This window comes from Streptomyces sp. NPDC090083 (assembly GCF_044747445.1).
Taxonomy (GTDB): Bacteria; Actinomycetota; Actinomycetes; order Streptomycetales; family Streptomycetaceae; genus Streptomyces.
In genome coordinates this window covers 229,291-286,961 of the sequence record NZ_JBIVED010000004.1, presented here as the reverse complement: position 1 = coordinate 286,961, position 57,671 = coordinate 229,291, and the positions used below count along the sequence as shown (strand labels likewise).

47 protein-coding genes (2 of these 47 only partly in view) are annotated in these 57,671 nt (G+C 71.8%); 20 read left to right on the top strand and 27 right to left on the bottom strand.

Annotated elements, in window-relative coordinates:
- The 5 genes from ACIPTO_RS16600 to ACIPTO_RS16580 form a co-directional block, all read right to left on the bottom strand.
- Positions 1-1,740, bottom strand: the 5' portion of a protein-coding gene (locus tag ACIPTO_RS16600) for a RiPP maturation radical SAM C-methyltransferase (RefSeq protein ID WP_401192512.1). 216 nt of this gene lie to the left of the window's left edge; the window shows 1,740 of its 1,956 coding nt (coding positions 1-1,740); its start codon is at positions 1,738-1,740; the stop codon falls past the left edge of the window.
- A gap of 17 nt (positions 1,741-1,757) precedes the next feature.
- Complete coding sequence (locus tag ACIPTO_RS16595) at positions 1,758-2,528, bottom strand: hypothetical protein (protein WP_401192510.1); 771 nt, start codon at positions 2,526-2,528, stop codon at positions 1,758-1,760.
- Complete coding sequence (locus ACIPTO_RS16590; protein WP_366318165.1) at positions 2,525-3,541, bottom strand: DUF692 family multinuclear iron-containing protein; 1,017 nt, start codon at positions 3,539-3,541, stop codon at positions 2,525-2,527. The genes ACIPTO_RS16595 and ACIPTO_RS16590 overlap by 4 nt, the downstream gene beginning before the upstream one ends.
- On the bottom strand, positions 3,538-5,544 hold the full coding sequence (locus ACIPTO_RS16585) for a B12-binding domain-containing radical SAM protein (RefSeq protein ID WP_401192507.1): 2,007 nt from the start codon (positions 5,542-5,544) through the stop codon (positions 3,538-3,540). Before ACIPTO_RS16585 ends, ACIPTO_RS16590 begins: the two co-directional genes overlap by 4 nt.
- Before the next feature lie 61 nt (positions 5,545-5,605).
- Complete coding sequence (locus tag ACIPTO_RS16580) at positions 5,606-5,758, bottom strand: hypothetical protein (RefSeq protein WP_366318169.1); 153 nt, start codon at positions 5,756-5,758, stop codon at positions 5,606-5,608.
- Positions 5,759-5,982: 224 nt separating this feature from the next.
- On the opposite strand from ACIPTO_RS16580, the gene ACIPTO_RS16575 reads away from it, so the two are divergent.
- Complete coding sequence (locus ACIPTO_RS16575; protein ID WP_401192504.1) at positions 5,983-9,048, top strand: lantibiotic dehydratase; 3,066 nt, start codon at positions 5,983-5,985, stop codon at positions 9,046-9,048.
- A gap of 157 nt (positions 9,049-9,205) precedes the next feature.
- Here the strand turns inward: ACIPTO_RS16575 and ACIPTO_RS16570 are convergent, their stop codons facing one another.
- Positions 9,206-11,407, bottom strand: coding sequence for a LuxR C-terminal-related transcriptional regulator (locus tag ACIPTO_RS16570; RefSeq protein ID WP_401192502.1), 2,202 nt, complete (start codon positions 11,405-11,407; stop codon positions 9,206-9,208).
- A 189-nt stretch (positions 11,408-11,596) separates the two neighbouring features.
- On the opposite strand from ACIPTO_RS16570, the gene ACIPTO_RS16565 reads away from it, so the two are divergent.
- Complete coding sequence (locus tag ACIPTO_RS16565) at positions 11,597-11,737, top strand: hypothetical protein (protein WP_366318175.1); 141 nt, start codon at positions 11,597-11,599, stop codon at positions 11,735-11,737.
- 62 nt (positions 11,738-11,799) lie between these two features.
- Positions 11,800-13,380, top strand: a complete 1,581-nt coding sequence (locus ACIPTO_RS16560; protein WP_401192499.1) for an MFS transporter — start codon at positions 11,800-11,802, stop codon at positions 13,378-13,380.
- 73 nt (positions 13,381-13,453) lie between these two features.
- On the opposite strand, the gene ACIPTO_RS16555 is transcribed toward ACIPTO_RS16560, so the two are convergent.
- Positions 13,454-14,386, bottom strand: coding sequence for a LysR family transcriptional regulator (locus ACIPTO_RS16555; RefSeq protein ID WP_401192497.1), 933 nt, complete (start codon positions 14,384-14,386; stop codon positions 13,454-13,456).
- Between the two features lie 87 nt (positions 14,387-14,473).
- Between ACIPTO_RS16555 and ACIPTO_RS16550 the strand changes: the two genes are divergently transcribed.
- On the top strand, positions 14,474-15,115 hold the full coding sequence (locus ACIPTO_RS16550) for a LysE family translocator (RefSeq protein ID WP_401192494.1): 642 nt from the start codon (positions 14,474-14,476) through the stop codon (positions 15,113-15,115).
- A gap of 45 nt (positions 15,116-15,160) precedes the next feature.
- On the opposite strand, the gene ACIPTO_RS16545 is transcribed toward ACIPTO_RS16550, so the two are convergent.
- Genes ACIPTO_RS16545 through ACIPTO_RS16535 form a run of 3 tightly spaced genes read right to left on the bottom strand, consistent with a single transcriptional unit; the run spans position 15,161 to position 18,517 of the window.
- Complete coding sequence (locus ACIPTO_RS16545; RefSeq protein WP_366318183.1) at positions 15,161-16,519, bottom strand: MFS transporter; 1,359 nt, start codon at positions 16,517-16,519, stop codon at positions 15,161-15,163.
- 46 nt (positions 16,520-16,565) lie between these two features.
- Positions 16,566-17,486: an amidohydrolase family protein gene (locus ACIPTO_RS16540; RefSeq protein ID WP_401193627.1), complete on the bottom strand. Its 921-nt coding sequence runs from the start codon at positions 17,484-17,486 to the stop codon at positions 16,566-16,568.
- A 5-nt stretch (positions 17,487-17,491) separates the two neighbouring features.
- Positions 17,492-18,517: an amidohydrolase family protein gene (locus ACIPTO_RS16535; protein ID WP_401192491.1), complete on the bottom strand. Its 1,026-nt coding sequence runs from the start codon at positions 18,515-18,517 to the stop codon at positions 17,492-17,494.
- Positions 18,518-18,693: 176 nt separating this feature from the next.
- Here ACIPTO_RS16535 and ACIPTO_RS16530 point away from each other — a divergent pair, with 176 nt between their 5' ends.
- From ACIPTO_RS16530 to ACIPTO_RS16515, 4 genes are all read left to right on the top strand, one after another.
- A complete protein-coding gene (locus ACIPTO_RS16530; protein ID WP_366318335.1) occupies positions 18,694-19,362 on the top strand; it encodes a response regulator transcription factor in 669 nt (222 codons plus the stop codon).
- Positions 19,363-19,373: 11 nt separating this feature from the next.
- Positions 19,374-20,795 (top strand): ATP-binding protein, encoded by a 1,422-nt coding sequence (locus ACIPTO_RS16525; RefSeq protein WP_401192489.1) that lies wholly within the window; start codon positions 19,374-19,376, stop codon positions 20,793-20,795.
- Complete coding sequence (locus ACIPTO_RS16520; protein ID WP_401192486.1) at positions 20,792-21,784, top strand: TAXI family TRAP transporter solute-binding subunit; 993 nt, start codon at positions 20,792-20,794, stop codon at positions 21,782-21,784. The genes ACIPTO_RS16525 and ACIPTO_RS16520 overlap by 4 nt, the downstream gene beginning before the upstream one ends.
- A 148-nt stretch (positions 21,785-21,932) precedes the next feature.
- The gene (locus ACIPTO_RS16515) at positions 21,933-22,430 is read left to right on the top strand and encodes a hypothetical protein (protein WP_401192483.1); all 498 of its coding nucleotides are present in this window, start codon (positions 21,933-21,935) and stop codon (positions 22,428-22,430) included.
- Between the two features lie 320 nt (positions 22,431-22,750).
- On the opposite strand, the gene ACIPTO_RS16510 is transcribed toward ACIPTO_RS16515, so the two are convergent.
- Positions 22,751-22,981, bottom strand: a complete 231-nt coding sequence (locus ACIPTO_RS16510) for a DUF5133 domain-containing protein (RefSeq protein WP_401192481.1) — start codon at positions 22,979-22,981, stop codon at positions 22,751-22,753.
- Between the two features lie 301 nt (positions 22,982-23,282).
- The gene (locus tag ACIPTO_RS16505; RefSeq protein WP_401192479.1) at positions 23,283-25,022 is read right to left on the bottom strand and encodes an AIPR family protein; all 1,740 of its coding nucleotides are present in this window, start codon (positions 25,020-25,022) and stop codon (positions 23,283-23,285) included.
- Positions 25,023-25,283: 261 nt separating this feature from the next.
- Between ACIPTO_RS16505 and ACIPTO_RS16500 the strand changes: the two genes are divergently transcribed.
- The 5 genes from ACIPTO_RS16500 (at position 25,284) to ACIPTO_RS16480 (ending at position 32,117) form a co-directional block, all read left to right on the top strand.
- Positions 25,284-25,850, top strand: coding sequence for a carboxymuconolactone decarboxylase family protein (locus tag ACIPTO_RS16500; RefSeq protein ID WP_401192477.1), 567 nt, complete (start codon positions 25,284-25,286; stop codon positions 25,848-25,850).
- The gene (locus ACIPTO_RS16495; RefSeq protein WP_401192475.1) at positions 25,847-26,713 is read left to right on the top strand and encodes an RNA polymerase sigma-70 factor; all 867 of its coding nucleotides are present in this window, start codon (positions 25,847-25,849) and stop codon (positions 26,711-26,713) included. Before ACIPTO_RS16500 ends, ACIPTO_RS16495 begins: the two co-directional genes overlap by 4 nt.
- A gap of 190 nt (positions 26,714-26,903) precedes the next feature.
- Positions 26,904-27,752, top strand: coding sequence for a hypothetical protein (locus tag ACIPTO_RS16490; RefSeq protein ID WP_401192472.1), 849 nt, complete (start codon positions 26,904-26,906; stop codon positions 27,750-27,752).
- Entirely contained in the window at positions 27,752-29,896 is a 2,145-nt protein-coding gene (locus ACIPTO_RS16485) for a bifunctional serine/threonine-protein kinase/ABC transporter substrate-binding protein (protein WP_401193624.1), read from the top strand. The genes ACIPTO_RS16490 and ACIPTO_RS16485 overlap by 1 nt, the downstream gene beginning before the upstream one ends.
- A 43-nt stretch (positions 29,897-29,939) precedes the next feature.
- Entirely contained in the window at positions 29,940-32,117 is a 2,178-nt protein-coding gene (locus tag ACIPTO_RS16480) for a bifunctional serine/threonine-protein kinase/ABC transporter substrate-binding protein (RefSeq protein ID WP_401192470.1), read from the top strand.
- A 75-nt stretch (positions 32,118-32,192) separates the two neighbouring features.
- Here the strand turns inward: ACIPTO_RS16480 and ACIPTO_RS16475 are convergent, their stop codons facing one another.
- The 7 genes from ACIPTO_RS16475 to ACIPTO_RS16445 all read right to left on the bottom strand — a co-directional run bounded on the left by ACIPTO_RS16475 (position 32,193) and on the right by ACIPTO_RS16445 (position 40,220).
- Complete coding sequence (locus ACIPTO_RS16475; RefSeq protein WP_401192468.1) at positions 32,193-33,503, bottom strand: alpha-glucosidase/alpha-galactosidase; 1,311 nt, start codon at positions 33,501-33,503, stop codon at positions 32,193-32,195.
- Positions 33,500-34,477, bottom strand: a complete 978-nt coding sequence (locus ACIPTO_RS16470) for a carbohydrate kinase family protein (protein WP_401192466.1) — start codon at positions 34,475-34,477, stop codon at positions 33,500-33,502. Before ACIPTO_RS16470 ends, ACIPTO_RS16475 begins: the two co-directional genes overlap by 4 nt.
- Positions 34,478-34,522: 45 nt before the next feature.
- A complete protein-coding gene (locus ACIPTO_RS16465) occupies positions 34,523-35,416 on the bottom strand; it encodes a carbohydrate ABC transporter permease (RefSeq protein WP_401192464.1) in 894 nt (297 codons plus the stop codon).
- On the bottom strand, positions 35,413-36,351 hold the full coding sequence (locus ACIPTO_RS16460; RefSeq protein WP_366318205.1) for a sugar ABC transporter permease: 939 nt from the start codon (positions 36,349-36,351) through the stop codon (positions 35,413-35,415). The genes ACIPTO_RS16465 and ACIPTO_RS16460 overlap by 4 nt, the downstream gene beginning before the upstream one ends.
- A gap of 11 nt (positions 36,352-36,362) precedes the next feature.
- Positions 36,363-37,691 carry an ABC transporter substrate-binding protein gene (locus tag ACIPTO_RS16455; protein WP_401192461.1) on the bottom strand — a complete coding sequence of 443 codons (1,329 nt, stop codon included), beginning with the start codon at positions 37,689-37,691 and terminating at the stop codon, positions 36,363-36,365.
- Positions 37,692-38,265: 574 nt separating this feature from the next.
- Positions 38,266-39,084 carry an endo alpha-1,4 polygalactosaminidase gene (locus ACIPTO_RS16450; RefSeq protein WP_401192459.1) on the bottom strand — a complete coding sequence of 273 codons (819 nt, stop codon included), beginning with the start codon at positions 39,082-39,084 and terminating at the stop codon, positions 38,266-38,268.
- 212 nt (positions 39,085-39,296) lie between these two features.
- On the bottom strand, positions 39,297-40,220 hold the full coding sequence (locus tag ACIPTO_RS16445) for a 1-phosphofructokinase family hexose kinase (protein ID WP_401192456.1): 924 nt from the start codon (positions 40,218-40,220) through the stop codon (positions 39,297-39,299).
- Positions 40,221-40,452: 232 nt separating this feature from the next.
- On the opposite strand from ACIPTO_RS16445, the gene ACIPTO_RS16440 reads away from it, so the two are divergent.
- From ACIPTO_RS16440 to ACIPTO_RS16430, 3 genes are all read left to right on the top strand, one after another.
- On the top strand, positions 40,453-41,682 hold the full coding sequence (locus ACIPTO_RS16440) for a Gfo/Idh/MocA family protein (RefSeq protein WP_401192454.1): 1,230 nt from the start codon (positions 40,453-40,455) through the stop codon (positions 41,680-41,682).
- Positions 41,683-41,750: 68 nt separating this feature from the next.
- Positions 41,751-42,641: an SIS domain-containing protein gene (locus tag ACIPTO_RS16435; protein ID WP_401192451.1), complete on the top strand. Its 891-nt coding sequence runs from the start codon at positions 41,751-41,753 to the stop codon at positions 42,639-42,641.
- Between the two features lie 90 nt (positions 42,642-42,731).
- Complete coding sequence (locus ACIPTO_RS16430) at positions 42,732-43,577, top strand: ketose-bisphosphate aldolase (RefSeq protein WP_401192448.1); 846 nt, start codon at positions 42,732-42,734, stop codon at positions 43,575-43,577.
- Between the two features lie 18 nt (positions 43,578-43,595).
- On the opposite strand, the gene ACIPTO_RS16425 is transcribed toward ACIPTO_RS16430, so the two are convergent.
- Positions 43,596-45,089 (bottom strand): MFS transporter, encoded by a 1,494-nt coding sequence (locus ACIPTO_RS16425; protein WP_401192446.1) that lies wholly within the window; start codon positions 45,087-45,089, stop codon positions 43,596-43,598.
- A 154-nt stretch (positions 45,090-45,243) separates the two neighbouring features.
- On the opposite strand from ACIPTO_RS16425, the gene ACIPTO_RS16420 reads away from it, so the two are divergent.
- Positions 45,244-45,951 (top strand): TetR/AcrR family transcriptional regulator, encoded by a 708-nt coding sequence (locus ACIPTO_RS16420; RefSeq protein ID WP_401192443.1) that lies wholly within the window; start codon positions 45,244-45,246, stop codon positions 45,949-45,951.
- A 74-nt stretch (positions 45,952-46,025) separates the two neighbouring features.
- On the opposite strand, the gene ACIPTO_RS16415 is transcribed toward ACIPTO_RS16420, so the two are convergent.
- The 4 genes from ACIPTO_RS16415 to ACIPTO_RS16400 form a co-directional block, all read right to left on the bottom strand.
- Entirely contained in the window at positions 46,026-48,227 is a 2,202-nt protein-coding gene (locus ACIPTO_RS16415; protein WP_401192441.1) for an MMPL family transporter, read from the bottom strand.
- 380 nt (positions 48,228-48,607) lie between these two features.
- Positions 48,608-49,279, bottom strand: coding sequence for a response regulator (locus ACIPTO_RS16410; RefSeq protein ID WP_401192438.1), 672 nt, complete (start codon positions 49,277-49,279; stop codon positions 48,608-48,610).
- The gene (locus tag ACIPTO_RS16405) at positions 49,272-50,513 is read right to left on the bottom strand and encodes a sensor histidine kinase (protein ID WP_401192436.1); all 1,242 of its coding nucleotides are present in this window, start codon (positions 50,511-50,513) and stop codon (positions 49,272-49,274) included. Before ACIPTO_RS16405 ends, ACIPTO_RS16410 begins: the two co-directional genes overlap by 8 nt.
- A gap of 230 nt (positions 50,514-50,743) precedes the next feature.
- Positions 50,744-51,841, bottom strand: coding sequence for an FAD-dependent monooxygenase (locus tag ACIPTO_RS16400; RefSeq protein WP_401192434.1), 1,098 nt, complete (start codon positions 51,839-51,841; stop codon positions 50,744-50,746).
- 104 nt (positions 51,842-51,945) lie between these two features.
- On the opposite strand from ACIPTO_RS16400, the gene ACIPTO_RS16395 reads away from it, so the two are divergent.
- Positions 51,946-52,845: a LysR family transcriptional regulator gene (locus ACIPTO_RS16395; protein ID WP_366318231.1), complete on the top strand. Its 900-nt coding sequence runs from the start codon at positions 51,946-51,948 to the stop codon at positions 52,843-52,845.
- 174 nt (positions 52,846-53,019) lie between these two features.
- Here ACIPTO_RS16395 and ACIPTO_RS16390 read toward each other — a convergent pair whose 3' ends face one another.
- From ACIPTO_RS16390 to ACIPTO_RS16380, 3 genes are all read right to left on the bottom strand, one after another.
- Entirely contained in the window at positions 53,020-53,982 is a 963-nt protein-coding gene (locus ACIPTO_RS16390; RefSeq protein WP_401192432.1) for an alpha/beta fold hydrolase, read from the bottom strand.
- A gap of 413 nt (positions 53,983-54,395) precedes the next feature.
- Positions 54,396-54,725, bottom strand: a complete 330-nt coding sequence (locus ACIPTO_RS16385; RefSeq protein ID WP_401192430.1) for a branched-chain amino acid transporter permease — start codon at positions 54,723-54,725, stop codon at positions 54,396-54,398.
- Entirely contained in the window at positions 54,718-55,470 is a 753-nt protein-coding gene (locus tag ACIPTO_RS16380; protein WP_401192427.1) for an AzlC family ABC transporter permease, read from the bottom strand. The genes ACIPTO_RS16385 and ACIPTO_RS16380 overlap by 8 nt, the downstream gene beginning before the upstream one ends.
- Positions 55,471-55,533: 63 nt before the next feature.
- Here ACIPTO_RS16380 and ACIPTO_RS16375 point away from each other — a divergent pair, with 63 nt between their 5' ends.
- The gene (locus ACIPTO_RS16375; protein WP_366318237.1) at positions 55,534-55,995 is read left to right on the top strand and encodes an Lrp/AsnC family transcriptional regulator; all 462 of its coding nucleotides are present in this window, start codon (positions 55,534-55,536) and stop codon (positions 55,993-55,995) included.
- 395 nt (positions 55,996-56,390) lie between these two features.
- Positions 56,391-57,671, top strand: the 5' portion of a protein-coding gene (locus ACIPTO_RS16370) for a glycosyl hydrolase family 95 catalytic domain-containing protein (RefSeq protein ID WP_401193622.1). It continues 1,059 nt past the right edge of the window; 1,281 of the gene's 2,340 nt are visible here — the first part of the coding sequence; it begins with the start codon at positions 56,391-56,393; the stop codon falls past the right edge of the window.

The window sequence follows — 57,671 nt, the reverse complement described above, 5'->3', positions numbered from 1 at the left end:
ACCCTCCGCCTCCGCGCACCGGGCAGCGGTCTTGCGCAGCAGGGCCGGCAGGCTGTGCGGTGTGTCGAGCAGCCGGAACACCGTCACCTCGAACGGGTCGGTGAGGTCGAGAAGCCGCCAGGAGAAGTCCGGCCGGGTGTCGACCAGCACGATGTGCGTGCCGAGGTCGCAGTGGGTCAGGCGGCTGCGCGGGTACGCCCGTGTCCAGTCGGCGACGGCCGTGCGCAGCCGGTCGAGACAGGTGCCGGCGATGCCCTGGTTCGGCGAGTCGAAGATGTAGACCAGGTCGGCGAGTTCGTCCTGCGGCAGGCAGTAGATGTGCTGGTAGTGCGAGGCGGGACGCAGGTCGCCGAAGCCGAGTTCCGGCCGGTCGAAGTAGGGGCTGAACCGTTCGACCTTCAGACGGGTGGAGTTGGCCGGCGGCCCGAGATGGTGCAGTGCGGGCAGTTGGTCGACGATCCCGTCGTAGTCCTGCTCGGTCTCCCCGGGGAAGCCGTAGAGGTAGTTCCAGCTGAGGTTGACGCCGACGGACTCCGCGTCCCGCAGCAGCCGTACGTTCTGGCAGCCGGTCACTCCTTTGTCCATCAGCTTCAGCACCCGGGTGCTGAGGCTCTCCACGCCGGGCTGCACATAGCTGACACCGGCCGCGAACAGCGTCGCCAACTGCTCCCGCCGCAGGTTCGACTTGATCTCGTAGCACAGCCGCAGGTCGTACCCGGACTCCTGGAGGAGCGGGGCCATCGAGGTCAGGTAGGCCATGTCGAGGATGTTGTCGGTGACCCACACGTCGAGCACGCGGTGGCGCTCGACCAGGCCGAGGATCTCCTCCACGAACCGGCGCGGGTCCTTGCTGCGGAACTCCATGAACGAGCCGTTGAGTCCGCAGAAGGTGCAGTGGTGCTTCTCGCCCCACCAGCAGCCGCGCGAGGCCTCCACCACCAGCCGTGGCTCCACCCAGCCGCCCGCGGTCGACCGCGCGTGCCGCTCGAAGTAGTCGCCGTAGTCGGGCGTGACCAGTGCACCCGGGGGCAGCGGCGCGGCGTTCATGGGATGGGCCACGGACCGGCCTCGCGCGTCGCGGCGGCACAGGCCGGGGATGGCGGCCAGGTCGTCGGCGTCACCGTCGCGGAGCGCGGCGAGGAGCCGGGGGAACGCGACCTCGCCCTCGCCGCGTACGACGAAGTCGACGTACGGGAAGTTGCGGTGCAGCGCGGCGCCCTGCGGGCCGTCGCAGTTCGCGCCGCCGAAGACGGTGGTGGTGGCGGGCGCCAGTTCCTTGACCACGCGGGCCGCGGCCAGGGCCGCCGCGTTCTGCGCGAACGTGGTGGTGAAGCCGACCACGTCCGGCGCGGTCGCGGCGATCTTGGCGGCGGTCTCCCGCACGAACAGCGGCGCGAGTTCGTGCAGTTCCCGCGCCTTGGCCAGCATGTGCTCCGGCATCTTCTCGCCGAAGTGCTCCGTGAACTCGGCCACCCGCCAGCGGGGTTGGTCGTTGAGCGCGCTGGAGAAGATCCACTCGCTGTGTCCGGAGAAGTACGAGGTGGAGCAGAACTCGTACTCCTCGACGCCGTATTCCGTACGGGCGGACACCCAGTCGGCGAAGTCGAGGTTGGCGTGCACCACTTCGACGTCCGCGGCGCCGTCGGGGAAGACGTCGAGGATGCGGCGTCTGAGGATGCCGAGGGCGAGGGACGGCGCGTCTAGCGACGACCACGGCATGTCCACCAACACGATGTGCACGGCGCATCCTCTCCCCGTCACCACAGTCCGCGGCGGTCCAGCGCCCGCCGCGCGGTCTCGCGCCGGTCCGACGGTTCGGCCGCGAATGCCTCCGCCACCCGCCCGGACACCACGCCGTGAGCCAGTCCGGCGGGCGTGGTGAAGTACGCGTAGTGCGCCTCGTCCGCGGCCTGGGCGTCCGCGGAGGGGGTCCCGCCGGTGGCGGCTCCCCACAGGGCCACGGACGACGCCGCATACGTACGCACGGCCGCGTGGCCGCGCTCGGTGGGGATGATCCCCTCCGACTCGATCACGAACGACAGGGGTTGCTCGCACGTCAGCGCGGTGAACAGGGCGATCATCAGCTCGTGGGTCACGGTGTCGCGCGGCGCGCGTGCCCCGGCGCCCTCCAGCAGGTAGGACGCGAACGCCTCCTCCACCGACAACCCCGGGGCGGTGTAGGGGATCAGCCGGAACCGGGCGAAGTGCGGGGAGCCGAGGAAGCCGGTGAGCAGGTCGGACTCCGTGGCGCCGGTGTCCTGGAGCAGCCGCAGGCTGCGCGGGAACGTGGTCGCGAGGCTGCCGCCACTGCCGGGCCGCCAGACCTGGGAGCGCAACCGCCGCGCGGTGGTGTCCAGTTCGGCCAGGTCGACGGAGGCCAGGCACTCCAGTTCGCCGGGGTCCGCCGCCACGGCCTCGGCGCCCTCGTCGGCGAGCCGGGCCCGCAGGTCGGCGTCCAGCAGCAACCGCATGAGCAGGTCCGTCAGCCGCTCGCCGTCCAGCGACGCGCCCGGCTCCACCGCGGTCACCCGGCCTCCCCGCGCTGCCACACGGCGACCAACTCCCGCAGCCGCGCGTAGTTGTGCCGGGACTTCTCGACCAACTGCCCGTCCTCGCGGTACATCGGGTCCTCGTAGGACACCCCGAGGAGGTTCGGGCAGCGCGGCAGCAGATATTCGGTGAGCTCCAACTGCTCGTCCAGCAGGACGCCGTGGTGCAGGTCGCGGAACTTGCCGCCCACGATCTGGCAGCCGGACAGGTGCAGTTCGCGGCACCGCGTCAGGGGCAGGGCCTCGATCCCGTCGTACATGCTCTTTCCGGTACGTCCTCTCAGCCACTGGTAGCTGAGCAGATGGCCGACGTCGAGCGTCACCCGTACGTCGGCGTCGTCCGCCAGCCGGGCGAAGTACTCGAAGGCGTCCATGTGTCCCAGGACGAAGGAGCCGCCCTCCGTGAAGCCGGGGAACTCGACGTGCAGCGGCGGTTCGAGCAGCCGGGCCGCCTCCGCCGCGTTCCGGGTGGCGATCTCCAGGCCCGGCTCGGTCAGCGGCGGCGGGAGCGGATAGGGCATCGGTATGCCGCGCAGGCTCCAGATGCCCAGGTCCTCGACCACCCAGGAGAAGCCGTAGCGGGCGGCCAGTTCGTTGGTGAACTCGGCGGCCGGACGGCGGTCGTAGCGCTCGGGCGTGCCCATGTTCAGCTCGGTCTGGTGGAAGGCGCGGGCCGATCCGGCGGGCACCGCCTCGAAGAAGCGGTCGTAGGCGCGCACGTAGTCGGACGGCCGTACGCGGGCGCGTGAGCGCGGCTGGAACGCGAGGGCCGAGTACGCGAAGTCGCCGCCGTGGCGGTGCAGGAAGGCGCGGACCCGGTCGGTGAGGTCTCCGCCGCCGTCGTCGCTCTCCACGAATCCGATGCCGCGCCTGCCGAGGCGTCCGCCACCCCACGGCATGTCCATCAGGACCCCCAGGCCCATCCGGTGCGGGGCCTCGGTGGCGGTGGCCGTGCGGGCGCCGCCGGGTGTGGTGCGCGGCGGTTGCGTCATGACGAGCTCCTGGCTGAGGGGGCCGGGCGTGCTGGACGTTCCGGGTCGGCGGTGCCCGCCCCCGCGTCGGCCAGGCGGGCCAGCAGCCGGCGGCCGCGTGCGGTGCGGGCCGTGAGCAGGCCGTCGCGCTGTTCGACGTCGGCGCGGGGGAGTGCGTAGAACCGTTCCCGGACGAGGTCGGCGAGGGTGACGCGGTCGGCGGCGCGGTCGTCGGCGGACGTGGGCATCACGCGTACCCACGCGCGCGGGCGCAGGGCCGCGACGCCGGGTCCGCGAGGGCTGTCCGGGGCGGGGTGCGACGACGTCGAGGCGCGTGTACGGCCGGGTCTGACGCTGTGGAAGATCCGCTTCAGCCGGTCCAGTGCCTCGGTGCGGGTGGGGCCGCCGCGGACGGACAGGGGGTGGCCGACCCGTCCGGCCAGGTAGCTGAGTTCGGGGTTGCCCGCGAGGAGGTCCGCGGTGTCGAGGGCGAGTCCGTACTCCTCCGGGCTGTCCACGAGTCTGCTGCCGGGTTCCGCGACCATCAGCTCCAGCGCGTCGATGCCGATGTGCCGTTCGTTGTCGACGAGGAACCGCAGGGACGCCTCGAACTCGTCCGGAGTCTCGTCCAGGACCTGGCCCATCACGGTGAACCGGACGGTGATGCCCGCCGCGTCGAGGTTGTCGAGGATCCGCTGGTAGTCGGCCGCGCGCACGCCCCGGTCCATGCGGTCCAGCAGGCGCTGCGAGGTGCCTTCGTAGCCGACCGAGATCATCGCGCAGCCGGCCGCGGCGAGTTCGAGGCAGAACTCCCGGTCGGCCAGGGCGGATTCGAGCCGGCTGCGCACACCGAACCGGATCCGGACGCCGCGTTCGCGTACCGTGCGCATCGCTCTGTGGATCAGCCGCAGGTTGGTGTTCTCGTCCGCGACCGACAGGTACCGGGTGCCCGTCGCGCGGACCACCGTCTCCACCGCGTCGGCGATCTGGTTCGCGGTGCCCTGCTGGTAACTCCCTTGCGGGAGAGCCCTGTTGCCGTACGAGCAGAACGCGCAGCGTCCCCAGTAGCAGCCGACGCACGAGACGATCGCCAGCTCCAGGGCGTCGTTGAGGTAGGAGCGGTACGGCAGGCCGGTGAAGTCGGGTGGTCCGAGGTCGCGGAAGCGCAGGGTCACCGGGGGCCCCGTGCGCGAGCCGGCCCCGGAGCGTGCCAGCCAGGTCATGCCGGGCACGGTGGTGAGCGGTACCGTCCCGTCGAGCGCGTCCAGCCAGCGTTCGAGCGGTTCCTCACCGGCGGTCGGGCACAGCGCGTCGACCGATTCCAGGACGCCGGGCAGCCGGGCGAGGGTGTCGTGGCGGAGCATCACCTGCTGACCGCCCAGACAGATCCTGGTGTCGGGCGCCAGCCGCCGCACCCAGGCGGCGATCAGCAGTGCGGGCGCGAGCTGGCTGAAGAACGCCACCGACAGGCCGACCACCCGGGGGCGATGGCCGCGGAGCAGAGCGGTCAGCAGGCGGTGCAGCGATGCCAGCGGTACGTCGGACGCGGCGGGCGGCCGGGCTGCCACCCGGCGTGCGGCGTCGTCGAGCTGGCCGAGGTTCTCCCACGTCCGTACCAAGAAGGTGTCGCGGACCAGGAGTTCGAGAGCCAGGCCGGCGAGCCGGACCGCACGGTCGGCGCCCAGCTCGCCGACCGGCTCCTTGCGCAGGACGTGGGCCCGCAGGTCCCCGATGTGCGCGGCGAACACGTCGGCCACCGCCCGGCGGTACCAGTCGCTCACGGCCGTACCGTCGTCGCCCGTGTCCTGGGCACGGACCGCGTCGTCCAACAGGGCGGGACGGCGCAGCAGTTCATGGAGCACGGCGATGTTCAGGTCGGCCTGGTGCACCCGCCGACCCCGGCGGCGCAGATGGCCGGTCAGGTACGGCAGGCTCAGATACGGGAAGAACCTGGCCTCGGTCTGCGGCGGGAAGAGCAACAGGACGTCGGTGCGGGTGCGGTCCGCCGACTTGCTGGACGGCACGACCCACCTCCTCGTCCCACCGGGCCCGTCCGTCGGAGAGTTGCCTTGGCTCCCGCGCGTCCTACTCGGGGATGTCCTCGGTGCTCTCCGCCGCGATGTAGGTGTACGTGTGGTACGCCGCGCCGAGCTTCAGCTCGCTGGAGTCGATCACCTGGAGTTCTTCGAGATCCCCGAACTCCTCGTCGACCAGCTTCTCAGGAGATGCAGCAGTCATGGGTTTCTCCCCTTCGTGAAGGTGATGGGAACGTGCTGCTTGCCGTGTGGGCGCTCACGTTAGTCACGCGGGGCGCTCATCAACAGCCCATACGTCGTCGTTCGCGCAGGACGACATCCAGCCAGGTCAGCGCCTCATGAACACGCTCCGGCGACCGGGTGGCGCAGCAGCCGCCCTCATGACCATGGCGCGTAATCGCCCTCTCCACCGGGCGGTTCGGAAAGATGACGGACAACACCGCCGTGCTGCTGGAGGGTTGTTTGTACCGCCATGTCGACGCGGCCGTGGTCCGGGCGGCTGTCCGGCATCCCGACCACCGGACGGTCAGGCCGGACCTGACCGGCCCGTCCGCGCACCCGGAACCCTGGCGGACCTGGCTTCAACAGGTCTGGCGGACGGCCGAGTTCGCCACCGCCGTCGCGTTCTCCAGCCCGGACCTGGCGAGCCGGGTCCAGCAGATATGCGCCGGGGAGCCGGTGCCGGAACCCGCCGTGCGGCGCGCGGTGCTCTCGGTACTGCGCTATCTGCTGCGTGCCCGCTCACGTGCCACTCCGTTCGGCCTGTTCGCCGGTGTCCAGGCCGCCCGCATCGGGCCAACTCTCCTGCTGCGAACGAGAGTCGCGCACCGGACGGTCACCAGACCGGACGCGCTGTGGACCACGGCCCTGGTCGACCGGCTGGAGGAACACCGCGCGCTCCGGCCCCATTTGACGCTGCTCGCCTCCGGCCTCGCGTTCGAGCGCGACGGACGCCTGATGATCGAGTACCGCTCCAGCGGCACGGCCGACGGTGTCCCCGCACACGTGGGGATCCGCGCGACCGGGCCGGTCCGCCGTGCCATGGACGGCGCGCGGACACCGGTTCCGTGGGCGGTTCTCGCCGAGCGACTCTCCGCCGACTTCCCCGCCGCCTCGGCCAGCGGAATCGAGAGCCTGCTCGCGAACCTCGTACGACAGCGATTCCTGGTCACCGCTCTGCGTCCCGCGGTCATGGCCTCCGACCCGATCGCCACCCTGCTCGCCCAGGTACGGCACCTGCCCGCGGCCGACGCCAACGGACTGCGCGAGGTCGCGACGGCCCTGAGACGGCACGACGACGCCATCTCCACCCCGGAGGGAGCACGCGCCGAACGCGCGCAGGCCTTGGCCGCGATGGCACGACTGTGTCCCGCCGCGAAACCCGCGCTCGCCCTCGACCTGCGCCTGGACTGGGACCTCGTGATCCCGGACGCGGTGGCCGAGGAGGCCGCGTCGGCCGCCGCCGTGCTCACCCGCCTGGCACCACGGACCGCGCTGAGCCCCGCGTGGGTCGCCTGGCACGGCCGCTTCCTCGACCGCTACGGCCCGGGAGCGGTGGTACCCGTCCTCGACGCCGTCGAGTACCTCGGCTACCCCTCCGGCTACCTCGGAGCGGCGGCCGAGCCGGCGGAGCCGACACTGACCACCCGCGACAGCCGGCTGCTGAAGCTCGCGTACACCGCGGCGACCAGCCACCGCCACCAGGTCCTCCTGGACGACACCGCGATCGACGAACTGGAGTCGGTGAATCCGGGCAGGCCCGTTCAACCCAGCACCGAGGTGACCGTACGGATCAACGCCGAAAGCCAAGCCGCCCTGCGGAAAGGGGAGTTCACCCTGCATGTCATGGGAGTGGCCCGTGCCGCCGGAACGTCCACCGGGCGCTTCCTCCACCTCTTCGACGCCGTCGACCGCCGCAGGATGACCGACGTCTACGCCGGCCTGCCCGGCGTACAGCAGGACGCGCTGCTCGCGCAGATCGGCACCACTCCGTTGTCCGTCCGCTCGGCGAACGTCGCGCACACCCCTCGGATCGCGCGGTGGACGATCCCGCTGGGCGACCACCACGGCCCGGACGCCGGCCAGTTGCCCGTGACGGACCTGGCGGTGACGGCCGACGCCGAGCACCTGCACCTGGTCTCGGTCTCCCGCCGCCGCCCGGTGCACACCATGCTGCCGAACGCGGTGGACCTGACCCGGCACACCCATCCGCTCGCGCGGTTCCTGGTCGAGGCACCCGTGGCACTGGCCGTCCCCTGCACCGGGTTCTCGTGGGGACCGGCGGTGTCCGGCCTGCCGTTCCTCCCCGCACTCCGCCACGGGCGCACCGTCCTGTCCCCGGCCCGCTGGACACTCGGCCTCTACGATCTCCCCGGCGCGCGGACGCCATGGCCGCGGTGGGACGACGCCCTGGCCGCATGGCGGCACGCGGCCCACCTGCCCGAGCACGTGTACCTGGGTGACGGGGACCGGCGCCTGGACCTGGACCTGGCGCAACCCTCGCACCGGGTCCTGCTCCGTACCCACCTGGAGCGCCACGGCAAGGCGCTGTTCCGTGCCGCACCGAGTCCCGGGGACCTGGGCTGGACCGGCGGTCGCGCCCACGAGATCGTCATCCCTCTGGTCGCCGTGGACCGGACCCGCCCGCCGGTCCGTGGCACGGGCCACGTCGTCGGCCGGGAGCACGGCCGTCTCCCCGGCTGCGGCACCCCGCTCTCCGTCCGGTTGCACGGACACCGTGACCGGCAGGACGCGGTACTGACCGGTCATCTTCCGTCCCTGTTAGGGGAGTTGGGAGAGCCCCGCTGGTGGTTCGGCCGCCACCACGACCCCGAGGACCACCTCCGTCTCCGGCTGAACTGCCCGCCCGGTTCGCTCGGCACGGCCGTCGGGCAGGTCGGCGAGTGGACCCGGAGACTCCGGCACGCGGGCCTGATCAGCCACGCGAGCCTGGAGACCTACCATCCGCAGACCGCACGCCACGGCGGCCCGGCGGTGACGGAAGCGGCCGAGGAGTACTTCGCCGCGGACTCGGCCGCCGCCCTCGCCCAGCTGACCGCACAGACCGGCCAAGGCGCCCCCGACGCCCGCGCGGTGACCGCCGCGAGCATGGTGGACATCGCCGTCGGCCTGCTGGGGGACGAAGCGGAGGCGATGCGCTGGCTGATCGGGCACACCCGCACCGACAGAAGGCCTCCACCCCGAAGCGTCTACGACCAGACCATCGCCCTGACGACCTCCCTCACGCCCCGGGACCCCCATACTCCGGTGCCGGACGCACGCGTCGCGGCGAGCTGGACCGCGCGGCGCGCCGCGCTCGCCGTCTACCGCAGGGCACTTGAGGGCGCGGAGACGCGGCCCCCGCAGGACCTGCTGCCGGACCTGCTGCATCTCCACCACGTCCGCATGTGCGGGCCCGGGCTTCCCGAGGAGCGCGTACACCTGCACCTGGCCAGGGCGGCGGCACTGAGCTGGACGTCACGGACGAAGTGACGCGTCCGGTACGCCCGGGCAGCCACCCCTCAGGCCATGGTCTCCTCGAAGGCCGGCACGTCGTGGCCGGTGTCCCGGAGCAGGGTCCATGCGTCCAGAGAACGCGCCACCCGGGCGGCAGCGCACCACCCGCCCTGGACGAGCACCCGGGGTGGGGTCAGATCAGGCCGAGTTCACGTGCGATGGTGACGGCATCATGCCGGGAGGCGACACCCAGCTTGCGGTAGAGGCTCTTGTTGTACGCCTTGATCGTGTTGATGGACAGGAACAGCGCCGCCCCGATCTCCCGCTGGGTCGACGGTCCTTGCAACGCCCGCAGGATCGACAGCTCACGGTCGGTCAGTTCCTCCGTGAGGACACCGGAGCGTACGGCGGTGCGCGTACCGGCCCGGCCCAACCGCGTCTCGCTCTGTTCGAGCCGCTGCCTCGCGTAGGTGCTCACCGGCTCCTCGTCCACCACCTCGCGGGCTCGCGCGAGCGCGGCGCGGGCGGCGGGCCGGTCCCCGCGCGCGAGTTCGGCGTCGGCGAGGTACACCAGACCGAGGAACAGCACCGTCGGTCGCGGGTGCAGTTCCGCGAGGGGGACGACGCGCCGCAGCAGGACGGCAGCCTCTTCCATGTGCCCGTTCTGGTAGCGGTGCCTGGCCTGGGCGATGCGCAGCGAGGCCACCCCCGGCATGCTCGCCTCCCGTCCGATGCGCTCGACGGCATCGGCGAGCGGGCCGGCCTCGCGCACGACCCGATCGCACTCGTCGCCGCGGCCGGACTCGACCAGGCTGATCATCAGCGTGCCGGCGGCCTGGAGAACGAGCGACGGCGGCCACGCCCTGCGGTCGCTCGGTGACGACCACAGCTCGAGGAGCAGGTCCGCGGCTTCGTCGAAGCGGCCGTCACGGCCCAGCACGGCCCCGAGCGCCGCCCGCACGGTCGGATCGCCGGCGCCACCCTCCTCGGTTTCCTCGCGCAGCGCCTGCCGCACCATGACGACGGATCGGGCGGCCTCGGAGTCCGGCATGCCGTAGCCCGCGCGTACGCACAGCACGGCACTGCGGAAGGTGTGCCAGCCGGGAACCACGGCGGAGGAGGTGCCACGCGCCTCGCAGACGTCCAGCCAGCGGTTCACACCCGCCCGGTCGCCGCAGAGCGCCGCCGCGTAGGCCAGCGCGAACGCCAGCTCAGGGCCCACCGCCCGGTCGGTCAGCTCCTGCCCGAACTCCAGGAACGTCGCGGCCTCCCCACGGGGAAAGAACCACGTCTCCGCGTTGCGCCGCATCAGCTCGGCGGCGTCGTCGTCGCGGCGGGCCCGCAGCAGATGACGTACCGCGTCATCGATCCGGCCTTCCGCCGCGAACCAGTCCGCGGCATGGCTGAGCACATCCCGCGGGTCCGCGGTGGCCTCGCGGGCAAGGACGTCGCGGAGCAGGTGATGGCACCGGTACCACTGCTGCCGGTCGTCCAGCGCGGCCACGAAGAGGTCCTCTTTGACCAGGTCGGCCAGTACTCCGGCGGAACCCGTCGTCTGCAGCGCGGCGTCGCACAGCTCGCCGGAGAGCCGTTCAAGGGGCGCGGCCCTGACGAGCAGTTCCCGCTGCCCGGGCGCGAGGCCGGGCAGCACCTCGGCCGCGAAGTAGTCCAGCAGATGCCGGTCGTCGGCGCGTGCCTTCGTGGGGTCCGCGCGCAGTGCGAGGGCGGCCAGTTGCAGACCCGCCGCCCACCCTTCCGTCCGTTCCCACACGGCTGCCGCGGTCGCGCTGTCGAGGGCGTGACCTGACACGGCCGACACGAGGGCCGCGGCCTCGTCGGGCGAGAACCGCAGCTGTGCCGCCCGCAGCTCGGTCAGGTCGCCGCGGGCGCGCAGCCGCGCGATCGGCAGCGGCGGGTCCGTGCGTGCGGCGATCACGATTCTCAACGAGGCGGGCAGGTACGTCACGAGGTACTCGACCGCCTCGTGGATCCGGGGATCGCCGAGCAGGTGGTAGTCGTCGAGCACCAGCACGTGCGGCAGCTCCGACGCGGCCAGCTCGTTCAGCAGCATCGGCAGCGCCAGGTCGACCGGAGGGACACCGGCCGCGTCCAGCGCCTCCAGCGGACCCGTGCTGATCGTGCCGCCGGCGTTGTGCAGCGCCGTGAGGACGTAACTCCAGAACCGGACGGGTTCGTCGTCGCTCTCGTCGAGCGAGACCCACGCGATCCGGCGCTTCTCCTCGGGGTCCGACGCCCAGCCGCTGAGCAGACTCGTCTTGCCCCAGCCGGCGGGCGCCACCACGACGGTCAGGCGGGTGCCGGCCACACGCAACTGCTGCCGCAGGCGTTCCCGGGGGACCGCGCCGGGCCGGGCCGGCGGGATCACCTGTTTCACGGTGAGCAGTGGCCGCGTAGGCCTGTCCGATGTCACAACGCTCCCGACCTGCGGCCCCGCACCGCGACCCGGCGCCGATTCTGCCAGTCCCGGCACCCCGGGTACACCGTGGAGCGGGGAGGTGCGCGAGCACCCTGTCCAGCGCAATTCTCCTGCCAGGACCCGGGGCCTCGCGACAGGAGAAACGCAATGGCCACGAAACCCGCCTTGGCCGAACACCCGGAGACATCCCTGACCCGCGGACTGCGCGCCGCCACCCGTGGCGCCCTGAGCGCCGAGCGCGGACCCGGCCTCAGCCCGCGCCGCAGCCCCGACGCCGTCACCGGCTGATCCCCGCGCGGGCGGGACCCAAGGCCCGTCCGTTCCCTGTTCCGTTCAAAGGAGATTCCCTCATGTCCAGCTCTCCCGTCCCGGACCGGGCCGCCGTCCCGGTGCGTGCCTTGCGCCCCGGCGCGGTTCTGGCCGTGACCTGCCTGGCGCTGGCGACCGTCGTGTCGGCGATGGCCTCGCTGAACGTGGCGCTGCCCGACATCGCCCGTGAGACGCACGCCAACCAGACCCAGCTGTCGTGGATCATCGATGCCTACAGCCTGATCTTCGCCTCCTTCCTGCTGCTCGCGGCCACCCTCGGCGACCGCTTCGGCCGTCGCCGGGCACTGCTGGTCGGGCTCGGACGGTTCGCGGGAGTCTCGCTGGGTGCCACCTTCGCCACCGACCCGGGCGTCCTGATCACCCTCCGCGCCGTCCTGGGCGTGGCCGCCGCGTTCGTCATGCCGGCCACGCTGTCGACGATCACCAGCACGGTTCCCAAGGCTCAGCAGGCGCGTGCCGTCAGCATCTGGGCGGCGGTCGCCGGTGCCAGCGCGGTACTCGGACTCCTCGCCTCCGGCGCTGTGCTCGAGGTGTGGTCGTGGCGGTCGGTGTTCTGGCTGAACGTGATCCTGGCGGGAGCCGCCTTCATCGGCACCCACCTCTTCGTGCCCGAGTCCGCACAGCCCGGAAAGCAGCGCCTCGACCTGGTCGGGGCCGCGCTCACCGTGGCGGGGCTGGGCGCGCTGGTCTACTCGGTCATCCAGGCGCCCGAACAGGGCTGGGGCAGCGCCCGCACCCTGGCGGGCATCGGCGTCGGGCTCGCCGTGCTGGCCGTCTTCGTCGCCTGGGAACTGCGGCACCCGCACCCCCTGCTCGATCCGCGGCTGTTCCGCCACATGCCGTTCGCGGCCGGATCGCTGTCGATCACGCTGCAGTTCTTCGCGTTCTTCGGATTCATCTTCGTCGCCATGCAGTACCTCCAGCTGGTGCGCGGCGACAGTGCCCTGATCGCCGCCGTGAGCGTGCTGCCGATGTCCGCGGCGATGATTCCCAGTGCCCGTCTGAGCCCGCGTCTGGTCGCCCGGCGCGGTGCCCGCGGACCCTGGACCGTGGGCCTGCTCCTGGTCGCCACCGGCCTGCTCGTGCTCGCCCGGCTCGACGCCGGCAGCTCGTACTGGCTGGTCGTGGGCGGGCTCGTGCCGCTCGGCGCGGGCATGGGACTGGCCATGACCCCGGCCACCGCGGCCATCACCGACGCACTGCCCGCCCGTCTGCAGAACGTGGGCTCCGCGGTGAACGACCTCTCCCGCGAACTCGGCGGCGCCCTGGGCATCGCCGTCCTCGGCAGCGTGCTGAACGCCGGCTACCGCGACGACCTCGACCTCGACGGACTTCCCGCCCCGGTCGCGGAGGCGGCCCGCTCCTCCCTCGCCGCGGCCGACCACGTGGGCGACGCCACGGGCAACACCTCGCTGATCGAGCAGGCCCGCGACGCCTTCGCCTCCGGAATGCACCTCGCCCTCGTGAGCGGTGCGGGAGCCGCGGTCCTGGCCGCCGTGGCCGTCACCCTGCTGCTTCGCCGGGCAGGCAGGACCGGGACCGTCGGCGTGGAGACACCGGACAGGGACACGGACCACCGCCTCCAGAAGTCGGTGAGCTGACCGGCGGCCGCCCTGACCGCCGTGAGGCGCTCTCGCCCATGACGTGCCGATCGACGTGATGTGACGTGGCGTGTCAGTGCTCGTCCGCCCAGGCTTCGGTGATGTGCGCTGCCACGTCCTGCAGAAGGTGCAGGAAGACGTCCACCAGGGGCGTGAGGGAGGTATCGGTGGCGGTGACCGCGTGGATGCGGCGGTGCAGGTGCGGGTGGGCCAGTTCGCGGTGGGTGGTGCCGGGCACATCGGTCAGGGCCAGGCGGGAGACGAGAGCGACACCGACACCCGTGCCGACGAGCGCCTCCGCGACGGCGTACGAGGCGGACTGGAACCTGATCCGAGGAGTGAAACCCGTCTGGGCGGCGGCCCGGTCGAACTGCTCGCGCGCCGGGTGACCGGCCACGATGGCGACCCATGAGTCGTCGCGAAGCTCCTCCAGACGGATCGCCGTGCCGACGGGACGGCGGGCGGCCAGCGGATGGTCATCGGGGAGCACGACGACCATGGGATCGACGAGCAGGGTGTGGACGCCGACTCGCGGGGGAGGGGCGGGGAACGTGTCCCAGGACGCGATCACCGCGAGGTCGAGCCGGCCCGCGGAGACTTCCTCCACGCCGTGTTCCGACGACAGATCCTCTACGAACACGTCGGCGTCCGGATGCCGGTGCCGCAGCGCGGTCAGCGCGGGCGGGAGCAGGTGCAGTGACGGAGCCTGGAAGGCACCGACCCGCAGACGCAGTGACAACTGGCCCAACAGCACCGCCAACTCGGCCGTGGCAGCGTCCAGTTGGTCGGCGATGACGCGGCCGTGCCGGGCGAGCAGGGTGCCGGCGGCGGTGAGCGTGGCGCCGCGCGGCCCGCGCAGGACCAGCGGCGCCTGCCAGTCCCGTTCCGCTCTGGCGACCTGCTGGGTCACGGCCGCCGGGGTGAGTCCGAGGGCCTGGGCGGCTGCCGCGAGGGAGCCGTGGCGTTCGATCAGGGCGAGCAGCCGGAGCTGTCCGGGATCGTGCATTCAACAATGTTAATGCTGAGTGGAGAACCTTCGGCTTCTCTGAAGGCCGTGATCGCGGCAGCCTGTCCGGGCAGGCAGACAGTCCCCGTGGAAAGGCCGATCGACGTGCCCACCCATCTTCCTCTCTTCGTGATCACGACCTGGTTGCTGGCGATGCTTCCCGGGGCGGGGCAGGCGTTCATGATTCGGCAGACCCTGGAGGGCGGTTCGCGCCTTGCGCGGGCGGCCATCGCCGGCAATGCCACCGGGCTGGTGGTCTGGTCCACCGCGGCGGCTGCCGGACTGTCCGCGGTCCTGCTGGCCGACCCCGCCGCCTACACGGTCGTACGGGTGGCGGGCGGTCTCGTGCTGGTCGTCCTCGGCATCAGTACGCTCCGGTCGGCCCGCGGTGCGAACGACGCCTCCGGTGAGTGCCGCGAACGAGGCCGCACGGGGTGGTGGGGCGCGTACGCGGCGGGGCTCGGTACGAGTCTGGGGAACCCCAAAGCGGGTGTCTTCGCGGTTTCGGTGCTGCCCCAGTTCGTCACGGCCGACGGGCCCGTCATGGTGACCAGCGTCCTTCTCGGGGTCGTCTGGGCGCTGGTCAACGCCTGCTGGTATCTGCTGTTCACCTGGGCGGTCGGGAGGGGCCGGGCCTTCGTGTCCGGGCCGCTGGTGCGGCGATGGCTGAACATCGTCACCGGTGTGGTGCTGCTGGCGCTCGGGGCCGCGGTGGCAGGCGGTGTCTGACGGCTCCCGTTCGGCCTGCACCGCTGCCGGCCGCGCCGGGCCTTGTCAGGCGGGCACGTTCACCCGCTGCCGTTCGGCCTCCGCGAGGCGCGTCGAGCGTGTCCGTGTGCCGAAGGCGGCCAGGGTGACCGCGCCGAGCAGCCAGGTGCCGGCGATGAAGTAGAAGACGCTCCGGTAGCCGTGGCCGTTGTAGAGCGCGGCGACGATCAGGGGGCCGGCGGCGTTCGAGAGGCGGCCGAGGCCGTAAGAGACGCTGGTGCCCAGGGAGCGGCTGCGGGTGTCGAAGAGTTCGGGGGAGTAGGCGTAGGCGAGGGCGGTGTAGCCGCGTTCGAAGAGGTTCACCAGGAAGCCGAACACGACGATGAGGGCCGGGTTGAAGGTGAGACCGTACAGCAGGCCGCAGACCGCGATCACCGTGCCGAAGGCGACCAGGCACCACTTGCGCTCGAACCGGTCGGTGACCAGGGAGGCCAGGTAGCAGCCGAGGGGCGCGCCGACGGTGGTCAGGGCCACGTAGAAGACGGACTTCTCGACGCTGAAGCCCTCCTTGGCCAGCAGGGTGGGTGCCCAGCTGGAGTAGCCGAAGAAGCCGATGGTCTGCGTCATCCACAGCACGGTGAGCAGCAGCGTCGGGAGCAGGTACTTCCGCTGGAGGAGCAGCCGCAGCGGTGCCTTCGCCGACGGCTTCTCGCGCACCGGGGCGGCAGGCTCGGGCAGGGGGCCCTTCTCGGCGGCGACGCGCGCCTCGATCTCCCGCAGGATCGCGTCCGCCGCGGCGTGGTCCCCCCTGCTCTCCAGCCAGCGCGGTGACTCCTTGAGGTGCCGGGTGAACAGGACGAGGAGGATGCCCAGGGAGCCCCACAGGTAGACGAGCCGCCACGACCAGTCGTTGAGCGGGACGACGGCGCTGGCGATGAGGTTGGTGACGGGGGTGCCGCAGATGCCGATGGCGATGGCGTACGCCTGGTACTTGCCGCGGGTCGCCGACGGGTACATCTCGTTGACGTAGACGACTCCCACGACGGTCATCGCCGACAGGCCGGCCGAGGTCAGGACGCGGAAGACGCCCAGGGAGACCAGATCCCAGGAGAACACCGCGGCGAACGAGGACAGGCCGAAGAAGAGGGTCGTCCACAGCAGGGCCCGTTTGCGGCCCCATCGGTCGGCGAGCGATCCGGCGACGATCGCGCCGACGAACATGCCGACGAACGAGAGCGAGGTGACGTAGGCGATCTGATCGACCGTCACACCCCAGAGCTTGATCAGTTTCGGTGCGGTGGTGGCGAAGCTGTTGATGTCGGCGAACTCGAAGAAGTACGCGAAGGCGACGGCGAGCAGGGTGACCTTGTGGAAGCGGGAGACGGGAAGCCGGTCCAGCCGGTTCAGCGCGTTGGCGTGTTGCATGAGCGGCCCTTGTCGAAGTCGGGTGTCTGGAAGGGGAGTTGGGAAGTCAGCTGTGCTCGCCGGGCCAGTACAGGCGCATCGGGTTGGCGACGAGGAGCTTGTGACGCTGTTCGTCGGTGACGGCGACCTGCTGGACGTGGTCGACGAGGAGGCCGTCGTCCGGCATGTGGTCGGTCAGGTTGGGGTGCGGCCAGTCGGTGCCCCACAGCACCCGGTCGGGGAACTCAGCGACGACGCGGCGGGCGAAGGGGACGACGTCGGTGTAGGCGTGGCGTTCGCCGTCGAGGGCGGGCGGACCGGTGACGCTGAGGCGCTCGGGGCAGGTCACCTTCACCCACACGTCGTTGTGCTCGACGAAACGCAGGAACCGGGAGAACTCCGGCCCCTCCACCGGCCGGGTCACATCCGGGCGGCCCATGTGGTCGATCACCAGCGGCACGGGCAACGACCCGAAGAAGTCCTCCAGTTGGGGCAGGTCGGCGCTCTCGAAGTAGAGGACGACGTGCCAGCCCAGCGGGGCCACCTTCTTGGCGATCGTCTGGAGGTCGTCCTCGGGTGGGGCGTCGACCAGGCGGCGGACGAAGTTGAAGCGGACCCCGCGCACGCCTGCCGCGTCCAGTGCGAGCAGTTCGCTCTCGTCGATGTCGGGGCGTACGGTCGCGATGCCGCGTGCCCGGCCGCCCGACGCGCGGACGGCGTCGACCATGGCGCTGTTGTCCGCGCCGTGGCAGGTGGCCTGCACGACGACGTTGCGGCTGACGCCCAAGCGGTCGCGGAGCGCGAAGAGTTGGTCCTTGCCGCCGTCGCAGGGTGTGTACTTGCGCTCGGGCGCGAAGGGGAACTCGGCCTGGGGGCCGAAGACATGGCAGTGGGTGTCGACCGTTCCCGGAGGCAGCCGGAAGGCAGGTTCGGACGGATTCGCGTACCAGTCGAGCCAGCCGGGGGACTTGGGGGCCAGGGCGTTCATGCGGGTCACCGCCCCTGACGCTTCAGCAGCGCGTCGAGGCGGGGATACACGGCGCGGGCGTTGTGCTCCTGGACCGCCGACAGGTCGTCCGCGGGCAGCTTGGCGGCTTCCGCGTAACGGCGGGTGTCGTCGAAGTGGTGGCCGGTGCACGGGTCGACGTCCCGCACCGCGCCGATCATCTCCGAGGCGAAGAGGATGTTGCGGGCCGGGATGACGTCGTAGAGGAGGTCGGAGCCGGGCTGGTGGTACACGCAGGTGTCGAAGTAGACGTTGCCCAGGACGTGTTGTTCGAGCGGGGGCTTCCCGAGCGCCATCGCGAGGCCGCGGAAACGGCCCCAGTGGTACGGCACCGCCCCGCCGCCGTGCGGGATCACCAGGCGCAGGGTCGGGAAGTCCGTGAACAGGTCGCCCTGGACGAGTTGCATGAACGCCGTGGTGTCGGCGTTGAGATAGTGCGCGCCGGTGGTGTGGAAGGCCGGGTTGACGCTCGTGCTGACGTGGATCATCGCCGGGACGTCGTACTCCACCATCTTCTCGTAGAGCGGGTACCACGAGCGGTCGGTGAGCGGCGGGGCCGTCCAGTGGCCGCCCGAGGGGTCGGGGTTGAGGTTGACCGCGACGGCTCCCCACTCCTCGACGCACCGCGTGAGTTCGGGTACGCAGGTGGCCGGATCGACACCGGGCGACTGCGGGAGCATCGCGGCGGGCGCGAAGCGTTCCGGATACAACTGGCTGACCCGGAAGCAGAGTTCGTTGCAGATCGCCGCCCAGGCGGCGGAGGTCTCGAAGCCCCCCACGTGATGGGCCATGAACGAGGCGCGCGGCGAGAAGACCGTCAGGTCGATGCCGCGCTCGTCCATCAGCCGCAGCTGGTTCGGCTCGATGGTCTCGCGCAGCTCGTCGTCGCTGATGCGCAGGTCCGCGCGGCCGGGGGCGGCCGACGGATCGGCGAGGGAGGCGATCTGCTGTGCCCGCCATGCCTCCAGGGCCGGCGGGGCGGTGGTGTAGTGACCGTGACAGTCGATGATCATGACGGTGTCCTTCTCGGGCTGCTGGGTGCCGTGCAGCCTGGCCGGGCCCCGCACCTGCGGACGAGAGGACCGAACGCAGAACTAACCTCCCCTTAACACTTCGGCGAATGCCTGGTCGGTGTGGTCTACATTCGGTTGCGGGAGATCGCCGGAGTGGCCGAAAGGAGGTGGACGGAGTGGAGATCCTGCTCGCCGAGGACGACGACGGAGTGGCCGCCGCGCTCGTGGAGGTCCTCTACGACCACGGTCACGTCACCCGGCGCGTCCGGTACGGCCGGGACGTCATGACCTACCACCGCAGCTCCGACCTGCTCCTTCTCGACCTGGGCCTGCCCGACACCGACGGCCTGGACGTGCTGCGCGCTCTGCGCACGGTCAGTGACATGTCGGTCGTGGTGCTCACCGCCCGCGGCGACGAGCGCTCGGTCGTCCGCGGACTGCGGCTCGGAGCCGACGACTACCTGGTCAAGCCGGTACGCCTCGCCGAACTGCTGGCGCGGATCGACGCCGTCACCCGGCGGACCGCCGCGCGGGACGGCTCCGCCGTACGGACGGTCCGTGCCGGTGACGTCGAGGTCGATCTCGACGCGCGCCGCGTCCGGGTCGCCGGTGCCGAGGTCGAGCTGACCACCAAGGAGTTCGACGTCCTCGCCGTGCTCGCGGCACGGGCGGGCACCGCCGTCAGCCGTGAACAGCTCCTGGACGAGGTGTGGGGCGACGCCTACCACGCCGTGTCCCGGTCCCTCGACGTCCACCTCACCCAACTGCGCTCCAAGCTCGCCCGCCCCGAGCTGGTCACCACGATCCGGGGCTTCGGCTACCGCTTCGGGGACCTCGGGAACTGAGGAGCCGACGCGTGCGCACCCGGGTCCAGGCCGCGCTGCTGCTGTTCGTCGTGATCGCGGTGGCCGCGTTCGCCGTACCGTTGCTGCTGTTCACCGCGTCCGACCGCACCCAGCAGCTCGTCCTCGCCCGCAGCGCGGACCTCGACCGCTTCGCGTCCCTCATGGACCAGGCGGCGCAGACCGGCGACACCTCGGCCGTCGCCGCCGAGGCGCGTCGCTACACCCAGCTGTACGGCGAACCGCTCGTCGTCACCGACACCCGACGCAGACCGATCGCGCAGACCGGCGGAATGCGGGCCGCGGACCCCGCCGTCGGCCGGTTGCTCGACGCGGCGCTGCGCAACCAGACCGCGCATCCCGCAGGTGCGCTGCGCCCGTGGTCGAAGGGGCATCGGATGTTCGCGGAGCCCGCGGGCACCGGGACCCGGGTCTCCGGCGCCGTCGTGCTCCGGGCCTCGGTCGACACGGCGGCGGAGGACATCACCCGGCGCTGGGCCGCCGTCCTCGCGGGCACCGCCCTGGTCGCCGTCGCGTGCACGGTGCTCGCGCGGGCCGCGACGCGATGGGTGGTCAGCCCGCTGCGCCGCCTGGACCGCGCTGTCGGACAGCTCGCCGCGGGTCTCCCGCCGGAACAGACCAGGGCCGGCGGCCCGCCGGAACTGCGCCAGCTCGCGACCGGCTTCAACCGCATGGCGCATACGGTCACGGCGGCCCTGGAACAGCAGCGCCGGCTCGTCGCCGACACCTCCCACCAGATGCGCAACCCCATGGCCGCGCTCCGGCTCCGCGTCGACGCCCTGCACCGCCACCTGCCCGGGTCCGCCGACCGCACCTACACGGGCGTGACCACCGAACTCGACCGCCTGGAGACCCTGCTCGACGACATGCTGACCCTCGCCACCGCGGAACACCGCGCCGGAGAACTCGCCGTGACCGGCGACGCCGACGCCCACTGCGACGCCACGGCGGTCGCGACCGCGCAGTACCGGCTGTGGGAGCCGGTCGCCCACCGCGCCGGCACCCGCCTCGCACTCCACACCGACCCGACCCCGGTCACGGCCGCCTGCACGGACCGCGAACTCGCCCAGATCATGGACATCCTCCTGGACAACGCCATCAAGTACGCGGGCCCCGACGCCGAGATCTCCCTGCGCTGCACCGCCGAAGGAGCACACGCGGTCCTCACGGTGACGGACGACGGCCCCGGCCTGACCGCGGAGGAACTCGCCCAGGCCACCACGAGATTCTGGCGCTCGGGCCGGCAACGGCAGGACGGGACGGCCGGTACGGGCCTGGGGCTGGCCATCGTCGAACAGCTGCTGGCGGGCCGGGGCGGACGGCTGGAGCTGGAGCCCGCGCGACCCCGAGGACTGCGGGCCGCCGCCCTGCTGCCGCGTGCCGTGACCGCCCGTGGCGACGGCGGTGCGCGATGACCCGACCCGTCGGCCGCCGCACCCTGCTCCACGCCGCCCTCGGCGCGACGACCGCCGCCGTCCTCGGAGGCGCGCTCACGGGCGACGCCTCCAGGCAGCGGCCCGGACTCAGCGGCGTCCTGCGCTTCGCGACCGGAGAACCCACGGCCTTCTACGAGGCGTTCGGCCGCCTCCTCGCCGCCGAACTCACCGCCGCGTACCCGCGCCTGAGCTGCCGCGTCCGCACCACTCCGGGCAGCCTCACCAACATCGAACTGCTCCGCGACCGCCGTGCCGACCTCGCCCTCGTCCTCACCGACACCGCGCGGGCGGCCCAGGGCACCGCCCTGTTCCCGCAGCCCGTTCCCCTGCGCGCGATCGGCAGGCTCTACGAGACCTACCTCCAGTTCGTCGTCCGCGCCGACTCACGCGTGCGTACCGTGACCGACCTGGCCGGACACACCGTGTCCCTCGGCGCGGTCGGATCGGGCGCGGCCGTACTGGGCGAACAGATCCTGCACGCCGCGGGCCTGTCGCCGGGCACCGAGGTCGCCGTACGCCATCTCCCGCTGGCCGACGCGGCGGACGCCCTCCGGGCGGGCTCGGTCGAGGCGCTGCTCGTGGCGGGCGGCGTACCGCTGCCGGTCCTGTCCGCACTCGACGACCGGTTCGGCCTGCGGTTCCTGCCGCTGGCCGGCCTGCTGCCCCGGCTCGGCGGACAGGGCGGCCGGGCGGGCTCCGGCCTGGAAGAGGTGTCCCTGCCGCAGGGCGCGTACCGGGCGGCGGGCGGTGTCGCCACCATCGGCGTGTCCAACCTGCTGGTGTGCCGCCCCGAGCTGCCCCGCGGCGTGGCCGAGGCGCTCACCCGCCTGCTGGTCCAGCGCGCGACCGACCTCGTTCCCGGCAACGCCGTCGGCACCCAGTTCCTCGACGTCCGCAGCCTCATCGGCACCGGTGCCGTCCCCCTGCACCCAGGAGCGATCACGGCGTACCGCACGCTGCACGGCTGAGCCGGGGGCGATCTCGTCGGTGTACCGCGGTACCAGTGACCAGCGGTGATCGTGGCCTCCGGGTCCACGGGCAGCGCCGTAGCCGCTCCTAGCCTCGAAGCGGTGACCTGGTCGAAGGCCGGGCCCGACGGAAGCGGGGAGCACCACCGTGATCGACGTTCATGAGACGACCGTCGACGCGCTGGTCGAACATTCGGCGGACAAGGACGTGCGGGTGGCCACGGGCGAGCCCGCGCCGCTGCGGTCGCTGCTGGCTGCCCCCGGTGTCACGGCCACCTCGACGGGCGCCGAACGGCTCATGGTCCCCGGCCTGGACATCCGCTCGATCGGACAGGTCGCAGCCGAGCACCGGGTGCCGCTGTACGAACTGGTCACCGAATCGGTGTCCCTGGAGGAGGCGTTCATGAACCTGGCCCACGACGCCGTCGACTACCACAGCAACGACGCGGGGAGGGTCGGCGCGTCCGGTGTACAGGGTGACGGGTCGGCGGGTCGTCCGTTCGGAATGGTCCCAGTTCCGGTCGCTGCGCTCCAGTTGGATCACGCTGGGAGTGGCCGTCCTGTTCCTGGTGGCCATCGGTGCGGTCGCCGCGGCCCTCTACAGTCCGAACGGCCCGCCGGGCGGCAAGAACGCGGCTTCCGGTAGTCGGCAGGCCATGCACTCGCTGGCATCGTTCAAATGCGCAAAAAGAGCAGACTCTTGGAGATCATCTCGACAGACTTGATCTTCAGATGCCATCTCAAATGGCTCGGCAGAGTGGGCCGTGGTGACGTGTCCGTACGACCGCTCTCGCTTGGAGCTGGAGCCTTCCGGTGTACGCCGTCCGGCCGCCCCCGTGGCCGAGAGCGAACCGAGCGGTGGAGAGGGCCGTCGCCGGGTGGAGACACCCTGGTCACCGAGCTGACCAAGACCTAACGCACGGCCAGTCGATGCTCCGGGTCACCACTGATTTCGTGTACGGGTGGTCAGTTGGCGGTCAGCATGGAGTCGTCCTGGGGGCGGGCGCCTGGCAGTTGGTGGCGGGCGGCGACGAGGGCGGCATCGACGTCCTTGGTGCCCGTGGACACACAGAGGGTGTAGGCGACGTCGTCCATCCGCCGCCGGGCCGCGGGGTTCCCGTGTTCGGCGTGCAGCGCTCGCAGGGTCTCGTACTGCTCGACCAGGTCCTTCAGCACCGCGGGGTGGGCCGTCAGCACCAGGGGTGTCCTTTCACGTGAACCGTCGATTCGCGAGCCGAATACCCCCGGTCCGCGCGTGCATGCGGTGGATTTCGGCGGGTGAGCGCAGTGGGCTGGTCGCTGGTCCGTGTTCTCTTCCGGCCCACCCCTCGGTCGTGTGCAGTCGACGCTGATAGTGGCAGCGGGCCGGGCGGCCGCCCAGCGTGTCGAGCTGCGTCGCGACATGCGTGACCACATCCGTGGACTGCTGGGCCCGGTCGGCCGTCGGCTCCGGGCTGCCGGAGCACGGAGCGCCGGAGGATGCTCTGTTGCCAAGGGGCTAGTGCTCGATGTGATAGCGGCTCTGGGAGATGACGGATTGGCGGAGTTTGGTGGTGAAGCCTGGTGTGCGTGCAATGCGGTCGACACCGCCGGCTTTGCTTTGGCGCAGAGAGCTCTTGAAGTTCTGTTCCAGCGTGCCCGTCATACGGGTCATGAGGTCGTCGCTGAGATGGGCGAGATCGATGTTGAGCAAGTCCCGGGCGGTGGGCTGCCTCAGCCGAGTGAGTGTGTGGGCCGACATGGCTGCAAGGGGGTAGAGCCAGTTCTCCAGGGTTTCTCCGAGGAGCGGGCGGTCCTCGGCGTACTGGGTGAGGAAGGTTCGTAGACGGGCGTGGACGTCCAGGCAGAGGCGGTAGATGTCCAGGTCATGGCGGGAGGAGAAGATCTGTGAGTAGTGGTCGTCGTCCAGCAGCAGTGCTTCCGAGTGCGCCAGGGCGGTATGCGGATCTCGCTGGACGAAGGCCGTGAACTCCCGGGCCAGACGGGTCATGCTGATGACCCGGTCGAGAGGGAAGCCGAGGTTGCGGTAGTAGCTGGCACGCCGTTCGTAGTAGTAGCCACCGGAGTGTCCCAGGCTCTCCTCGATGTCCTTCTGGATGGCTTCGGTGGCTCGCAGGGCACCCGCCGGCAACTGTGTCTGGCTGTTCGTGGCCCGGATGATCCGGTCGCGGGCAGTGCCTGACTCGGGCGCCACTACGATCTTGACCAGGAGGGAGCGGTCGCGGTGCTGGCCGCCGCTCTGGACGTAGCTGTAGATCTCATGGCTCGTCTGGAGCCCATTGACGATCTGAGGCTCCTTGACGACGATCCTTTTGCCTGCGATCTGGGCGGCGTCCGCGACCACGGTGACGCCGTTGTTGAACCACCAGAAGTCCTCGCCCGTACCGGACTTGAGGGTCTGGCCGATGGCGTTGTTCACCGCGGTCGACCCGGCGTAGTCGCGTACGTTCGATTCGAACAGCTCCAGACGCAGTGCTTCGTTGTCCGAGGTGATGAATCGGTAGTACTCGTCCAGGCGGGCCAGACACACGTAGCCTTCACCGAGCGACGTGCTCATCGGGGTTTCGGTGAATACCAACTGCGCGACCGCCTTGGCACCTCGGGCGGTACGTTCGCGTAGATCAGCGGCGTTGAGATACTCCAGATCTGCCTTGGTGTCTGAAGTGATCTTCGCGAGTTCCCGCCGCAGCCGGTCCCCCTTGGCCTTCACGTTGGGATGCGGCGTCTCGGCGGCTTTGTTGGCGTAGATCACCTTGATGCGGACCTGCGGGAACGACGATGCCAGTTCTTCGAGAATGTGCAGGAAGCGTCGTGTGCGGTCCAGGAGTTTGGCGTTCGTGTGGGCGACCAGGCCTTCTTCGTCCCGGCTCATGTCCAACAGCGTCGGCAGATGGAAGTGCAGTTTCTCGATCACGGACTCTTGGTAGCCCGTCGACGCCTTGGCCTGCAGAATCACCAACTCGATCTTGCTTGCGCGCGACGGCATGAACTGATGAGCGTCAGCGGTGACGTAGCGCTCGTCCACGAAGGTCCAGATGCCGTCGATGCCGCAGTCGTGGGCCCCGTCCACGATGCCGTCCAGGATTTCGTCGTTGTCGAGGTCCCAGTCCTGCAGGGCTTTGTCGGCAGCGAAGAACGTGAAGAAGTCGTCCCTGTTCTTGTCCGGCGCCAGCTTCCGATGCTGGTCCTCCAGGATGCGGTCGAGTAACCGTTGATCGTTGTTCTGCACGGACGTCATACAGCATCAGCCCCCACCAAAGCGTCCAACGCGGACACCGATGTTGGCAGGCTGATGCGACCGTGAACAGCCAACGGACCAAGGAGAGTTGGAAAGAACCATGCCCCCGTCCTCGCCGACGCACCGTTCGCCCGCCCCATCTGGCGGTACGACGTCGATGGCGACGGACGCGCCCCGTCTCGTCATCCCGTGTCACATCTCCGCGCTCGCCGGTGTCTTCATGTCGAACCGTCGATCAGGTACAGGTACAAGGAGAGCGCCGTGACGCATCGCATACCGAAGGCCGAGCTTCCCGTCGACGTGCGTGAGGGGATGATCCAGCAGCTGGGGGCCGTGGCCGAGCCCGTCGAGGTGCTGTGGAACCATCCCGAACTCGCCGTCGCCAACCAGGAGTTCGCCGCGAGGATGAGTACGTGGGACAGGGTGGACGCGGGCCTGAAGACGTTCGCGCACATGGCTGTCGCGGCGCAGGTCGGGTGCAGTTGGTGCCTGGACGTGAACTACTTCCTCGCGCTGAACCAGAAGCTGGACGTGGACAAGGCGGGCCAGGTGCCGCGCTGGCGGCAGGCCGAGGTGTTCACGCCGTTGGAGCGGGACGTACTGGAGTACGCGGAGGCCATGACGAACACACCGCCGACCGTCACCGACGACCTGTCGAAGCGCCTGCTGGACCGGCTCGGCCCCGCCGCGCTCGTCGAACTCACCGTGTACATCGGCTTCGCCAACATGGCCGCGCGGTGCAACACCGCGCACGGCATCACCTCGCAGGGCTTCTCCGACGCCTGCGGGATCCCGCAGGCCCCGCGCACGGGGACGGCGTCGGCGTGACCCAGGACCCCTTCGTCGCCCACCGCAGCCTGCTGTTCACCGTCGCCTACGAGATGCTCGGTTCGGCCGCCGAGGCCGAGGACGTGGTGCAGGAGTCCTGGCTGCGCTGGGCCGACGTCGACCGGGCACGGGTCCGGGACCCGCGGTCGTACCTCATCCGGCTCGTCACCAGGCAGACGCTCAACCGGCTGCGTACCGTGTCGCGCCGGCGTGAGGAGTACGTCGGCGAGTGGCTGCCGGAGCCGCTGCTCACCACCCCCGATGTCGCCGAGGACGTCGAGCTCGCGGAGAGCGTGTCGATCGCGATGCTCACCGTGCTGGAGACCCTCGGGCCCACCGAGCGGGCGGTGTTCGTGCTCCGCGAGGTCTTCGAGCTGTCGTACGGCGAGATCGCCGAGGCCGTCGGGAAGTCCGCGGCGACGGTGCGGCAGGTGGCCCGGCGAGCGCGGGAGCATGTGGCAGCCCGGCGGCCCCGGGTCAGGGTGTCCCGCGCGGAGCAGGCGGTCGTGGTGGAGCGGTTCCTGACAGCTCTGCGGACCGGTCGGGTGCAGGAGCTGATGGAGGTGATGGCTCCGGACGTGGTGCTGGTGACCGACGGCGGAGGGATCGTGCCGGCCGCGCTCGCGCCGATCCACGGTGTCGAGGCGGTCGCGCCGGTCCTCGCTCGCGCGCACCGGGTGGTGGCCGCGTTCGACACCCTGCCGGTGTGGCTCAACGGTGAGCCCGCGGGCCGGATCGAGATGGACGGCGAGCCGTCCGCGATCAGTGTCGTGGTGGAGGACGGCCGGGTCACCCGGATCCACGTGGTGCGCAATCCGCTGAAGCTGACACAACTCGACGAGCCCACCGAACTCGCCAGGTGAATCCGCATCTCCTCCTAACTGCCCTCTGGACATGGTGAGTTGAGGCCTTCGGCAACTACGATCGTCCCGTCTGTACGCATCCTGTGCGAAGCCGGAAACAGAAGCGGAGAGCGGGGAACCGTCCCCCGGCCCTCCGCATCGGTAGGGGCATGGGGCCGGCCGCACGGCAGGCCGTAGAGGGGGCGACGTCGTGGCGTATGCCAGAGCACTGCGGGTCGGCGGCGTGGTGGCGGCCTGCGGGGGCCTGCTGCTGGGGTGCACGGGAGGTGGCGGTGGTTCCGGGGCGCCGCCGAAGGCGTCGTCCGACGCGTCGCCGAGCGGCAGCTCCACCGCCTCCAGCAGTGCGCGGGCCACCGCCTCGGCGACCCCCTGGACCGATCCGGCCCGGGAGCCGAAGACCACCGCGCAGGCTCAGGCACTGATCCAACGGGTCATCTCCGGGCCGGAGTTGTTCGGGACGGGGGTGCGCAGGGCCACGCCGTACGAGAGCGATCCGGGGCAGTGGGCGGTGCTGGGGGACGACTGTGTGTGGCGGCTGGAGCCGTTACCGGAGGACGCGCTCGCCACGCTGACTCGGCACTTCGAGGTGCCCGCGGCCGGTGGGAAGGGGGCCGTGCGGCTGTCGGCCACGGTCACCGTGCACCGCGCGGCGCTGGACGCGTCCTGGGAACAGGCCCGGATGCTGGAGGAGGACCTCGACTGCACGGGGCAGACCCTACGAGAGGGCGAACGGCTGACGGGGTTGCAGTCGCTGTCGTTCGCTCGGGGCGAGGGCGGCAACACCAGTGGGGACGATCTGCTGCTGGAGACCGGGCAGTGTGTCAGCGACACGCGCGGAGGCCCGTATCCGTACTGGTGGCAGCAGGCCGTGCTGGGTTCCGTGGTGGCCGGGACGTCGGTGTGCGGCGGGAAGGGCCGCAGTGAGGAGGAGCTGAACTCCCTTGTGGCGGAGGTGCTTCCGCGGATGCTGCTGCGGGTGCAGCAGGACATCGGCGCCTCCGCCGGCTCCACGTCGGACACGAAGGACGGTGGGTCGTGATGGAGGGGCTGCTGACATCGGATCCGTCCCGGCTCGGCGGATACAGGCTGCTCGGGCGTCTGGGCGCGGGGGGCATGGGTGTGGTGTACCTGGCGCGCGGTGGTGCCGGGGAGCTGGCCGCGGTGAAGGTGATCCAGCCCGAGTTCGCCGAACAGGCGGAGTTCCGGGCCCGGTTCCGTCGTGAGGCGGACTCCGCGCGCGGGGTGGACAGTCCGTGGGTGGTGCCGGTGCTGGGCGCGGACACGGAGGGACGGGCGCCGTGGCTGGCGACCGCGTTCGTCCCCGGGCCGTCGCTGGCCGAGGCGCTGGCGGAGTGCGGGCCGCTGCCGGCACGGGTGGTGCGGGTGCTGGGCAAGGTGCTGGCGCGGGCCCTGGACGCCGTGCACGAAGCGGGACTGGTCCATCGGGACGTCAAGCCGGGCAACGTGCTGCTCGCGCTCGACGGGCCCCGGCTGATCGACTTCGGTATCGCCCGGCCCACGGCGTCCGAGGAGACGGAACTGACCTCGGACAGCATGGTGGTGGGCACGCCCGGATTCCTCTCCCCGGAGCAGGCGCGTGCGCAACCCGTGGGTCCGGCGAGTGACGTGTTCGCGCTCGGCTGTGTGCTGGCGTACACGGCGACCGGGCGGCTGCCGTTCGGCAGCGGCACCGCGGACGCGCTGCTGTACCGGACCGTGCACGACACACCGGATCTGGACGGTGTGGAGGACGCCGAGCTGCGGGCCCTGTTGGAGCGCTGTCTCGCCAAGGAACCCGGGCAACGGCCCCAAGTCGGCGAGATCGATGCGGAGTTGGTGGAGGACGCGCCGGCCGGTTCGATCGACTGGCTACCGGATCCGGTGATCCGGATGGTCGCCGAGCGGTCGGCCCGGATGCTGGCGCTGCCGGGCATCGAGCCGACCGAGGTCTCCGGCGAGCCCGAGGCGTCGGGACCGGGCCGGCGCAGGGTGCTGGCCCTGGCGGGCGGTGCGGCCCTGCTCGCGGCCGGCGGCGGAACGGCACTGTGGGCGGTGCTGCGGGACAACGACCAGAAGAAGCACACGAGTTCGGCCATCGGACGGGAGTGGGTCATCGGAGTGCAGGCCGATCTGAGCGGCCCGCTGAAAGCCGCCGGGACCGCGCAGGAGAGGGCGGCCCGGCTGGCCGTGGAGCAGTTCAACGCACGGAAGGACAAGCCGTTCCCTCTCACCCTGCGGGTACTGGACGACCGGGGTGAGCCGGCCCGCGCGCAGACCGTGGCACGCCAACTGACCGCCGACCGCGATGTGTTCGCCGTGCTCGGGCCCACCGGCTACGCCTCGGCGCAGAGCGCGGTGGAGGTGTACGAGAGCGCCGGACTGCCCTTGGTGACCGTGTCCGAACTCTCGGTCTCCGCCGTCCAGTCGGCGCTCCTGGCCAAGCCGAAGAGCTACTTCCGGGCCGCTCCGCTGGTCGCGTACTCCGCGTTCGCCACCGTGACCGCGCTGGCCGCACAGGGGTCCCGGCGTCCGGGGCTGCTGGTGGACCGGGCGGGCGGGATCACCGGCATGGAGTCCGTCAACGTCGTCCACAGCGCGACCCGCGCGAGTGGTGAGGCCCTGTATGCCCGGGTCGTGCCCGCTCTCGCGCCCGACGTGTCGACCGTCGTCGCCGACATGCTCGCGCACGGCGTCGACGGCTTCTACTACACGGGCACCCCCGAGCGCGCCGCCCCGCTCTCCCGCGCCCTGGCAGCACGGAAATTCACCGGTCCGCGCTTCCTGGACGTCACGTCGGCCATGCCCGCGTTCATCGCGGCGGCGGGCGCCGCGAGCGAGGGCTGGCAGGTCCTGGCTCCGTACATCGACCCGTCGGCCGCAGCCGTACGACCGTTCGCCACCGCCTACCGCAAGCGCTACCGCGGCGCGCCGGGTGTCTGGGCCGCCGAGGCCTACGACGTCACGCGCCTGATCGCCGACCGCCTCACGGCCCTCGCCGGGAGCGCGAAGCGGCGCCCCACCCGCGCCCAGGTCTCCGCCGCACTCGCGAAGGCGAGGTTCAAGGGGCTGGTCACCACGTACGCGTTCGACGCCGATCACCAGTTCGTCACCACCCGGGTCCAGCACTACCGGATCCGCAACGGCCGCTTCGTCTACGTCGGCCCGGTCGAACTGTCCGCCTGACGAGCCGAGGAAGCCGTACCCGAGCAGCGACGGGAGCCGCGGGATGCAGGCATTGCGGGCCGAGGACCCGGAGCACCTCGGCGGACACCGGCTGCTCGCGCGGCTCGGCGCGGGCGGCATGGGTGTGGTGTACCTGGCCCGGACCGGCGAGGGAACTCCGGTCGCGCTGAAGGTGATCCGCGCCGAGTACGCGGCCGATCCCGCCTTCCGTGCCCGGTTCCGGCGGGAGGTGCGGCTGGCCACCGGACTCACCGGGCGTTGGGTGGTCGCCGTGACGGCCGCCGACACCGAGGCGCGTGAACCGTGGCTCGCCACGGCGTTCGTCCCGGGCCCGTCCCTGGCGGAGGCGGTGGACGGACTCGGACGGTTTCCCTCGGCCGCGGTGTGCGCGCTCGGTGCCCGACTCGCCGAGGCCCTGGACGAGTTGCACGCGGTGGACCTGGTGCACCGGGACGTCAAACCGGGGAACATCCTGCTCGTCCCCGACGGGCCCCGGCTCATCGATTTCGGCATCGCCAAGGGCGCCGGAGCGACCGCGCTCACGGCCCCCGACGCGATCGTGGGCACCCCCGGCTATCTCTCCCCCGAGCAGGCCAGGACCCGAGGCGGCGCGATCGGCCCGGCGAGCGACCTGTTCTCCCTCGGCTGTGTCCTGGCGTACGCGGCCACCGGACGGCGCCCGTTCGGCACCGGCGAGGCACCCGCGGTCCTCTACCGCACCGTCCACGAAGCTCCCGACCTCACCGGACTCGGCCAACTCCCGCCGCCCCTGCGCGCGGTGATCGACGGCTGCCTCAACAAGGACCCCGCGCGGCGGCCGACGGCCGCCGAGGTCCGCGCCGCGCTCACGGACGACCGGCACAGAGGCGGCTCCCTTCCGCCCGCGCCCGACTGGCTGCCGCCCGTCGTCCTACGGCTCGTCGCCGAACGCTCGGCCCGCGCCCTCGACCCGCCACCGCGCACGGCGGGCCCGGAACCGCTCGACACGCCCACCGCGCAAGGCATGTCACGCCGCCGCATCCTCTCGGTCGGCGGTTCGGCAGCCGCCGTGCTCGCCGCGTCCGGCACCGGCGCGGCCGTCCTGCTCACCCGGGGGCGCACGGCGTCGAGCGGCTCGCAAGGCACCCTGCCCACGCGCACCCTGGCCCTTCACGCGGATCTGACGGGTGCTCAGAAAGCCCTGGGTCAGGGGCAGGAGCGCGGAGCACGTCTCGCGGTGGCCGCCCACAACGCCCGGGCCGACATCGGCTACCGCCTCGCCCTCGCCTCGTACGACGACGGTGGCGACGCGGCACGGGCGCGGGACATCGCCCGCCGCGTCGTCAGCGCGCGGTCGGTCAGCGCGGTCATCGGCCCCAGCACGACGGCCTGCGCGCGTGCCGCCGCCCCGCTCTACGCGGCGGCGTCCCTGCCCGTGGTCCTGGTCTCGGCCGACGACGACGCGGCCGGGCTGTCCACCGCGAGCCTGCGCACCCTCTGCGTGACCCGGGCCTCCGGCAGTTCACGGACCCTGCCGGTTCTCTTCTATCTGACCAGGTCGCGCTCCAGCAGTCGTACGGCGGTCATCCAGGACCGGGCGGCGGGCGAGACGGCCGTGGACATCGCCCGCAACCTGGTCGCGACCCCGCCGAGCGGCGGCACCGTCACGGTGCACCAAGTCGGTTCCGGCGAGGCCGACTTCGGTCCGGTCGTCGCCCAGGCACTGGCCGCCCGCCCGCAAGCGGTCGTCTACGGCGGCACGTCACCGCGCCGGGCGGCGGCCTGCGCCCGCGCTCTGGCCGAGGCGCGGTTCGCGGGGGCCGTGACCGGCTTCGAGCCGGTGATGCGCGCCGAGTTCCTCACGGCGGCGGGGCGGGCCGCCGAGGGCTGGGTCCTCGAAGCCCCGTACACGCAGGCGCAGTCGGAGCACACCGCTGCCGCCCGGGCGTTCACGGCTGCCTACCGGACGCGGTACGGAGCGGTGCCCGGCCCCTGGTCCGCCGAGGCGTACGACGCGGTCGGTCTGATCGCCCGAGCCATCGACGCACTCGGGACGACCGGCACGATCGAGCCGGCCCAGGTCGCCGAACGCCTCTTCCACACCTCGTACACCGGGGTGGCCAAGCCGATCCGCTTCGAGGCGGGCGCCACCCATGCCATGGACCCGGCGAACACCGCGTTCCTGTACCAGGTCAAGGAGGGCGCGTTCCGGTTCCTGGGCCGCTACGACCAGGTGGACTGAGGACTCGCCCGGCGCCGTGGCAGGCGTCGGGAACACGAGGGCGTGTCCGGCGGGTCGGCCCGCCGGACACGCCCGTCAGGCGCCGAGGCGGGCGCGCAGTCCCGGCTGGAGCAGGTCGCCGTGGGCGGTGACCATGTCGTCGCACAGGCGCCAGATGTCCTCGACGGGAAGGGCCGCGGCGGTGGCCGGGTCGGTCATCGCCGCGTGCCTGATGTGCCGCGGCTCGTCCTCGACGGCCGCCCGTACCACCAGGTCGTTCGCGCTCAGGTAGGTGCGGTTGAGTGCCGCGAGCTGCGGCGGGAGGGCGCCGACGCGGGTGGGCTGGACGCCCAGCGAGTCCACCAGGCACGGCACTTCGACCACGCCGTGCGCGGGGAGGTTGTCGATCAGACCGCGGTTGGGGACGTTGCCGTAGATCGTACGCGGGGTGCCGGTGACCATGCTGTGGATGATCTGCGGCGCGTACTCCATCGTGCCCTCGACGGTGATCGGGGCGCCCGCGGCCAGCGCGTCACGGGTCCTCTCGTACTCGGCCGTGTTCTCGTCGACGATCTTGAGGTACTCGCCGACGGGCAGCCGCAGCCGCTCGATCTCGCTCGTGTGGTGCAGGTACCAGGGGACGTACTCGGAGGAGTGCTCGCTCGTCTCGGTCGGGTAGTGGCCGAGCCTGCGGTACATGTCGACGCGGACCCGGCGGCGCAACTGCTCGTCCCCGGCGATCAGTTCGTCGAGCCTCGGGTAGAGGTCCCGCCCCTCGTGCTCGAAGCGCAGGACCCATGCCTGGTGGTTGACGCCGGCCGCGTGGTAACTGACCTCCTCGTAGGGCACCTTGACCAGGTCGGCGAGGTCGCGCATCGTCCAGTAGACGGAGTGGCACAGTCCCACCACCCGGGTCAGACCGGTGGCCTCGGTGAGGTACTGGACGTTCATGGCCATGGGGTTGGTGTAGTTGAGCAGCCACGCCTGCGGGCACATCTCGGCGATGTCGCGGCCCAGTTCCCTGAGGAAGGGGAAGGTCCGCAGGGCGCGGAAGATGCCGCCGATGCCGAGGGTGTCGCCGATGGTCTGGCGCAGGCCGTAGCGGGCCGGTATCTCGAAGTCGGTGCGGGTGGCGTCCACCATGCCGATCTGCACGATGTTGATGACGAAGTCGGCGTCCGCCAGGGCCTCGCGGCGGTCGGCGTGGGCGGTGACCGTGGGGGCCTTGCCGAGCGTGTCGGCGATGCGGAGGGCGGCGGCGTGCGCGGTGGCCAGGCGTTCGGCGTCGATGTCGTGGAGCGCGATGTGCGCGGACCCCAGTTCGTCGAAGGCGAGGAGATCCGCGAGCAGACCCTGGGTGAAGACGACGCTGCCGGCGCCGACGAAGACGATCTTTGGGGTGGTCATACGGGGGTTTCCTCGGTCTCGGTGAGGCGGGTGAGTGCTTCGTCCCAGGTGGGCTGGGCGGTGGTGCCGCCGGGCGCGCGGGTGGACAGGGCGCCGCAGACGGCGGCGAGGCGCAGAGTGTCGGACAGGGGCATGCCGTTCAGGAGTCCGGCGATGAAACCGGCGTCGAAGCTGTCGCCCGCGCCGACGGCGTCGACCGGCTCGACACGTATGCCCCGGGTGGTGAGGAGGCGTTCGCCGTCGTGGCACAGGGCGCCGTCGGCGCCGTTCTTGACGACGGTGACCGGTCCCCGGGCGGCGAGCCGGGCGGCGGCCTCGGCCGGGTCCGTGACCTCGGCCGGGCTCAAGGCGCCTGCGGCGGCGGTGAGTCGGCGGGCCTCGGCGGCGTTGGGCAGCAGGTAGTCGGTGTGGGCCAGGATGGCGGCGAGACCGGCTCCTTCCCAGCGGCCCGACGGATCGTCGTTGGTGTCGACGGAGGTGGTGGCGCCGTGCCGGCGTGCCGTGCGCAGGAGGTCGGGGAGCGCGGTGGCGAGGTGCGGCATCAGGAAGTAGGAGGCGGAGTGGACATGGCGGGCGGCGGCCGGCAGGGCGGGCGGCACGTCGTCGGCGGTGGTGGCGGCCAGGGTGCCGGGCGCGGTGAGGATGGCCCGGTCGTCGCCGCGGGTGAGGACGACGGTCAGCGGAGTGGACCGGTGGGGGTCCAGCGTCAGCGCCTCGGTGTCGACACCGAGGGCGTCGAGACGGTCGCGCATGTACCGGCCGGCGTCGTCGTCGCCCACCCGGCCGGCGAACGCGACCCGCAGGCCGAGCCGTGCGGCACCGCAGGCGACGATCGCGCCGGAACCCCCGACCGTGAGGGTGCCCGAGGGCACGAGTTGTTCGCGCTGGCCGAAGGCGAGCGGGGTGTCGAGGGGGCCGATGACGACGTCCGGGTTGGCGTCGCCGATGACGAGCAGGTCGAAGGCGTGCGGCATTGCGGAGGTTCCTGCCTGAGTGGTGTGCGGCGGGGAGGCCGGAGCTCAGCCCTTGAGCCCGGTGGAGGTGACGGACTGGATGAACGCCTTCTGCGCGACGAGGAAGGCGATCAGGACGGGCAGCACGGTGATGACGTTCCCGGCCATCACGGCGGCCCATTGCGTGTGGTGCTGCCCCTGGAAGGTCGTCAGGCCCAGCTGGAGCGTGTACTGGGTGTCGTGGTTGATGGCGATCAGGGGCCAGGTGAGGTCGTTCCAGGTGCTGAGGAAGGTGAGGACGGCCACCGTGCTGAGGGCGGGCCGGGACAGCGGGAGCACGATCCGCCACAGGACGCGCAGCCGCGAACAGCCGTCGATCCACGCCGCCTCCTCCAGTTCGCGGGGCAGCGAGAGGAAGAACTGACGGAGCAGGAACACCGAGAACGGGGTGACCAGCGACGGCACGATCAGCGCGCCGAGGGTGTCGATGAGGCCGAACTGCTTCATCACCAGGAAGGTGGGGATCATCGTCAGCTGGAACGGGATCGCCATCGTCGCCAGCATCAGGCCCAGCAGCAGCCGGGAGCCCGCGAACCGCATCCGGGCGAAGGCGTAGCCGCCGAGGGTGCCGAAGACCAGGTTGGCGGTGACGGTGACCAGGCTGACGATGAAGGAGTTGGCGAACCAGCGCGGGAACATGGCGTTGCCCAGCACGTAGCGGTAGCCGCCCAGATCGAGGTGGGAGGGCCACAGCGCGGGCGGGAAGCGGTTGATCTCGGCGTTGCTCATCACCGAGCTGAGGACCAGCCAGATCAGCGGCACCGCGAAGAGCAGGGCGGACGGGGCGAGCAGCAGGTGCCACGGGCTGAACGGCAGCCGGGTGCGGCGGCGCCGCGCGTCGGGGCGGGCGGTGGGCGACGTCGGGTACGCGGTCTCGGGTGGTGCGGAGAGGGCGGTCATGCGGAGGCTCCCTGGAGGCGGCGGCGGGCGACCTGGAAGATCAGGCCGATCACGCCCAGGGCGACGGCCAGGACGTAGGCGGAGGCGGCTCCGTAACCGGCGGTGGCGTTCTTGAAGGCCTGTTCCCAGATGAAGTAGACGATCACCGTGGTGGATCCGAGCGGGCCGCCCTTGGTGGTGACGTAGACGAGGTCGAAGGTCTGGAGGGACTGGATGGTCTGCCACAGCAGCAGGAACACCGTCACGGGCCGCAGCGCGGGAAGGGTGACGTGACGCAGCACGCGGCGGTGGTCGGCGCCGTCCAGGCGGGCCGCCTCGATCAGCGAGACGGGCACGTCCTGGAGCGCGGCGAGATAGATGACCAGACAGAATCCGGTGCCGCTCCACAGACTGACGGCGACCAGCACGGGCAGTGCCTGGGAGGGGTCGGTGAGGAAGCCCTGCGAGGGGATGCCGAAGTGGTGGAGCACGGCGTTGGCCGCGCCGAACTCGGGGTCCAGGATGAAGGAGAACAACACGCCCTGCGCGGTCGCGGACACCACGAACGGGACGAAGAACAGGGTGCGGTACAGGCCCACGAAACGGATGCGCCGGTTGAGGGCGAGCGCGAGGGCGAGGCCGATCACCATGGACGCCGGCACGTACAGCGCGGTGTACAGCAGGGTGTTGCGCAGGGCCTGGCTGAAGTGCGGGTCCTGGGCCAGGGCGCGGTAGTTGTCCAGGCCGACCCAGCGGCTGGGGGTGACCAGGTCGTCGGCCTGGAAGGACAGCAGCAGCGACCAGATGATCGGTACGACGCTCAGCCCGAGGATGATGAGGACGGCGGGCGAGACGAACGACCAGGCCATGGTGGCCTCGCCGGCGCGTCTGCGGCGCAGGGCACGGCGGTTGTCCGGGGGCCGGGACAGGGTGATCGGGGTGGGCAGTCGCGACATGTCGGGGCTCCTCAACGCGGGATGAGCAGTGCGGCGTTGGCGTCGTCGGCGCAGGCGCGCATGGCCTGCGCGGGACTGCTCCGGCCGAGCAGTACGGCGACGACGGCCTGTCCGAGGGCCTGTGAGATCTGCGGGTAGGCGGCGTGGACGGGGCGCACGCGGGCGGAGTCGAGGGCTTTGGTGAACACGTCCAGGCCTTCGGTGGTGCGCTCCTTGTGCTGCCAGTCGGGCAGGTCGCGCGTGGCGTGGCTGAGCGGCAGGCTGCCCGCGCGGATGTCCCAGCGCACGTCCTGGGCGGGCTGCATGAGCCAGCTGAGGAAGGTCTTGGCGGCGTTCCCGCGTGCTTCGCCGTTGTCGAAGACGGTCCAGGTGTCGGGTCCGCTGATGGTCATCGGACGGCCGGTGAAGGTGGGCAGCGGGACGACGTGGTAGTCGACCTTCGCCTGCTGGATGTCGGGGAGCTGCCAGGGACCCGTGACGGCCATGCCCATGCGGTTGGACAGGAAGACCTGGTACATCTGCTCGCTGCCGGGCTTCGGGTCGACGTAGACGCTCTTGTCGCGGGCCAGTTGGGCCACGACCTCCAGGGCCCGGGTGCCGGTGTCGCCGAAGCCGATGTGCTTGCCGTCGGACGCGACGACGTCGCCGCCGAGGTCCCAGATCATGGGCCACAGCCGCCAGACGGTGTCCTCGTCCCCGACACCGGGCCAGCCGGTGCCGAAGCGTCCGCCGCGGGTGTCGGTGAGCGCCTTGGCGGTGGCGACGAAGTCGTCCCACCGCCAGCCCGCCTCGGGCAGCGGCAGCCCGGCCTCCCGGAAGAGCTTCTTGTTGCAGACGACGGCGAGGGAGTCCAGTACGGCGGGGGCGGCGCGCACCCGGCCGTTGACGGTGACCGCCTTGCGGGCCGGCAGCCAGTAGCTGGTCCAGGAGGTGGGAGAGCTGCCGACCATGTCGGTGAGGTCGACGGCCTGGGGGCTGCGGGCGACGCTGGCCAGGTCGGAGCCGAAGATGTAGGCGATGTCGGGGTAGGAACCGGCGGCGAGGGCGGCCGTCACCTTCTGGAGCATCGCGTCGGCGAGGACGCCGCCGCCGAGCCGGACGTGGATGTGGGGATGGCTGCTCGTGAAGGAGGCGACCAGGGACTCCAGGGCCTTCTTGCCGGTGTCGGTCTGGCCGTGCCACATCTCGATCGTGACGGTGCCGTCGGCGGCGACGCCGTCGTCGCGGCCCGCCGCGCATCCGGTGACCGTCGTGCCCGCGGCCACCGCCGCGGCCAGTCCGGCGCCGGCGCGCAGTACGTCGCGGCGGGCGGGCCGCGCGCTGCGGGGGACCGCTTGCATGGATACCTCCGGTGAGAGCTGTGGGACGGGCGATGCGTGCAGAGGGGGAAGACCGGCGTGGGCCGCTGCGGCCGTGTTCCGGGCGGGGGAGCGGCCTGTCGCTCGCCGGGCCCGGCGGAGTGGTTCAGTTCCGGGGCGGGGAAGGCGGTCGTAAGGCCGTCGGTCTCGTGGGCGCCGGAGCGTCGGCGGTGCCCGGCCGGCCGCGGCGGGGCACGCGGGTTCGGTTCATGGCCGCGCTCCAGAGCGTGGTGGGCACGTCCCCGCCTCGGATGCCCGGGGGCTCCTGGCGACTCAGTCCGGGCTTCTGGCGCGTGGTCAGCTACCGGCTGGGCGTACCTCTGCCGCCGCGTCCTGCGTATGCGGCGTTGGCCAGGATTTAAACGACGGTCACCGGCACCTGTCAAGAGTCCTGCTGCTCGAAAATGCGTGAAACTCCTTGGAAACATGCATCTTTGAGCACTACGGGAGAGGTGCTGCGGAGAAGGGCTCCGACAGGGGATCCGGGCCTCGTGAAGCGGTCCGTGGCGGCTCGCGCGCGCCGCCACGGACCCGGGGGAATTCCTGGAGGGCCTGGTCAGCAGGTCTTGCGGACGTACCCGCTGCTGCCCGCGGGGGAGACGTCGACGTCACGCTGGACGATGCTCAGCGTGCTGCCCCACGACCGGCACGCCTTCGTACGGCCGGAGTCGGTGTACTCGATCACGATGACGTTGGAGCCGAAGGCGCTGGTGTAGTCGCCGCACTCGCCGTACGTGCCGCACTCCTCCGCCACGGCGAAGTCTAGACCGTTGGCGGTGCGGTTCGCGGCCAGCTCGGAGGTGTTCTTCTGGGCGATGGCCAGACCGTCGGCGTGGGCGCGGGCGGACAGCAGCTTGATGAACGCCTGCGCGTTGTTCGCGGTCAGCCGGTTCCCCGAGCGTGTGTAGCTGTCGTAGTTGTCCGGTTCGACGGCCTGGAAGCCCTTGGTGTGGCAGCTGTCGATCAGGGCCCCGATCTTGTCGGCGATCCGCTTGCGCTTGGCGTCGGTGCCGACGTCGAGGAGCGCCTCGCCCCAGTCCTCGTCGTAGACGACCTTGCCCGCGGAGTCGCGCAGCAGCAGGTCGGAGGCCCAGTCGCCCTCGGCGCCCGGCTGGGCCTGGAAGGCGTTCACGTAGCAGATGTTGTACAGCCCGGCCGCCGGGGAGGCGTCGTGGTCGCGGGTGACGACCTTGACTCCGGACGGCGGGGTGTAGGCGCCTCCGATCTGGTAGTCGAAGCCGACGTGGGTGGGGGGCAGGGTCACGGCCGCGGCCTGCGACGAGTTCGCCTGCACGAGCAGCGCGCCGGCGAGTGCGGCGACGCCGACGGCCGCGCCGACGACCTTCCGCGGAGTGGTGTTCATCAGGTGGCTCATGTATCGAGCTCCATGGGAAGAGGGCACGTCCCCGCCTCGGACGCGTGGGGCGTCCTGGCGACTCGGGCCGGGCTCGCGGCGCGGGGCCTGCATACCGGCTGGGCGTACCTCTGACGCGGAGCGGGGCTCCTGCGTAGTCCGGGAGTAAAGCGATCGTCGGGGCGGATGTCAACGAACGCGTCGGGACCCGCGGGGGCAGGAGGCGCCGGTGGTCAAATGCCGGACGGCGGAACCGAGTTGACGGTCACCGTGTCGAGCAGGGTGCGGCGGACCGCGGGGTCGAAGTCCCCGGCGAGCGGCGCCGCCACGGCGGCGGCGGACAGCGCCACGGCTGCCACGAGCCGCTCCGGCCAGGCCTGTCCGGCGATCAGCCCGAGGGCGAGCGCGGCGACCGCCGCGTCCCCCGCGCCCGTGGGGTTGCCCGCTACGGGAGCGGGCGGCCGGGCCCGCCACACGCCCGCCGGCGTGTGGGCGAGCAGCCCCTCGGGGCCCAGCGAGACGACCACCGCCCGGGCACCCGCAGCGGTCAACGTGGCCGCGCCCGCCACCGGGTCCGCGCCGCCGGTGACCGCGGCGAGTTCGTGGACGTTCGGCTTGACGACGTCGGGACCCTCGGCGAGCGCCGCGAGCAGGGCCTCGCCGTCCGCGTCCAGCAGGGCGGGCACGCCCGCGGCGCGGGCCAGGGCGACGAGCACGCCGTAGGCGTCCGCCGGTACGCCCGGCGGCAGGCTCCCGGAGAGGACGACGGCCCGCGCGCCGCCGAGCAGTTCGCGGTACCGGCGCGTGAACCGCGCCCACTCGGCGGAGGTCACCCGCGGTCCGGGCTCCAGCAGGATCGTGGTGTCCCGGTCGTCGACGACCGCGACGGTACGACGGCTCTCCCCGTCGATCGGGACGAGGTGGTCGGTGATGCCGGCGGCGGCGAGGTCGGCGCGCACGGCGGCGCCGGTCGGGCCCCCGGCGAGTCCGGTGACGGCGGTCCGCTCGCCGAGCGCGTGCAGGACCCGGGCCACGTTGACCCCCTTTCCGCCGGCCCGCTGGGTGGCGGAGGAGACGCGGTTGCTCGCGTGCGGACGCAGGCGGTCGACGCGGTGCGTGATGTCGAGGGCGGCGTTGAGGGTGACGGTGAGGATCACTGCTGCTCCCTGGGCGTGTGGCTGGATCGTAGCCAGAATGCTTGAAGTTGCTCGATAGAAGCATTGATTGAGCAGTTTCGAGCATCTATTGTCAGGGGCGTCACAGCCGGACCCGGAACCCGGCTCCGGTCCGAAGACCTGCCCTGACGTCCACCAACCGCCCTCCGGCCGCCGCGCCCTCGCGACGCCGAGCGGCCTCCTCCCCGCCGCGACGAAGACGAAGGGAACCCGCATGACCGACCAGCCGCCGCCCGAACTGCGCCTGGGAGTGGTCGGCGTCGGCCAGCGCGCCGGACTCGCCACCCTCGCCGACCGGACCGGAACGGCCCGGGTGGTCTCCTGCGCCGACCCGGCCGAGCGCGGACGCGCCGACGCCCGCACGCTGTTCGGCCCCGGCGTACGGCTCCACGAGCGCTACGAGGACATGCTCGCGGACGACCTCGACGCCGTCTTCGTCCTGACCCCCGACGACCTGCACACCGCGCCCGCGCTGTTCTTCCTCGAAGCGGGCGTCGCCGTGTTCGCCGAGAAGCCACTGGCCATCACCCTCGACGACTGCGACCGGGTCCTGACCACCGCCGCCCGCACCCGCACCCGCCTCTACGTCGGCCACAACCTGCGGCATCTGCCGGTCCTGCGCACCATGCGCCGACTCGTCACCGAGGGCGCCGTCGGGACCGTACGGGCCGTGTGGTGCCGCCACTTCGTCGGCCACGGCGGCGACTACTACTTCAAGGACTGGCACGCCGAACGAGCCCGCACCACCGGCCTGTTGCTCCAGAAGGGCGCCCACGACCTGGACGCGATCCACTGGCTGGCCGGCGGCAGCGCCCGTACCGTCACCGCGCTGGGCGACCTGGCGGTCTACGGCGCCGACACCCACCGGCGCTCCGCGCCCCAGGGCTCGCGGCGGGTGCAGGACTGGTTCGACGAAGGTGTCTGGCCGCCGTCCGAACTGCGCGACCTCAACCCGGTCGTCGACGTCGAGGACATCAGCATGGTGCTGACCCGCCTCGACAACGGCGTCCTCACCAGCTACCAGCAGTGCCACTTCACCCCCGACTACTGGCGCAACTACACCGTCATCGGCGACGAGGGCCGCATCGAGAACCTCGGCGACGGCATCGAGGGAGACCCACCGGTCGTCAAGGTCTGGAACCGGCGCCGCTCCGGCTACCGCCCCGACGCCGACCTCACCCTCGAAGTCGAGAGCGCCGACGCGGCGCACGGCGGCGCGGACCAGGCCCTCGTCGACGAGTTCCTGCGCTTCGTCGCGCACGGCACCGCCACCGACACCTCGCCCGTCGCCGCCCGGGAAGCCGTCGCAACAGGCATAGCGGCCACCGACTCCCTGCGCTCGGGCGGCACCCCCGTCGAGGTGGCCGCCCTCGCCCCCGACCTCGCCGACTACTTCGCCCGCCACCAGCCCGGTTCACGCGGCCCGGCCGCCCGGACCTCCTGACCCCGGCCATCCACCACCGCCACCCGAGGGCGCCGAGACGCGCCCCGCGCACACTGAGGAGCACCAGCATGTCGTTCATAGGCGAGGAGATCGCCCGCCAGCCCCAGGCCTGGCTCAAGGCCGCGACCGCGGCGACCGGGTCCGCGGACCTGCTGCCCCGGCCGGGCGAGCGGGTCGCCGTCGTCGGCTGCGGCACCTCCTGGTTCATGGCCGAGGCCTACGCCGCCCTGCGCGAGGCCCGCGGCCAGGGGGAGACGGACCACTTCGCGGCCTCCGAGTTCCCGCACGAGCGCACCTACGACCGGCTGGTGGCGATCTCCCGGTCCGGCACCACCACCGAGATCCTGGAACTGCTCGACCGGCGCCGCGGCCGCTACCCCGCGCTCGCCCTGACGGCCGACACCTCCACGCCGATCGTCGACGTCGCGGACCACGTCCTCGACCTGTCCTTCGCCGACGAGAAGTCCGTCGTGCAGACCGTCTTCGCGACCACCGCGCTCACCGCCCTGCGCGCCGGACTCGGCGAGCCGGCGGAGCCGCTGGCGGAGGCCGCGCGCACGGCACTCGACGCACCGCTGCCCGAGGAGTGGGTGTCCGCGGAGCAGATCACGTTCCTCGGCCGCGGCTGGGCGCACGGCATCGCGCGCGAGGCATCCCTGAAGATGCGCGAGGCCACCCAGAGCTGGACGGAGTCCTACCCGTCCCTGGAGTACCGGCACGGCCCGATCGCGATTGCCGCGCCCGGCCGGCTGGTGTGGCACTTCGGCCCGGACGCCGCCGGGCTGCGGGCGGACGTGGAGCCCACCGGCGCCCTGTTCGTGGACCATTCCGAGGATCCGCAGGCCGACCTCGTGCGCGTCCAGCGGCTCGCGGAGGCCGCCGCCGTCCGCAAGGGACTGGACCCCGACCGCCCGCGCGCGCTGACCCGCTCCGTGATCCTGGACCGCCCCGCCTCCTGACCGCGCCCGGCGCGCGCCGGTCCCGCGCGGCCGGGACACATCCCTCCCCTCCCCTCCCCTCCCCTTCCCCCATCACCTCGAAAGGACGTCATGCTCTGCCGCAGTGCGGACCTGATCGCCGAGGCCCATGCCTCGGGTTCCGGGATAGCCGCCTTCAACGTCATCACCTTGGAGCACGTCCAGGCCGTCGCCGACGCCGCGCGGCGCACCGGCCAGCCGGCGATCGTCCAGATAAGCCAGAACGCCGTACGCCACCACGGGGGTGACGTGATGCCCCTTGCCGCCGCCGCGGGCGCCGCCGCCCGCACGGGTGGGACACGGCTCGCCCTGCACCTCGACCACGTCGAGGACTTCGCCCTGCTGCACCGCACCGCCGAGTGCGGGGCGAGTTCGGTGATGTTCGACGCCTCCAGGCTGCCGGACGCGGAGAACATCGCCGCGACCCGCGAGGCGGCCCGCTGGGCACATGGCCAAGGCCTGTTCGTGGAGGCGGAGTTGGGCGAGATCGGCGGCAAGGGCTCGGCGCACACCCCGGGAGTGCGCACCGACCCCGCCGACGCGGCCCGGTTCGTCGCCGAGACCGGTGTCGACGCCCTGGCCGTCGCCGTGGGCAGCAGCCACGCGATGGTCTCCCGGACCGCCGAGCTCGACCTTCAGCTGATCGAGCGGATCAGGGAGAAGGTGCCCGTACCGCTGGTGCTGCACGGCTCGTCGGGCGTCCCGCACACGACCCTGCGGGCCGCCGTGAAGCACGGCATGACGAAGATCAACATCGGGACGCTGCTCAACGTCTCCTTCACCCGGGCCGTCCGAGCCACCCTGGCCCAGGAACCCGAGGTGGTCGATCCGCGCCGCTATCTGGGCCCGGCCCGGGATGCCATGACGGACGCGGTCGCCGACTGTCTCCTGGCACTGACCACCTCCGACTCGCCCTGAACGCACGGCATACGCAGGTCACCCCGTGCTCGTGCCGAGTGCCTCGGCCGGCGCTTCCTCTCCGCTCCGGGGTGTCCTGCGTATGCCCGGTGCGCAGGTCCCGGCGATGACGGCTGCCACGGCGCAGAACGCGGCGGTGACGTAGAAGGCGCGGCCGTAGCCGTCGGCCAGGTGCTGGAGGTGTGCGGCCGGCGAGGCCGGGGCGGTGCCCGCCGCCGCGACCGTGGTGAGGATCGCGAGGCCGAGGCTTCCGCCGATCTGGCGGGCGGCGTTGATGAGTCCGCTGATCAGGCCCGCTTCGTGCGGGGCCGCCTGGGTGGTGGCGAGGGAGGTGTTGGCGACCATGCACAGGCCGACGCCGGTGGAGGCGACGAGGGAGGGCAGCAGGAAGCCGTTCGTGAAGGTCGAGTCGCTGTCCATGCGGCCGAACAGCAGCATGCCGGCCGCTCCGAGTGCCAGTCCGGTGCTGAGGACGACCCGGATGCCGAAGCGTGCGGTGAGCCGGCCCGAGAGCATCGATCCGGCGATGGTGCCCGCGCAGAACGGCAGGAAGGCGGCGCCCGCCCGCAGCGGCGAGTAGTGCAGGACGTTCTGGAGGAACAGCGAGGCGAAGTAGAAGCCGGCGACGGTGGCGGCGCCGATGAACAGCACGACCAGGTTGGCGACCCAGACCGCGCGGGCGCGGAACACTCCGAAACGGACCAGGGGTTGGGTGGCGGAGCGCAGTTCCCAGAGCGCGAAGAGGGCGCCCGTCACGGCCGCGACGGCGAAGGAGAGCAGGGCGCCGGTCGTGCCCCAGCCGTGTTCGCCCGCCCGGATCAGGCCGTTGACCAGTGCGGTGACCGCGACGGTCACCAGGAACGCGCCGGGCAGGTCGAGGGCTCGTATGCGCGTCATGTGTGTGTCACGGACGGAGAGCCAGGCCAGGACCAGGCCTACGAGGACGATCGGGACGTTGACGAACAGCACCCACCGCCATGAGAGCCATTGCGTCAGCAGTCCGCCGAGGAGCACGCCCAGCGCGCTGCCCGCCGCGGCCACCATGGCCCAGACGCCCACGGCCCTGGAACGGCTCGGGCCGTCCCGGAACGTCACCATGATGATCGCCAGGCTCAGCGGGGCCAGGAGCGCGCCCGCCAGGCCCTGTCCGGCGCGGGCGGCGACGAGTTGCCCCGGCGTCTGCGCCAGGCCGCCGATGACGGAGGTGACGCCGAAGACGGCGAGCCCGAGGAACATCGCCCTGCGGTGTCCGACGAAGTCGGCGAACCGGCCGCCCAGCAGGAGGAGGCCGCCGAAGACGAGCGTGTAGGCGTTGACGACCCAGGACAGTCCGCTCGCGGCGAATCCCAGGTCGGAGGCGATGGAGGGCAGTGCGACGTTCACGACGCTCACGTCGAGGACGACCATCACCTGCGCGACGCAGGCGGTGGCGAGGATCAGGCCCGTGCGGGCCTTGTCCGGTACCGGTTCGACGGCGGGGTCCTGAGCCGTCGAGGGCGTTGACTCGGTCATGGCGTGGTTCTCCTGTCGTTGCGCGGCACTTCCGACCGCGCCACGCGATGCGAACAATGTACGCGTAAGGCTAGCCTTAGTTCCAGTACGGGTTCCGGTCGCGGCGCCACCGCGGAGTTCGTTCCCGGCGAGGGGCGATGGGAGGATTGCCCGCATGGACAGCCCCGCGCACACCTCCCCGCCCGATCCCGCTCGCCGGGGGCGAGGGGTGCCGCGGAGGCGGCCGAGGCCGGGACTCACTCCCGAGGTCATCGCCCGTGCGGGGCGCGAACTGATCGAGCGGCAGGGGCTCGACGCGCTCACCATGCGCGCGGTGGCGGCTGAACTGGATACGGCGGCGACCTCGCTCTACCGTCATGTGGCCGACCGCGACGCGCTGTTGCTCGCGATCCTGGAGGACATCGCGTCCCGGCTGCCGGTGGAGGTTCCCGGCTCGTCACCCAAGGAGCGGCTCCGGAACCGCTTGAGTGCCGCGCACGACTACATGGCCGAGCACATCTGGGTGCTGCACATCCTCATCCGCGGTGAGCTGGTCGCCCGCAACGCCTTCCGCTTCAGCGACGCCTGTCTCGCCGACTTCCTCTCGGCCGGTCTCACCGAGCGTCAGGCCTCGACCGCCTACCGCGCCTGCTGGCACCTCACCACGGGCGAACTCCTCAACGAGCACCCGTTGACTCCGCCCCGCGAGCCGAGTCAGCGCAGCATCGCCGTCGGGTCCGTCGACCCCGCCGAACTGCCCGCCATGGCACGGGTGATGTCGGCCGGCCGAGGCCCGGACCACAACGCATACCTGGTCGCCCTCGACGCCCTCCTCACGGTGTTCCTGTCCACCGGATCACCCCTGCGCGACCTGGGCGAGTGAGGCACCGCGGGTGACCACGAGCAGGTGCCCCGCCCCGGCGGTCCGGGACGGGGCACCTGCTCGCGGAGCGCCGGTCAGACCGGGGAGGGCTCGCGGTCGCGGGGAGTGGCGTGGGTGGTTCCGGGGCGGGCCAGGAGGCGGGGGGTCCACCAGTTGGCCCGGCCCAGGAGGATCATCGCGGACGGCAGGACCACCGCGCGGATGACCGTCGCGTCCAGGAGGATCGCCGCGGCGAGGCCGACACCGAGCTGCTTCATGTCGAGCGTGGACAGGGTCGCGAAGATCGCGAACACGGCGACCATGACCACGGCGGCGCTGGTGACCGTCCCGGCCGAACCGGTGATGCCCCGGGCCACCGCCCGGGTCGTCGGAACCCCCTGGCGGACCAGCTCCTGGATCCGGCTGACCACGAAGATGTGGTAGTCCATCGACAGCCCGAAGAGCACGACGAACAGGAACAGCGGGAGCCAGGTCACGATCGCGCCGTTGGAGTGGAACCCGAGGACACCCTCGGCCCAGTGGTGCTGGAAGACCAGGGTCAGCAGGCCGTAGGAAGCCGCGGCGGACAGGGAGTTGAGCACGATCGCGGTGAGGGCGATGACCGGCGAGCGGAAGATCGCCACCAGCATGACGAGGGTCAGCAGCAGGACGAAGCCGACCGCCCAGGGCATCGCGCGCAACGTGTCCGTGGTGAAGTCGGCGGTCAGCGCGACCGGGCCGCCCACCGCGTGCTCGGTGACCGGAATCCCCTTCAGCGCCCCCGGCAGTAGGCGTCCGCGCAACAGGTCGAGGGCGCGCTTCGCGTCGGCGCTGCCGGCCCGGTGCTCGACACCCAGGTCGAGGGTGGTCACCGTGCGGTCGGCCGAGGTCCGGGGCGGGGCGCTCTGGTCCCTGGTGAACAGCGGCTGCCCGGCGGCGTCCCTGGCCAGTGAGGTGAGGGCGCCGCGCACCTCCGCGGCCTGGGAGGCGGGGGCACGGACCACGACGCGCAGCGAGGAACCGGTGCCGGGGAACGCGGCGGTGAGCCGGTCGTAGCTGCGCATGACGGGCAGGGAGCGGGGCAGGTCGGAGTCGTCGAGGAGCTTCAGCTTCATGCCGGTGGCCGGGGCGGCGAGTGCCAGCAGGGCGACGGCGGAGAGCGTGAGGGTCGCGGCGGGCCGGCGCAGGGCGGGACGCAGCACCGCAGGCCAGAAACGGCCCTCGCCCTGCCGGCGTGCGGTCAGCCGCCACACCAGCGGCACCCTCGGGCGCTCGATCCGCGCGCCGAGTCCGGCCAGCAGGGCGGGCAACACCGTCACCGACCCGAGGACCGCCACGGCGACCACCAGAATCGCGCCGACCGCCAGCGAGTGGAACGTCGAGCTGTCCGACACGAACATGCCGCACATCGCCACCGACACCGCGAGACCGGAGACCACCACCGCGTGCCCGGAGGTGGCGGCGGCGATCTCCACGGCGTCGATCCGGTCCCGGCCCAGGGCCCGTTCCTCGCGGTCGCGCCGGAGGTAGAAGAGCGAGTAGTCCACGCCCACCGCCATGCCGATGAGCAGGATCACGCTGTTCAACACATCGGTGGCGGGGACGAGTTGGGAGGCGAGAGCCGAGAGGCCGATGGCGGCACCCACCGACGACAGCGCCAGCAGCACGGGAACACCGGCCGCGAGCAGCGCGCCGAACGCGACCAGCAGGATGGCGAGGGTGACGGGGATGCTGACCAGTTCGGCCTGGTGGAAGTCGCCGTCGAGGCGGCGGTCGAGAGCGGCGCTCATCGAGGCGTCGCCCACCTCCTCCACCCGCAGCGCGGGGAAGGCGTCCGCGGTGGCCTCGGTGGCGTCCAGCAGCGGTCCCACCTTCGTGTCCGCCTCGTCGGCGGGGCCCGCCATCGTGGCGCGGACCAGCAGCGCCGACCCGTTGCGCGCGGCGACCGCCTCGGCGACCTCCGTGACCTGGGGGAGCTTCGCGAGGCGGGTCCTCACGTCGGCCGCGGCCCGGCGGGCGTCCGCCGCGTCGAGGGTGCCGGAGCGGGAGGTGATGAGCACGTTCTCCTCGGCGGGGGCGGTGAGCCGGGCGTCGTCCTCGATCCTGGTGGCCCGCAGCGACTCGCCGGTCGCCAGGTCCGTGTCGCTGGACCGGGTGCCCACGGCTGCCCCCGCGGCCACGCAGAGCACCACGAACAGCACCCAGGCGCCGACCGCCCGCCAGGGGTGGGTGGCACTCCAGCGGGCTATGCGCACCGTCGCCCCGCCGCGTTCCCTCGTCTTGACGCCTACGTCCACTTCTTCCACTTCTCCCGCTTGTTCGCCGCTCCGCCCACCCGGCGTCGTGGCCACCCGGTGTTCCGATGACTGTGCTTCCCGGGCCTCGGGCCGCTCGGCCACCAGGACACCGGGGCCGTGTGGGGCGCCGGGTGCGAGGCCGCGCGGCCCACTGCCGCGCAGCACCCATTCAGCCGGGAATCGGCCGACGAGTCGTCACTCGTTGTCGCCTCGTTCGTGCCCTGGGGATCACTCCGGCGACGGACCGCGACCGGCCGGGCATCACACCAAGGAGTGACCCGGCGGACGGCGACGGTGCCATCGCGGAGAAGCAGGCAGACGAGGAGGGCGGCGGGCGGTCGGACGTACCGCAATGGAGCGGACGGACCAGGGGGCGGGGATCAGCGCAGTGTGCGGCGGGCCAGGACCGCCGCCTGGGCGCGGCTGTGGCAGCCGGTCTTGGCGAGCATCCGGCTGACATGCGTCTTGACCGTGTGGAGGCTGACGACGAGCCGGTCGGCGATCTCCGCGTTGCTCAGCCCGTCGCCGACCAGCCGCAGGACGTCCCGCTCCCGGGACGTGAGACCCGAAAGCCGGTCGAGGTCACCGGAGTCGGGCTGCCGCCGGGCCGACAGATGGCTCTCGACGATGCGGTCGGTGACGGCGGGGCTCAGCGTGCGCTGCCCTGCGGCGACCGCACGCACCGCGGCCGTCAGCTCTTCGTAGGAGCTGTTCTTCAGCAGGAACCCGGCCGCGCCCGCCAGCAGGGCCTGGTCGACGTACTCGTCGAGACCGAAGGTGGTCAGGACGAGGACGTGGACGCCGCGGGGCCCGGGGCCCAGGAGACCGTGGCGGCCCAGTTCCCGCAGGACCCACAGGCCGTCGCGGCGGGGCATGCGGATGTCCAGCATCACCACGTCGGGTCTCAGCCGCAGGCACAGGTCGACGGCCTCCTCGCCGTCCCCGGCGGAGCCGACGACGCTCAGGCCGTCCTGCACGGCGAGGATCGCGGCCAGGCCCTCGCGGATGATCCGCTCGTCGTCGACGACGAGGACGGTGACGTCGTCAGACATGGGCGGCGTCCCGGTCCGCCTCGTTCAACGGCACCGTGGCCGACACCAGGAAACCGCCCTCCTCGGTCGGTCCGGCCCGCAGCAGGCCGCCGAGCGCCTCGACCCGTTCCCGCATACCGGTGAGGCCGAGTCCGGCACCCCAGCCGGCCTCGCCGGGCGCCTCGGGACGGGCGTTCTCCACCTCGCAGCGCACGCCGTCCGGGACGGTCCGGACCGTGACGCGGACCGGCGCCCCCGGTGCGTGCCTGCGGGCGTTGGTGAGGGATTCCTGCACGACACGGTAGAGGGTCAGCTGCACGGGCCGGGGCAGGTCCTCGGGCGCGGTGAGACGGGCCTCGATCCGGGCACCGGCGGCCCGGCCACCGTCCAGGAGCCCGGGTAACTCACCGAGCCCCGGCAGGGGCCGCAGCGGCACGCTGTCCTCGGGGCCGCGCAACACCCTCAGCAGGTCACGCAGTTCACCGCCCGCCTGGCGGCCCGCCACCGCGAGCCCGTCGATGTGGGGGCGGGCCCAGTCCGGCAGTTCTCCGCCACGGGCGCGCAGGGTCTCCGCACGGACCACGAGCAGGGTGAGGGAGTGCGCGACCACGTCGTGCATCTCGCCCGCGATCCGCACCCGCTCCTGCTGGGCGGTCTGCTGCTCGCGCAGTTCGTGCTCGCGGCTCATGGCGTCCGCCCGGCGGGCCGCCGCCGCGAGGTTGGCGCGGTGGGTACGGGCCGCGTTGCCGAGCGCCCAGGCCAGCGGCAGCGTGGCGACCACGGCGAGGACGTCCGAGCCGCCCCGGTACTCGGGTTCGGCGGTGAGGTGGTTGACCCACGTACCGGCCGCGACGACGACCACGCCGGCGCACAGTGCGAGCACCGTCCGGCGGCCGTCCACGGATCGGCTGCCGACGTTGTAGAGGCAGACCCCCAGGGCGAGCGCGGACAGGGAGGAGAGCCGGGTGTCGTGCGCGGCGCCGAAGACGACGACCGCCACCAGGGCGCACAGGACGACGAGGAAGACGGTCGACGGCCGGCGGCGGCGCAGCAGGAGGGCCGCCCCGGTCACCGTGTCCAGCCCCGCCAGCAGGGCCCAGCCCAGTGCGCTGCCGTCGGCGCTCGCTTGCATCAGCACCGCCGGACACAGGACAAGCGCCACGAGCCCCACGTCCGCGGCCCACGCACGCGAACCGGGCCGTCCGAGGAAGGGGAGGCGGCGGGACAGGAAAGGAGGGAAGGGAACGGCCGTCATGGGCCGACCCTATTGACCTGAGCCCGCCCGGTCGTCACTCCTTGGGACCAACAGGTAGGCGCACGGCCCCTGTTGACACCGTCGCACAGGCAGAAGCCCAGCCCCCTGCGGAGGAAACGGGACCTTCCCTTCGAGCGTCTGTGTGGCGTGCCGGCCGACCTCGCGGCATCCCGCACCGCAACCGCGATGCCGTTGCGCGTGCCCAACTCCGGCCGCGGCAACCGCTCTTGTCAGGTGGCAGGCGCGGTCGTGAGCATCCAGTGGCTGAAGTCGGCGTAGCGCATCGCGAACTCGGCCGCGTCGGCGGCCTGTTCGACCGCCGCCGAGTACGCGCGGACCTTCGCGAACCGCTCCTTCCGCTCCGTCTCGTACGCCGTCAGCGCCGCCGCGAGACCGGGCTCGGCGGCGAAGGCGGCCCGCAGTACGCCGGCGTCCTCGACGCCCAGGGTGCCGCCCGCGGAGATGTGGGGCGACAGGCCGTGGGCGGCATCGCCGATCAGCGCGACCCGGCGCCCGGTCCAGTGCGCCAGCGTCGGCACGATCAGGATCTCGTTCTCCAGGATCACGCCCTCGTCGGTCGCGGCGATCATCTCCAGCAGGTCGTCGTGCCAGCCGTCACGGGCGAGATGGCGGGCACGGGCCAGAGCGCGTTCCCGTTTGGTGCCGGTGAGCGGGCCGGCGGCGAACTGGTTGACCATCCACATGGTCTGCCCCGGCGACACTCGCGCGTAGCCGCCACGGGTACGCTCCTCGCCGATCGTGAGCACCGAGCCCTCGGGGCGCTCCCGGCCGGACGGGACCACGGCACGCCATGCGACGTGCCCGGCGTCCGGTACGGCCTCACTGCCAGGCACGAGCTGCGCGCGCACCCTGGAGTGGACGCCGTCGGCGCCGATCAGCAGGTCCGCGTCGATGTCGTCGCCGTCCTGGACGTGCACGACCACCTTCGAGTCCAGCTCGGTGTAGCCCGCCACCCGCGCGTCGGTCACGATCCGGTCCCGGCCCACCGCGTCGGCGAGCAGGCTGTTCAGGGCGGGCCGCGGTACGAGCAGGAAGCGGTGGTCGGAGTCGGCGTGCCCGGCGGCGCGCTGTGCGTGCCCGGCAGAGTCGTAGAACCAGGCGTCGACCTGTTCGCTCATGGCCCGGACGTCCGCGCCGATCCCGATGCGATCGAACTCGCGTATCGCGTTCGGCCACATGCCGATACCCGCACCGGCCGCCCGTACCCGCGGCGCCTGCTCCAGGACCGTCACGTCGTGCCCGACGAGCCGCAGGGACGCGGCGGTGGTGAGCCCCACCAGGCCGCCGCCGGCGATCACCGTACGCATGTCTGCCTCCTTGTCCGCGACGCCGACCGGCGCCGCGCACAACCAGTGGACGAGAACTCGCCGATAACGGCAAATGCATGCTTTCGATGTCTACGATTACCTGTATGCATATGGACTTGAATCTGCTGACGGCCCTGGACGCCCTGCTCGACGAGGGAGGCGTCGGCGCCGCCGCCGACCGGCTGCACCTCTCGCAGCCCGCCATGAGCCGCACGCTCGGCCGCATCCGCCGCGCGACGGGAGACCAGATCCTCGTCCGATCCGGCCGCGAGATGCTGCCGACGCCCTATGCGGAGCAGATCCGGGACGAGGTCCACCAGCTCGTCACCCGCGCGCAGACGGTGCTGACACCCTCCGCGGAGGTGGACCCGGCCACCCTCCAGCGCACCTTCACCCTCCAGTGCAACGACGTCGTCGCCGAAGGCCTCCTCCCGCGCCTCGTCCCCACCCTCGCCGCCACGGCCCCGAGCGTCAGGCTGCGCCTGCTGGGCGAGGCCGGCACCACCGTGGACGAGCTGCGCCGCGGCACCGTGGACCTCCAAGTGACCGACAAGGCACCGGAGTTCGCCGACACCCGCGCCGAGACGGTGCTCACCGACCGCCTGGCCGTCATCGCCGGAGCCGATCTCCCCGACGACCCCTCGACCTGGAGCGGGCTCGCGGCCGTACCGCACGTCGTCGTCTCCCGGCGTGGACGCACCCGCGACCGCGTGGACGACCTGCTGGAGGAACGCGGCCTGAGCCGGTCCGTCGTCCTCACCGTGCCCACCCTCGCCCTCGCCCTGCGCGCGGTGGCCGCCCACCCCCTGCTCACCATCGCTCCGGCCACCCTCGCGGCCCCCGCCCTCACCCACCCCCTGCACACCCGGCCCTTCCCCGGCCCCGCCCTGCACGTCCCGGCCGTCCTCGGCTGGCACGCCCGCCACGACCGCGACGCCGGTCACCGCTGGCTGCGGGAACTGATCCGCGACACGCTGGCGGGGTGCGCGCAGGAACCGGGGTGACTGGGCGACGCGGAGAGCGGAGCGTCCGCACCGCACCGCGTCGATCACGTACGACCACCGCATCGCATACGGCACCTTTGGGGCACCGGGCACCGGACATCTGCCCGCACCCGTTCCGGTGACCGGCCCTGCTCGGTGCGGATGCGGGCGGTCAGTCGGTGCGGATGCGCGAGGTCAGGAGCGGCCGGAGGCCTGGGAGGCGACGCGCCGCACGGCCCGGTCGACGAGCTCGGGCTGCCCGACGTAGATGTAGTGGTCGCTCTTGGCGGCGACACTCAGGCTGCTGCGGGTGGAGAGGGCGAGCCAGGCGCGCTCGCCCTTGGCCCAGGCGTGCTCCAAGGCCGGTCCGTAGGTGGGGATGGACTGCGCCAGGTACGGCACCCCATGCCGGACGATCTCCACCGGGGTGTCTCCGGCCGAGCGCACCGGTGCGTCGGCGAACGAGAGCATCTCCGGGTTCTGGCCCTGGCTGACCGCGAGGTATCCGTCCCGTGCGTCGGCGCCCGGGCCGGTCGCGGACGGCGGGACGATGCGCGTGAGGTCGGCGGCCATGGTCGACGGGGTGGCGTCCAGCAGGACAAGGCCCTTGACGCGGTCAGGGTGTTCGGGCGCGTAGCGGGCGGCGATCAGCCCGCCCAGGGAGTGTCCGACCAGGACGACGGGACGGTGGCCGGCCACCCGGTCGAGCACCGCGGTCAGTACCTTCCCGCTGCTGTCCATGGTCTGCGGGCCGGCCGGTGCGTCGCTCAGGCCCTCGCCGAGCCGATCGTAGGAGCAGACCTTGCCCGTCGCGCTGAGCGTCTTCTGTATGCCGCTCAGGTTGTCCAGGCCGTCACCCATACCGGCCATCAGGACGACGACCGGCCGGTGCGGCGCGGGCTCGCCCGAGCAGGAGACGTTCACCGACCGGCCGCCGACCTCGATCTTCCCGTTGCCGGTGAACAGGTGGCCGCCCGCCTTCGCGACCGTCGCCTCGGCGGTCAGTTCGGTGCTGTCCAGACGGCTCTGCTGTGAACTGGCTGCCGCGGAGGGCGTGTGATGCGCGCCGGTGAGGGCTGTTCCCGTCGCGGCGACGAGCAGCGCGGTCATGGCGGTGGCGGTCTTGGCGGTCCTGGCAGTCCTGGCGGTGCGGAACACTGTGCTCTCCAGAAGATCGAGTGAACGGGATGGGCTGCCAGCGGTCCCGCATTGCTTGAGCGGGCGGTGTTTCTGGCGATGCGTCAGAGACTAGATTCGATGACCGCCACCGCCCCAGCATGCTGACTCCAGTCCACTCCCGGGGGAAAGCCCCCCTTCCGACGGGGGTGTACTGACCCATTCCGACAGGATCGCCGCACCCACGCCGAGGATCGCGGTGAGCAGTGGGTCCGCCCGCGATCAACGAGCCAAAGGTGATCACCAGGACGACCGCGGCGACGGCGAAGCCGATCAGTTCGGCAGCCTTGCTCGCGGCCTTGTCCGCCACGGCGTCTCCACCGAGGCTGACGGTCGGACCTGCCTCCTCGCCCTGGGCGACATGTCGGCTCGCCCCGACCTCGGCGAGTCTTCCGTCAGCGGGCGAAGACAGCGCTGGCCAGGATCACGTGGGTGGCGGTGCCGCCGAGGATGCTCAGCAGTGCGTTGCGCCGCCACAGGTGCAGGCCGATGGTGACGGCCAAGGCCGCGAGCGGAGCTGCGGCGCGGGCCTCGGTCACCGGCAGGTCGTGCAGGCAGTAGACGACCAGGATCACCATGACGCCGGCGGGCATCCGGGTGCTGAGGTACTGGACGGTGTCGCTTTCGCGGAGGGGTGTGAGGGCGGCGAAGGGCAAGGCGCGCAGCCCCCAGGTGACGGCGGCGGCGACGAGGACGGCGGCGACGGTGTAGCCGGTGTCAGGCATGGCGGGGCTTCCGGGACGTGGTGACGCGGCGGACCAGGAGGGCGGCCGTGAACAGGGCGAAGGCGACCAGGAGCATCTGGCCGGGGAAGAGAAGACGGGCGGCCAGAGCGCTGAGCACGGCCAGGACGGGGGTGGGCACGTCGCCTCGCAGGCCCCGGACGGCGTCAAGGGCGAGAACGGTGAACAAGGCGGTCAGGGCGAAGTCCAGGCCGGTGACGCTGCCGGGGATGAAGGAGCCGAGCAGTGCTCCGACGGTGGAGCTGCCTGCCCAGTACAGATGCAGGAAGAACTGCAGCCACAAAATGCGGCGGCTGGACCAGGCGCTGGCCCGCTCACCAGTGGCCAGGGCGTATGCCTCGTCGCACATCGCATAGGTGCTGTATGCCTTGCCGAGACGGCCCCGCACGCGGTGCAGCGGGAAGGACAGCGTGTAGAAGACGTGCCGGACGTTCACCAGCAGCGCGGAGACCGCGATCGCCGTGAGCGGGGCGGCGGCGGTGACCATGCCGATGAGCAGGAACTCGAACGATCCGCCGAAGACCAGCGCGGCGGACAGCCCCGCCCACCACCAGTCCAGCCCCGACTGTGTCACCAGCGCCCCGAAGGCGAGCCCGAGTGGAAGGAACCCCAGGCCCACACCGGCAGAGTCCTTCAAGGCCGCGCGCGCCTCGGAGTGTGCGGCGTGCGGCGGCGGGGCGGGGGCTGGCCGGGTCCGGGCCTCAGCGACAGCGGGGGCTATGTCCATAGGTGAAATTTTAGGACGGATTGCACCTCATATGGTTGCTGCTTATCGCTCTACGATCGCTTCATGAGCAATGAAACAACTCTGGATGCCATCGATCGAGAAATTCTGTTGCATCTGCGTCAGGACGGGCGGCTGACCAACGTCGAGCTGGCCAAGCGCGTCGGCCTGACTCCGCCGCCGTGCCTGCGGCGCGTCAAGCGGCTGGAAGAGGCCGGTGTCATCAGCGGATACCGGGCCGTCATCAACCCCCAGGCCCTGGGCCGCGGCCTGGAGGTTCTCATCGACGTCGAGATCTACGCCCAGGACCGCAAGAGCTTCCAGGACTTCGAGGACACCGTGGCCTCCTTCGACGAGGTCATCGAGTTCCGCCGCATGTACGGGCGCCCCGACTATTTCATCCGCGTCGCGGTGGCCGACCACGCCGCCTACGAAGCCTTCATCACGGGGAAGCTCAGCGGCCTGCCTGCCGTCCTGCGCCTCGAATCCCACCTGACCATGAAGAAGATCAAGACCAGCGAGCAATGATCAGATGCTTCAGCGCTCCGGTTGTGGATCGTCTTGTGGTGGACTTTTCCGGGGCGGGCCGGTTCCGGCCGGTCAGAGGGAGGTCGCGCGCGGCGGAGGGCGGGAGCGCCGCTGCCGTGAGGACCGGGAGACCCTGAGCGAGTGCCGGACCGTGATCTCGCGCATGAGGTGCCGCCCTTCCGGTGGGGTCGGCCGCAGACAATCGCAATACATCGGATGAGTCAAGAACTTCAGACATGATTGTCTGCCTGTGTGTGACCTTCAGGAGGGCCCGCTGTCTACGCGAAATCCAGTAACTCGCCCTCGCGTCACGGTCGTTGACAGGTTCGCGCGGTGTGCTTACGTTCCTCGATACACCCGATGTATCAACGACCGTCAGCTACTGGAGGACGATGATGACCTCGCAGCCGGGGGAGCGCTCGCAGGTGCCCCGCAGAGTCGTACTCGGCACCGCGCTCGGGGGAGCCGCCGCTGCGGCCCTGCCCGGAGGGACCGCCCACGCCGACGAGGCCGGCCGGGCGGTGCGGTCCGAGGGCTCGGCCGCGGTGGCCGGGGTCGGCAGGAAGCCCTGGAAGCTCCGCGACACGATGAGCGGCGACGGCGCCTGGGAGGGATTCCTGCGCCGCCAGGATCTGCTGTGGAGCAGACTGCCCACCCTCTGGTACGAGGGCCCGTTCCTCGGTGACGGGCTGCTCGGCAGCATGGTCTACCAGGAACCCGGCACCAACCAGGTCCGCTTCACCGTCCAGCACGGCCGCGTCCAGGACCACCGGCCCGAGTTCGGCAGCGGCTGGGGCACATGCCGCCTGCCCGTCGGCCACCTCACGCTCGAACCGGTCGGCACCATCACCTCCGTCGACTGGCGGCTGAGCCTGTGGAACGCCGAACTCACCGGCACGATCACCACCACCGCGGGCACGCTCACGCTCTCCGCACTGATCCACGACGAGGTCTTCGCCGCCCGCGTCACCGCCGACGGCGACGAACGGGCCACCTGGACGTTCCACCCCGAAGACGCGGTCAGCCCCCGGCGCATCAGCGAGGCCCCGCCCGCCGGTTACACCGCCAACCCGGCCTGGACCCCCCGGACCACCGCCGACGGCACCGAGCAGGTGCTCCAGCCGCTCATCGGCGGCGGCCAGACCGCCACCGCCCACCGTCGCACCGGCCACGACCTGCTGCTCAGCGTCGGGCACAGCTCACCCTCCGACAGCGCCGCCGAAGCCGCCTCGCTGCACAACCTCCGGCGCGCCGCGTCGTACAGCGCCCTCAGGCGACGGCACACCCGGTGGTGGCACGCGTTCTACCGCAAGAGCTTCGTCTCGTTCCCCGACCAGCGCCTGCAGAGCTTCCACTGGATCCAGCTCTACAAGGTCGCCTCCGCCAGCCGCGCGGGCGGCCCCGTCATGGCCACCTCCGGACCGTGGCTGGAGCCCACCCCCTGGCCCGCGGTCTGGTGGAACCTCAACGTCCAGCTGGAGTACTGGCTCATCCACGGCTTCAACCACCCGGAACTGGACTCCCTCGCCACCACGCTCCGCCAGAACCAGGAACAGCTCATCGCCAACGTCCCGGCCGCCTACCGCGCGGACAGCTCCGGGATCGGCCGCAGCTCCGACATGTTCGCCGACCGGGAAGTGGGCCGTCCGGGCACCGGCGCCGAGACCGGCGACCTC

Bases quoted from the DNA above. Each gene is read 5' to 3' on its own strand.
- ACIPTO_RS16535 (WP_401192491.1), bottom strand. From the start codon at position 18,517: ATGATCATCGACTGTCACGGTCACTACACCACCGCCCCGCCGGCCCTG.
- ACIPTO_RS16420 (WP_401192443.1), top strand. From the start codon at position 45,244: ATGGACAGCCCCGCGCACACCTCCCCGCCCGATCCCGCTCGCCGGGGG.
- ACIPTO_RS16455 (WP_401192461.1), bottom strand. From the start codon at position 37,691: ATGCAAGCGGTCCCCCGCAGCGCGCGGCCCGCCCGCCGCGACGTACTG.
- ACIPTO_RS16465 (WP_401192464.1), bottom strand. From the start codon at position 35,416: ATGACCGCCCTCTCCGCACCACCCGAGACCGCGTACCCGACGTCGCCC.
- ACIPTO_RS16425 (WP_401192446.1), bottom strand. From the start codon at position 45,089: ATGACCGAGTCAACGCCCTCGACGGCTCAGGACCCCGCCGTCGAACCG.
- ACIPTO_RS16405 (WP_401192436.1), bottom strand. From the start codon at position 50,513: ATGACGGCCGTTCCCTTCCCTCCTTTCCTGTCCCGCCGCCTCCCCTTC.
- ACIPTO_RS16540 (WP_401193627.1), bottom strand. From the start codon at position 17,486: ATGAACGCCCTGGCCCCCAAGTCCCCCGGCTGGCTCGACTGGTACGCG.
- ACIPTO_RS16380 (WP_401192427.1), bottom strand. From the start codon at position 55,470: ATGGACATAGCCCCCGCTGTCGCTGAGGCCCGGACCCGGCCAGCCCCC.
- ACIPTO_RS16520 (WP_401192486.1), top strand. From the start codon at position 20,792: ATGACCCGACCCGTCGGCCGCCGCACCCTGCTCCACGCCGCCCTCGGC.
- ACIPTO_RS16385 (WP_401192430.1), bottom strand. From the start codon at position 54,725: ATGCCTGACACCGGCTACACCGTCGCCGCCGTCCTCGTCGCCGCCGCC.
- ACIPTO_RS16400 (WP_401192434.1), bottom strand. From the start codon at position 51,841: ATGCGTACGGTGATCGCCGGCGGCGGCCTGGTGGGGCTCACCACCGCC.
- ACIPTO_RS16395 (WP_366318231.1), top strand. From the start codon at position 51,946: ATGCATATGGACTTGAATCTGCTGACGGCCCTGGACGCCCTGCTCGAC.
- ACIPTO_RS16560 (WP_401192499.1), top strand. From the start codon at position 11,800: ATGTCCAGCTCTCCCGTCCCGGACCGGGCCGCCGTCCCGGTGCGTGCC.
- ACIPTO_RS16565 (WP_366318175.1), top strand. From the start codon at position 11,597: ATGGCCACGAAACCCGCCTTGGCCGAACACCCGGAGACATCCCTGACC.
- ACIPTO_RS16450 (WP_401192459.1), bottom strand. From the start codon at position 39,084: ATGAGCCACCTGATGAACACCACTCCGCGGAAGGTCGTCGGCGCGGCC.
- ACIPTO_RS16410 (WP_401192438.1), bottom strand. From the start codon at position 49,279: ATGTCTGACGACGTCACCGTCCTCGTCGTCGACGACGAGCGGATCATC.
- ACIPTO_RS16480 (WP_401192470.1), top strand. From the start codon at position 29,940: ATGCAGGCATTGCGGGCCGAGGACCCGGAGCACCTCGGCGGACACCGG.
- ACIPTO_RS16505 (WP_401192479.1), bottom strand. From the start codon at position 25,022: ATGACGTCCGTGCAGAACAACGATCAACGGTTACTCGACCGCATCCTG.
- ACIPTO_RS16440 (WP_401192454.1), top strand. From the start codon at position 40,453: ATGACCGACCAGCCGCCGCCCGAACTGCGCCTGGGAGTGGTCGGCGTC.
- ACIPTO_RS16545 (WP_366318183.1), bottom strand. From the start codon at position 16,519: ATGCAACACGCCAACGCGCTGAACCGGCTGGACCGGCTTCCCGTCTCC.
- ACIPTO_RS16555 (WP_401192497.1), bottom strand. From the start codon at position 14,386: ATGCACGATCCCGGACAGCTCCGGCTGCTCGCCCTGATCGAACGCCAC.
- ACIPTO_RS16470 (WP_401192466.1), bottom strand. From the start codon at position 34,477: ATGCCGCACGCCTTCGACCTGCTCGTCATCGGCGACGCCAACCCGGAC.
- ACIPTO_RS16580 (WP_366318169.1), bottom strand. From the start codon at position 5,758: ATGACTGCTGCATCTCCTGAGAAGCTGGTCGACGAGGAGTTCGGGGAT.
- ACIPTO_RS16375 (WP_366318237.1), top strand. From the start codon at position 55,534: ATGAGCAATGAAACAACTCTGGATGCCATCGATCGAGAAATTCTGTTG.
- ACIPTO_RS16435 (WP_401192451.1), top strand. From the start codon at position 41,751: ATGTCGTTCATAGGCGAGGAGATCGCCCGCCAGCCCCAGGCCTGGCTC.
- ACIPTO_RS16475 (WP_401192468.1), bottom strand. From the start codon at position 33,503: ATGACCACCCCAAAGATCGTCTTCGTCGGCGCCGGCAGCGTCGTCTTC.
- ACIPTO_RS16485 (WP_401193624.1), top strand. From the start codon at position 27,752: ATGGAGGGGCTGCTGACATCGGATCCGTCCCGGCTCGGCGGATACAGG.
- ACIPTO_RS16430 (WP_401192448.1), top strand. From the start codon at position 42,732: ATGCTCTGCCGCAGTGCGGACCTGATCGCCGAGGCCCATGCCTCGGGT.
- ACIPTO_RS16590 (WP_366318165.1), bottom strand. From the start codon at position 3,541: ATGACGCAACCGCCGCGCACCACACCCGGCGGCGCCCGCACGGCCACC.
- ACIPTO_RS16575 (WP_401192504.1), top strand. From the start codon at position 5,983: ATGACGGACAACACCGCCGTGCTGCTGGAGGGTTGTTTGTACCGCCAT.
- ACIPTO_RS16460 (WP_366318205.1), bottom strand. From the start codon at position 36,351: ATGTCGCGACTGCCCACCCCGATCACCCTGTCCCGGCCCCCGGACAAC.